General features: G+C 58.5%; 48 protein-coding genes (2 of these 48 cut by a window edge). 22 read left to right on the forward strand and 26 right to left on the reverse strand.

Going from position 1 to position 57,671, the window contains the following annotated elements; translation table 11 throughout:
* Positions 1-278, forward strand: partial view of a leucine-rich repeat domain-containing protein gene (locus tag M9Q49_RS19425; RefSeq protein WP_254510484.1) — the 3' portion only. It extends 562 nt beyond the left edge of the window; 278 of the gene's 840 nt are visible here — the last part of the coding sequence; its start codon lies off the left edge, out of view; its stop codon occupies positions 276-278.
* A 62-nt stretch (positions 279-340) separates the two neighbouring features.
* Here M9Q49_RS19425 and M9Q49_RS19430 read toward each other — a convergent pair whose 3' ends face one another.
* A complete protein-coding gene (locus tag M9Q49_RS19430) occupies positions 341-766 on the reverse strand; it encodes a GNAT family N-acetyltransferase (protein WP_254510485.1) in 426 nt (141 codons plus the stop codon).
* 142 nt (positions 767-908) lie between these two features.
* Between M9Q49_RS19430 and M9Q49_RS19435 the strand changes: the two genes are divergently transcribed.
* Both M9Q49_RS19435 and M9Q49_RS19440 read left to right on the forward strand, forming a co-directional pair.
* The gene (locus M9Q49_RS19435; RefSeq protein WP_254510486.1) at positions 909-1,253 is read left to right on the forward strand and encodes a Flp family type IVb pilin; all 345 of its coding nucleotides are present in this window, start codon (positions 909-911) and stop codon (positions 1,251-1,253) included.
* An 85-nt stretch (positions 1,254-1,338) separates the two neighbouring features.
* The gene (locus M9Q49_RS19440) at positions 1,339-1,890 is read left to right on the forward strand and encodes a hypothetical protein (RefSeq protein WP_254510487.1); all 552 of its coding nucleotides are present in this window, start codon (positions 1,339-1,341) and stop codon (positions 1,888-1,890) included.
* A 6-nt stretch (positions 1,891-1,896) separates the two neighbouring features.
* Here M9Q49_RS19440 and hemP read toward each other — a convergent pair whose 3' ends face one another.
* The 3 genes from hemP to M9Q49_RS19455 form a co-directional block, all read right to left on the reverse strand.
* Complete coding sequence (gene hemP, locus M9Q49_RS19445) at positions 1,897-2,112, reverse strand: hemin uptake protein HemP (RefSeq protein WP_254510488.1); 216 nt, start codon at positions 2,110-2,112, stop codon at positions 1,897-1,899.
* Positions 2,113-2,211: 99 nt separating this feature from the next.
* Entirely contained in the window at positions 2,212-3,540 is a 1,329-nt protein-coding gene (locus M9Q49_RS19450; protein ID WP_254510489.1) for an outer membrane protein assembly factor BamB family protein, read from the reverse strand.
* Positions 3,541-3,644: 104 nt separating this feature from the next.
* Positions 3,645-5,270 (reverse strand): DUF3386 family protein, encoded by a 1,626-nt coding sequence (locus M9Q49_RS19455; RefSeq protein ID WP_254510490.1) that lies wholly within the window; start codon positions 5,268-5,270, stop codon positions 3,645-3,647.
* A 90-nt stretch (positions 5,271-5,360) separates the two neighbouring features.
* Between M9Q49_RS19455 and M9Q49_RS19460 the strand changes: the two genes are divergently transcribed.
* Entirely contained in the window at positions 5,361-5,933 is a 573-nt protein-coding gene (locus tag M9Q49_RS19460; RefSeq protein ID WP_254510491.1) for a GNAT family N-acetyltransferase, read from the forward strand.
* Between the two features lie 9 nt (positions 5,934-5,942).
* Here the strand turns inward: M9Q49_RS19460 and M9Q49_RS19465 are convergent, their stop codons facing one another.
* The 3 genes from M9Q49_RS19465 to M9Q49_RS19475 all read right to left on the reverse strand — a co-directional run bounded on the left by M9Q49_RS19465 (position 5,943) and on the right by M9Q49_RS19475 (position 9,627).
* The gene (locus M9Q49_RS19465) at positions 5,943-6,344 is read right to left on the reverse strand and encodes a hypothetical protein (RefSeq protein WP_254510492.1); all 402 of its coding nucleotides are present in this window, start codon (positions 6,342-6,344) and stop codon (positions 5,943-5,945) included.
* 19 nt (positions 6,345-6,363) lie between these two features.
* Positions 6,364-7,386, reverse strand: coding sequence for a hypothetical protein (locus M9Q49_RS19470; protein WP_254510493.1), 1,023 nt, complete (start codon positions 7,384-7,386; stop codon positions 6,364-6,366).
* A 339-nt stretch (positions 7,387-7,725) separates the two neighbouring features.
* Complete coding sequence (locus M9Q49_RS19475) at positions 7,726-9,627, reverse strand: serine/threonine protein kinase (protein WP_254510494.1); 1,902 nt, start codon at positions 9,625-9,627, stop codon at positions 7,726-7,728.
* Between the two features lie 263 nt (positions 9,628-9,890).
* On the opposite strand from M9Q49_RS19475, the gene M9Q49_RS19480 reads away from it, so the two are divergent.
* Positions 9,891-10,388, forward strand: a complete 498-nt coding sequence (locus M9Q49_RS19480) for a UvrB/UvrC motif-containing protein (RefSeq protein WP_254510495.1) — start codon at positions 9,891-9,893, stop codon at positions 10,386-10,388.
* Positions 10,389-10,540: 152 nt separating this feature from the next.
* Positions 10,541-11,620, forward strand: coding sequence for a protein arginine kinase (locus tag M9Q49_RS19485; protein ID WP_254510496.1), 1,080 nt, complete (start codon positions 10,541-10,543; stop codon positions 11,618-11,620).
* On the opposite strand, the gene M9Q49_RS19490 is transcribed toward M9Q49_RS19485, so the two are convergent.
* Positions 11,617-13,167 (reverse strand): NfeD family protein, encoded by a 1,551-nt coding sequence (locus M9Q49_RS19490; RefSeq protein ID WP_254510497.1) that lies wholly within the window; start codon positions 13,165-13,167, stop codon positions 11,617-11,619. The genes M9Q49_RS19485 and M9Q49_RS19490 overlap by 4 nt on opposite strands.
* 250 nt (positions 13,168-13,417) lie before the next feature.
* Here M9Q49_RS19490 and M9Q49_RS19495 point away from each other — a divergent pair, with 250 nt between their 5' ends.
* On the forward strand, positions 13,418-14,269 hold the full coding sequence (locus M9Q49_RS19495; RefSeq protein WP_254510498.1) for a hypothetical protein: 852 nt from the start codon (positions 13,418-13,420) through the stop codon (positions 14,267-14,269).
* 137 nt (positions 14,270-14,406) lie between these two features.
* Here the strand turns inward: M9Q49_RS19495 and M9Q49_RS19500 are convergent, their stop codons facing one another.
* Complete coding sequence (locus M9Q49_RS19500; protein ID WP_254510499.1) at positions 14,407-14,955, reverse strand: hypothetical protein; 549 nt, start codon at positions 14,953-14,955, stop codon at positions 14,407-14,409.
* A 167-nt stretch (positions 14,956-15,122) separates the two neighbouring features.
* Here M9Q49_RS19500 and M9Q49_RS19505 point away from each other — a divergent pair, with 167 nt between their 5' ends.
* Genes M9Q49_RS19505 through M9Q49_RS19515 form a run of 3 tightly spaced genes read left to right on the forward strand, consistent with a single transcriptional unit; the run spans position 15,123 to position 18,011 of the window.
* The gene (locus M9Q49_RS19505; RefSeq protein WP_254510500.1) at positions 15,123-15,854 is read left to right on the forward strand and encodes a metallopeptidase; all 732 of its coding nucleotides are present in this window, start codon (positions 15,123-15,125) and stop codon (positions 15,852-15,854) included.
* A complete protein-coding gene (locus M9Q49_RS19510) occupies positions 15,851-16,864 on the forward strand; it encodes an extracellular solute-binding protein (protein WP_254510501.1) in 1,014 nt (337 codons plus the stop codon). Before M9Q49_RS19505 ends, M9Q49_RS19510 begins: the two co-directional genes overlap by 4 nt.
* Before the next feature lie 34 nt (positions 16,865-16,898).
* Entirely contained in the window at positions 16,899-18,011 is a 1,113-nt protein-coding gene (locus M9Q49_RS19515; protein ID WP_254510502.1) for a mechanosensitive ion channel family protein, read from the forward strand.
* Between the two features lie 81 nt (positions 18,012-18,092).
* On the opposite strand, the gene M9Q49_RS19520 is transcribed toward M9Q49_RS19515, so the two are convergent.
* Both M9Q49_RS19520 and M9Q49_RS19525 read right to left on the reverse strand, forming a co-directional pair.
* Complete coding sequence (locus M9Q49_RS19520; protein WP_254510503.1) at positions 18,093-18,413, reverse strand: type II toxin-antitoxin system RelE/ParE family toxin; 321 nt, start codon at positions 18,411-18,413, stop codon at positions 18,093-18,095.
* Positions 18,410-18,667, reverse strand: coding sequence for a hypothetical protein (locus tag M9Q49_RS19525; RefSeq protein WP_254510504.1), 258 nt, complete (start codon positions 18,665-18,667; stop codon positions 18,410-18,412). Before M9Q49_RS19525 ends, M9Q49_RS19520 begins: the two co-directional genes overlap by 4 nt.
* Before the next feature lie 240 nt (positions 18,668-18,907).
* On the opposite strand from M9Q49_RS19525, the gene M9Q49_RS19530 reads away from it, so the two are divergent.
* Positions 18,908-20,185 carry an aminotransferase class I/II-fold pyridoxal phosphate-dependent enzyme gene (locus M9Q49_RS19530; protein ID WP_254510505.1) on the forward strand — a complete coding sequence of 426 codons (1,278 nt, stop codon included), beginning with the start codon at positions 18,908-18,910 and terminating at the stop codon, positions 20,183-20,185.
* 634 nt (positions 20,186-20,819) lie between these two features.
* Positions 20,820-21,965, forward strand: a complete 1,146-nt coding sequence (carA, locus tag M9Q49_RS19535) for a glutamine-hydrolyzing carbamoyl-phosphate synthase small subunit (RefSeq protein ID WP_254510506.1) — start codon at positions 20,820-20,822, stop codon at positions 21,963-21,965.
* Between the two features lie 121 nt (positions 21,966-22,086).
* Here the strand turns inward: carA and M9Q49_RS19540 are convergent, their stop codons facing one another.
* From M9Q49_RS19540 to M9Q49_RS19550, 3 genes are all read right to left on the reverse strand, one after another.
* On the reverse strand, positions 22,087-26,841 hold the full coding sequence (locus M9Q49_RS19540) for a S8 family serine peptidase (protein ID WP_254510507.1): 4,755 nt from the start codon (positions 26,839-26,841) through the stop codon (positions 22,087-22,089).
* Positions 26,842-27,220: 379 nt separating this feature from the next.
* On the reverse strand, positions 27,221-28,375 hold the full coding sequence (locus M9Q49_RS19545; protein WP_254510508.1) for a Gfo/Idh/MocA family protein: 1,155 nt from the start codon (positions 28,373-28,375) through the stop codon (positions 27,221-27,223).
* Between the two features lie 58 nt (positions 28,376-28,433).
* On the reverse strand, positions 28,434-29,990 hold the full coding sequence (locus M9Q49_RS19550) for an AAA family ATPase (protein WP_254510509.1): 1,557 nt from the start codon (positions 29,988-29,990) through the stop codon (positions 28,434-28,436).
* Between the two features lie 231 nt (positions 29,991-30,221).
* Here M9Q49_RS19550 and M9Q49_RS19555 point away from each other — a divergent pair, with 231 nt between their 5' ends.
* The gene (locus tag M9Q49_RS19555; RefSeq protein ID WP_254510510.1) at positions 30,222-31,193 is read left to right on the forward strand and encodes an HDOD domain-containing protein; all 972 of its coding nucleotides are present in this window, start codon (positions 30,222-30,224) and stop codon (positions 31,191-31,193) included.
* A gap of 96 nt (positions 31,194-31,289) precedes the next feature.
* Positions 31,290-31,973: a transposase gene (locus tag M9Q49_RS19560; RefSeq protein WP_254510511.1), complete on the forward strand. Its 684-nt coding sequence runs from the start codon at positions 31,290-31,292 to the stop codon at positions 31,971-31,973.
* Positions 31,974-32,132: 159 nt separating this feature from the next.
* Here M9Q49_RS19560 and M9Q49_RS19565 read toward each other — a convergent pair whose 3' ends face one another.
* On the reverse strand, positions 32,133-33,545 hold the full coding sequence (locus tag M9Q49_RS19565) for a sulfatase family protein (protein ID WP_254510512.1): 1,413 nt from the start codon (positions 33,543-33,545) through the stop codon (positions 32,133-32,135).
* Between the two features lie 195 nt (positions 33,546-33,740).
* On the opposite strand from M9Q49_RS19565, the gene M9Q49_RS19570 reads away from it, so the two are divergent.
* Entirely contained in the window at positions 33,741-34,694 is a 954-nt protein-coding gene (locus M9Q49_RS19570; protein WP_254510513.1) for a 3'-5' exonuclease, read from the forward strand.
* A gap of 576 nt (positions 34,695-35,270) precedes the next feature.
* Here the strand turns inward: M9Q49_RS19570 and clpB are convergent.
* Entirely contained in the window at positions 35,271-37,922 is a 2,652-nt protein-coding gene (gene clpB / locus M9Q49_RS19575; protein WP_254510514.1) for an ATP-dependent chaperone ClpB, read from the reverse strand.
* 259 nt (positions 37,923-38,181) lie between these two features.
* On the opposite strand from clpB, the gene M9Q49_RS19580 reads away from it, so the two are divergent.
* Both M9Q49_RS19580 and glgP read left to right on the forward strand, forming a co-directional pair.
* Entirely contained in the window at positions 38,182-38,649 is a 468-nt protein-coding gene (locus M9Q49_RS19580; RefSeq protein WP_254510515.1) for an FxsA family protein, read from the forward strand.
* A gap of 313 nt (positions 38,650-38,962) precedes the next feature.
* A complete protein-coding gene (glgP, locus tag M9Q49_RS19585; RefSeq protein WP_254510516.1) occupies positions 38,963-41,158 on the forward strand; it encodes an alpha-glucan family phosphorylase in 2,196 nt (731 codons plus the stop codon).
* A gap of 73 nt (positions 41,159-41,231) precedes the next feature.
* Here glgP and M9Q49_RS19590 read toward each other — a convergent pair whose 3' ends face one another.
* The 5 genes from M9Q49_RS19590 to M9Q49_RS19610 all read right to left on the reverse strand — a co-directional run bounded on the left by M9Q49_RS19590 (position 41,232) and on the right by M9Q49_RS19610 (position 44,283).
* Positions 41,232-41,978: a BPL-N domain-containing protein gene (locus M9Q49_RS19590; RefSeq protein WP_254510517.1), complete on the reverse strand. Its 747-nt coding sequence runs from the start codon at positions 41,976-41,978 to the stop codon at positions 41,232-41,234.
* Between the two features lie 23 nt (positions 41,979-42,001).
* Positions 42,002-42,262: an ankyrin repeat domain-containing protein gene (locus M9Q49_RS19595; protein WP_254510518.1), complete on the reverse strand. Its 261-nt coding sequence runs from the start codon at positions 42,260-42,262 to the stop codon at positions 42,002-42,004.
* 141 nt (positions 42,263-42,403) lie between these two features.
* Complete coding sequence (locus tag M9Q49_RS19600; RefSeq protein ID WP_254510519.1) at positions 42,404-42,823, reverse strand: DUF2314 domain-containing protein; 420 nt, start codon at positions 42,821-42,823, stop codon at positions 42,404-42,406.
* A gap of 44 nt (positions 42,824-42,867) precedes the next feature.
* A complete protein-coding gene (locus M9Q49_RS19605) occupies positions 42,868-43,245 on the reverse strand; it encodes a hypothetical protein (protein ID WP_254510520.1) in 378 nt (125 codons plus the stop codon).
* 15 nt (positions 43,246-43,260) lie between these two features.
* The gene (locus M9Q49_RS19610; RefSeq protein ID WP_254510521.1) at positions 43,261-44,283 is read right to left on the reverse strand and encodes an SMP-30/gluconolactonase/LRE family protein; all 1,023 of its coding nucleotides are present in this window, start codon (positions 44,281-44,283) and stop codon (positions 43,261-43,263) included.
* Positions 44,284-44,447: 164 nt separating this feature from the next.
* Between M9Q49_RS19610 and M9Q49_RS19615 the strand changes: the two genes are divergently transcribed.
* The 5 genes from M9Q49_RS19615 to M9Q49_RS19635 all read left to right on the forward strand — a co-directional run bounded on the left by M9Q49_RS19615 (position 44,448) and on the right by M9Q49_RS19635 (position 50,152).
* Positions 44,448-44,849: a GntR family transcriptional regulator gene (locus M9Q49_RS19615; RefSeq protein WP_254510522.1), complete on the forward strand. Its 402-nt coding sequence runs from the start codon at positions 44,448-44,450 to the stop codon at positions 44,847-44,849.
* Positions 44,846-45,724 (forward strand): ABC transporter ATP-binding protein, encoded by an 879-nt coding sequence (locus tag M9Q49_RS19620; RefSeq protein WP_254510523.1) that lies wholly within the window; start codon positions 44,846-44,848, stop codon positions 45,722-45,724. The genes M9Q49_RS19615 and M9Q49_RS19620 overlap by 4 nt, the downstream gene beginning before the upstream one ends.
* A gap of 25 nt (positions 45,725-45,749) precedes the next feature.
* The gene (locus M9Q49_RS19625; protein WP_254510524.1) at positions 45,750-47,354 is read left to right on the forward strand and encodes a hypothetical protein; all 1,605 of its coding nucleotides are present in this window, start codon (positions 45,750-45,752) and stop codon (positions 47,352-47,354) included.
* A gap of 144 nt (positions 47,355-47,498) precedes the next feature.
* Positions 47,499-49,145: an outer membrane protein assembly factor BamB family protein gene (locus tag M9Q49_RS19630; protein ID WP_254510525.1), complete on the forward strand. Its 1,647-nt coding sequence runs from the start codon at positions 47,499-47,501 to the stop codon at positions 49,143-49,145.
* Positions 49,146-49,252: 107 nt separating this feature from the next.
* On the forward strand, positions 49,253-50,152 hold the full coding sequence (locus M9Q49_RS19635) for an SDR family NAD(P)-dependent oxidoreductase (protein ID WP_254510526.1): 900 nt from the start codon (positions 49,253-49,255) through the stop codon (positions 50,150-50,152).
* 2 nt (positions 50,153-50,154) lie between these two features.
* Here the strand turns inward: M9Q49_RS19635 and M9Q49_RS19640 are convergent, their stop codons facing one another.
* The 5 genes from M9Q49_RS19640 to M9Q49_RS19660 all read right to left on the reverse strand — a co-directional run.
* Entirely contained in the window at positions 50,155-50,904 is a 750-nt protein-coding gene (locus M9Q49_RS19640) for an SDR family NAD(P)-dependent oxidoreductase (protein ID WP_254510527.1), read from the reverse strand.
* A 39-nt stretch (positions 50,905-50,943) separates the two neighbouring features.
* Positions 50,944-51,597 (reverse strand): 3-keto-disaccharide hydrolase, encoded by a 654-nt coding sequence (locus tag M9Q49_RS19645; RefSeq protein ID WP_254510528.1) that lies wholly within the window; start codon positions 51,595-51,597, stop codon positions 50,944-50,946.
* A gap of 207 nt (positions 51,598-51,804) precedes the next feature.
* Positions 51,805-55,167, reverse strand: coding sequence for a tetratricopeptide repeat protein (locus M9Q49_RS19650; RefSeq protein WP_254510529.1), 3,363 nt, complete (start codon positions 55,165-55,167; stop codon positions 51,805-51,807).
* Between the two features lie 59 nt (positions 55,168-55,226).
* Positions 55,227-56,834: a prenyltransferase/squalene oxidase repeat-containing protein gene (locus M9Q49_RS19655; protein ID WP_254510530.1), complete on the reverse strand. Its 1,608-nt coding sequence runs from the start codon at positions 56,832-56,834 to the stop codon at positions 55,227-55,229.
* 85 nt (positions 56,835-56,919) lie between these two features.
* Positions 56,920-57,671, reverse strand: partial view of a hypothetical protein gene (locus tag M9Q49_RS19660; RefSeq protein ID WP_254510531.1) — the 3' portion only. It continues 586 nt past the right edge of the window; the window shows 752 of its 1,338 coding nt (coding positions 587-1,338); its start codon lies off the right edge, out of view; its stop codon occupies positions 56,920-56,922.

Genomic DNA, 57,671 nt, shown 5'->3' on the forward strand with positions numbered 1-57,671 from the left:
TGGAACGCCTTGATTTGCGGTACACCAGCATTACCGATCTGTCGCCGCTGGCCGGTTTGACCGAGCTCCGCTTCCTGTTTCTCAACTACAGCAAGGTGAGCGACCTCGCCGTGCTGGTCGAAATGGCCAAGAAGGACTTCGAAGGCCAAAAGCGGTTTGCGCCGTTCTGGAAGCTCTATCTGGGCGACACGCCGCTAAGCGAAGCGGCGAAAACGGCCCAGATGGCTGAACTGAAAAAGTACGGCGTGCGGGTGAATGTGGAATCGCTGAAGTGGTAACGCGCTTGTTCTGTTCCCTCGCCTCGGTACTTCGGGGAGAGGGTTAGGGTGAGGGGCCCGAATCAGCTAAGCCGCATCAGAAAATAGGCTCCATCCTCACTCGTTCCTTCGCTGGCGATCTGCCAGCCGTGGCGTTCGTAGAAGCCCAGCGCGCGGACGTTCTTTTCCATGCACTTGAGCGTGGCGGGGCGGCCGATTTCTTTCAGGCAGGCCGCGAGCAGTTGCTCGCCGATCCCCTGCTGCTGATGAGCCATATCTACGAACAGATTGTGGACGAAGTTTTCTGGCGGCCACCATGAGACAAAGCCCACGATCTTCTCGCCGAGCGTCGCGACGAGAATCGGTTCGTCCTGCGTAGCCGTGTCGAAGTCCGCAAGTTGGAGCGATTCGTGGTTCAGCCAAACGAACGCAGCGCGACGAGTCTCCAGAAACAGGCTGCGCAAAGTTGTCGCATCGTCGGGTTGGAATGGGCGAATGATGAGGGACATAAGGTTACGACAGAGTGTCGGGGAAGTCTTAAAAAGTTGCGGAATCTCGCTTCGCCCTGCTGCCGCCGTCCAGCCGCGTCACCCACAGATTGTACGCTCTGGAAACGGAACGCTCGCAACATCCCTTCAGGAGAACCAAAGAATGAATGTGTGGAATAGACGGCTGCGGAAACTGCGTCGCGGCGCAACGGCAGTGCAAGTGGCCGTGGTGATTGGCGCGGTGACGATTGCGGTGGCGCTCGGCGTGGCGCAGGTCGGCACGCAAAGCCAGACACAGTTGTCGCGCACGGCAACCGACGTGGGAAACCCCAACAGCCTGGTGGGCCGATTCGGTAATTCCAGCGGCAGCAGTTCGTCGGGCAGCTCGAGCTCTGATAGTTCCGGTTCAAGTTCCGGCAGCAGCAGCTCTGGTTCGACTGGTTCCGGTTCGACCACAACTGGCGGCTCGAGTGGATCGACTGGTTCCAGCGGCGCGCTCTGCCCCTAGTTTTCATAGACACGGAGATTTCTCCCGATTGGCGCCTGCCACGCCAATTCTGGAAGCGTGCTCAACTCAGCATGCACAATCCATCATGCACAACTCACGCAACACGGCCGCTTATGGCCTGGCAGCGATTAGTTTCTTTCTGTTGCACGGCGGTTACCAGCTGGTTCACGGCCGTTGGGAAAACCTCCTCTGGGCCTGTCATCTGGCCGATCTGATTGTCGGCGTGGGCCTGGTTCTAAGATCGCGCTCGATCGCGGCGATGGGCCTGGTGATGCTCGGCTTTGGTGTGCCGATGTGGCTCGTTTCGCTGGCCACCGGCGGCGACTTTTATCCGACATCGATCCTGACGCATTTGGGCGGCATGAGCGTCGGCATCGTAGGCCTGAAGCGTTTAGGCGGCCTGCGCGATGATTGGTGGCGAGCTTATCTGCTGGTGCTGACGCTGGTCGTCGTTTCGCACTTCTACACGACCGCGAGCTTGAATGTGAACATGGCGTTCAACACTTGGTCGTTTGCCCGGCCGTGGATAACCAGCTTGAGCTGGCACTTATTGAGTTTGCTGGCGGTGTGGGCCGCGGGCTTGTATGTCGCCGAGCAATGCCTGCGGCGAACGGTGCTCCGCAGCAGTTTGGCTTGAAACAGATTACTTATAGAGAATCAACTTGCCTTGCTTGGTGCAGCGCAGGCGATAGGTCTGGCCGCGATGAACGATCAGGGCTTCGGTATCACTGCCAAGCAGGTCATCCGACTTCCAAACTCGCTTTTGTTCATCAGCACTCAGCATCTCGCTGGTGACCGTGCCCGGCGCCGGCAGTTGCAGAGCGGTTTCGGGGGGGCCTGAATTCTTTTCGGTCGTCATGGCAGCCTCTCGCATAATGCGACGCAACGGACCGCTGCGTGGAAAGCTAGTGATGTGATTCATTCAAGTACCAGCGTTGAGGAGGAGTACGCGGGATGATTACTGCGACGTACGCAGGCAAAACAGTTTCTCGCCCGTGCGGATCAGCAAGCTGCCGTTGACGACGGCCACGCCGTATTGCGTCGCGCCGGCGAAGTTGGCCGCACCCGCTCGCTTTTCCGGAGTGTCTTCGTTGGCGCCTTTGGCCGGATCGGGTTTGACCGCGGCGGGATCCCACAACTGATTCTCGGCGAGGACTTCGAATTTCGCGCCGCTCCGAATCACCGTGGTGTGACCATCCTTGCCGAAGAAATAAACGCGATCGCCAAAGCCCACCGGCGTGGCCCAGCACGATTGCTTGATCCGCTGTGTATAGTTCGATTCGCCCGAAGCCGCGTCGAGGCAGTAAACCACGCCGCTGCGATTGACCCAATACGCCTGGCCGCCATACGCCATGGGCGAACCAAAGGTCGGCGAAGCTTGTTCGTTGCGCCACAGCACTTTGGGCTCCGGCTTGCCGCTGGCGATGTCGATCATCATGGCCAGGTTGCTCTTCTTGGCGAGATCGGCCCGTTCGGCTTCGCGACCAGCCGAAGCGCCGACGAGGAACGAACCGGCCGCGTTTTGAACGGGAGTCGACGATGTGTTGCCGCCAACTTCTTCATAAGTCCAGAGCTGCTTACCGGTCGCCGCGTCGTAGCCATCGACTGATCCCGACGAGCTGCAAACGACTTGCATCGATTCGCCCGCTTTCACAAGCGCCGGCGAACTCCAACTGGTTCGGCTGGTTCGGTCGGTCTTCCACTTGGTCTTGCCATCGGCGGTGTTCAGGGCGATCAAGTACGATGGGCCATCGTGTTCGATCAGCACGATCACAGCGTCGCCAAAGAGAACCGGCGAAGCCGACAAGCCGTGGTTTGTTTTGAACTTGCCAAACTCGGTCGAAAGCGACTTCCGCCAGAGTTCGGTCCCTTCCATTGAGATGGCGACCACATCGCCGCTCTCGAAGAATGCATAGACATTCTTGCCATCGGTCACCGGCGTGGGGGCCGCTCGGCTGACGTAGAGGCTGTTCTTCACCTTGTCCGACGATTCAAACGAATCCTTCCACAGCTGCTTGCCGTCGGCGAGGCTGAACGCGAGGACGTGGTTGGTGTCCTTCATGTCGCCTTCGACCGACGTGACGAACACGCGGTCGCCCCAGACGATGGGGCTCGATTGGCCGTGCCCCGGAATGGCAGCTTCCCAGGCGATGTTCTTCGTCGGCGACCACTCCAGCGGCAGAGAATTGGCTTCAACGGCCGAGGCTCCCTGGCCGAGAAACGCCGGCCAGGCGGGAGTCGCGTCGGCGGAGCACAAACTGAGCAAAACCAACCAGGCGGGAGACATCGTGATACTCGAAGCTGCGGGTGTGTACGAAAGCCGAACGCACGCCGGTGCGTGCGTTCGGCGGTTTGCGGCAGGCGGAGATCTGCCGCGGAGTTCCTGAGGAATTAGTTCTTTTCTGGACCACCGAAACGAATGGCTTCGGTTTCCGTAGTTTTGCCCGTGCGGCTGGTGCCGGCGACGACCAGGATCTGTTGATCGTCGCTGATCACCAGACGATGGAAGAACCGAGGATGCTTGAGAGTCGCGGCCTTCTCCCAGCTCTTGCCGTCGTTCGACAAGCGAAGGAGCGAGCCATCCTGAACGGTGCAATACAGGCCGTCGTTGCCGCCAAAGGCCGATGGGCCGAACGCCGCCATGCCGCTGCCGGGCAACTTCGGCCCTTCGCTCCACTTGTCCGACTTCGGATCGTAGATCGAAACGGCTTGGGTTACTTCGTTGTCGTTAGTCATGCCGCCGAGGACATAGAGCTTGCCCTGATAACCAGCCACGGCGAGAGCGCGGCGGAAGAACTCGGGCTTGGCGATTTCTTTCCAAGCGAGCTTTTCTTGCGACAGGTCGCAAACGAGCGCCGTGTTGTGCCAATCGCCATCACCTTCGCCGTTCAGTTCCCAACCGCCAACGACATACAAGTGATCGCCGACGATAGCCGCGTCATGGCTGGAACGACCGCGCGGCATCGGCGTGAGTTCGGTCCACTTGCCCGTGGCAGGGTCAAACCGGCTGAAGTCCTTGCTGGAATAGAGGAGCCACTTTTCGCCCTTGTCGTTGCGTGATTCCCAACCGCCGATGCGATAGACCTGGCCTTTATAACCAACCATTGCCAGGCCAGTCCGCTTCGGCCCCGTCGAGACTTCTTCCCAAGCTTCTGGCTTGGCGAGATTCAAACGCAGCAGCGCACCAGTTTGCTGATCGGCCGAGTAGTTGTGGGCCGAGCCCATGTGACCGCCGTAGACATACAGATTGCCACCGGCGATGGCGGCTCCGGCGCTCGTCACGCCGACCTTGATCGCCGGGAGTTCCTTGTGCGAAACCGCCGGCGAATCGGCTTTCAGCAACTGATGATTGGCAAAGCTGATTTCTTCGACCACGCGAGTTCCATCGTCCTTGTTAATCGCAGCGAGCACCCGCACCGGCAGATCGACGCCGTCGATTCGCTTCCAATCTTGCAGCACTTGGCGGGTGGAGACAATCTCACCGGCTTTGTTCCAAGTGGTAACGCTATAGCTCTTCGGCAGGTGCTTGCCTTCCGGCGTGCGAGCAACTTCGCCGACGCTGATGACCATGTGATTGTCGCCGTGAAAGCGATGCACTTCGGTGAGCACGTCCCCTTCCACACGCCACAGGCTCTTTTCGTTGGCGTCTTTCGACTTCATCAAGCGCCCCAGCGGATGGCTGGTGTCTTCGTCGGCATATTCGAGATTCGTGGCGCCTTGATCGTCGGCCAAGCGATGACCGATCAGCGAGTTGAGCGAGCGCTCGACCCATTCGAGACCTTTGGTATCACCCAGCTTGATCTCGAGCTTGCCGTCGGCGGAAACCTTCAATGTTCCGGCTGCAGCCTTACCAGCCGAGGCAACTTTCAATTCCGCAGTGAAGCCCGGAAACTTCTCCCACGTAGCTCGACCGTGGTGGGCTTTGTCCATCGCGCTTTGAGCTGACTCAACTGCGAACGCAGGATTCGCCACCGCGGCGCTCAAGCTCAGAAGTGCTAACATTCGCACAAACGACATTTGATAAACCCTTGCGTATCGCGTGCTCGGCTGCGATCCCTAATTGATAGTGAGTCTCAGTAGCGTCGGATCATAAGCGATTTGCACGATATGTCAAGCCACAGTCCGCCAAACATCTCCATCCGGCCCGTCATCGAAGCCGACCTGCCGACCCTCTATCGCATTCGCACCGATCCGCGCGTCAGTGTCTTTCAGTTTCGCTTACAAGCGAGTGATACGCTCGAGGAGATGAAATCGCGCATGCTGGAAACTCAGCCGAAGGGGGACTTCACGTATCGCTACACTTCGCTCGTTGCGAACGAGGAAGTCGTCGGCTACTCCACGCAGATGCTCTACCGCGGCAATGGCCAGCTACATTGCTACAGCGGCTGGAACGTCGACCCCGAACACTGGGGCCGAGGTTGTGCGCGCGAAGGTTTGCGGCAGGTGCTCGACGAACTATTTGACGTGCACAAGGTTCAGATCTTCATCGCCGACTGCTTCGCCGGAAATGCACGCTGCCTGCGTTTACTGCAGCGACTCGGTTTTCGTCGCGGCAGCATCCCTTGGCTCGAACGGCTGCAAACAGCCTGGAGCTTTCGCTGCGGCCATTGGATCATGCGCTGGTACATGACACCCGATGATTGGCAGCGAGAGCGAAACGTCAAGCAGCTGTTCGGCTAGCGCTGCGTTTTACCTGCGGGCATCCTTCGCGATGCTCCGCAGCGCGGCCTGTTCCAACTGCTGCTGCACTTCCGGCAGCGGATATTCCAGCAACGACAGCCCGTCGGGTTGCTGGCCGAGTTCGCACAGCCGCAGCCAACCGCGCGTGACAAGCTCTTCGCGGTCGCGGACAAATTTCGGATCGAGATGCCGCTTATCGAAGTCCCCTTCGACGCTGATCGGCGGGAAGGCTTCGTGCACGACGAACTGGGCGAGCACCGGCGTGCAGCGAATGTGCTTTTCCGGTGTCGTGTGCAGCGTTTCAGGATCGAGCTGGCCGATCACGTAGCGCAGATAGAGTTCGCTGTGCCAGATATCGCCGACGTCTTCGCCACACACTTCGCACAAATAGCCTTGCTCGCACCGCGCCATTTCATTTCTTCCTTGCAGACTAAGCGTGGGCCGCAGCGTGCTGGATTGCATGCCGCTTGCGCCATTGGGCGCTCATTCGTCCCGCGAAAAACGCGAGGCAGGCATAAACAGCCGCCAAAAAGATGCACCAGGGTTGGGCCTTGCCGGTGGCATATTGCTGATCGAGTTGCAACGTGGACACGAGCGATGTTTCGCCACTGGTCATGATGGTCAAGCCGAGCAGCGCTGCATAGATCGCGGCGAAGGCCAGCGACTGCAGCGTGACCATCCAGACACTGGCCCAATCGGGAACTTGCGCGAGGAGTACCACGGTGGCGAACTGCACCATCCCGAGCATCAAGAGCAAGAAGACCCAACTCGATACCGTGAAGGCGCCCGCGCTACGAAAATAATCGGAGAGCTCCCAAACCGCCGGCGCGATGCTGATGAACGTTGCCGCCAGCAGCGCCACCGCTAACGGCCAGACCATTGGTCGCTGTGACTTTTTCGGCCGTGCAGGCGTTGCCGAAGTCTTGATCGCCGGTTGAGGCTCGACCGTGCTTTTTACGGCAGGCAACGTCGCGGCCGGCGGCGTTGCAACCTGCGGCGCGATAGGCAATGGTTCTGGAACGGTCGGAGCAGCTACGATCGGCGGAGCAACCTCGAAGCGTGCCGTTGTTGGTCCGACCGGAACCGACGCCAAAATGGTCGCTGAGATCGGTGGCGCCTGCGGTTCGTCTTCGATTACAAACAGCGGCTTTGATTTCGGAGTTGGTGCAACGGCCTTCTCTGCTGAAATGAACTTCTTCGGCGGCACCTCAACGGTATCCGTTGTCGTCGGATCGTTCTTGCGAGGTGCGAGCGGCGCTGCCGAGACTACCACTGGTGAAGTGAACGTGATCTCAGGTGCCGGCGGCTCATTCACGATCGCGGTGATCGTTGGTACGAACGGATCGGCGAGTTGTTCTTCCGCGACTTTTTCGCCAGGCGGTTCCATCTTTGCCGATGTCTGTTCGGCTGCCAGCCCGGGCTTTTTGACGCGCGACTTCGGTGGCGGCATCATCCCCGCCACATCATGGCTGGATTTCGCTGCAACCGAGTGTCCTGCGACTCGCGCCGATTGCCGTCCCGCGGTTGCGTTCCCACTTTTCTGCGAAATCGTAGCGGCGCGTGGCTTGGGGAGTTCCTGAGGTGTTCCCGGAACTTGCACATCAATGCCACAATTCGGACAGCGCAGCACAGTCCCAGCACGATGGTCAGGGACCATCATCAAGTGACCAGCCGAACATTGTGCGCGCAGCGGCATGAACCCAAAAACTCCGAAGAAACTACCTCTACTTGAGTCTGGTTTGCCGTTGCCAGCAGGTCAAGGCAGGACGCACGCCACTTACTTCGTGCAGGGCTATTTTGGCGAGCGGGGCGCGAGCTCAGTGATCACGAAATCGCTGAACCACGCTTCGCCATCCTCGGCAACCAGGCGAAATTCGTGGCTGACCTGCGGCCGGTGCGAAAAATCAAAACCAACCGGATCGTTGTCGACAAACGCATACCAGCCCGAAGAGTGCCGTTCGATTCGCACCGCGTGTTTGTCGTAGCGAGTCTTCCGCAGCGGCACGACGCTCGACCGTGGCAACCAACCTTGCAGATCGCCACGCTTGTTTCCCACCTGTGAACCTTGGGGCGTGATCCGGAGCACGACGCGCCGATCATCGCCGGGCTCGTTGATTTTTTCGGGCACGTCAACATGCACTTCGAGCACTTTGGCGTCGTGCAATTCGACGAAGAGTTCCAGGCGGAAGTACTGCAAGTTGCCGTTGGCCGCGGTCGCCAGTTCGGGGAAACGGCGAATCAACACGCCGTCGCCTTCGAGTACATTCTCTTGATCGTCGTTCGTCGTCGATGCCCAGCGACTACCGGCCAGACGCTTCCAATCATTGAACGACGCACCTTGATAGGGCAGGCTGATGACATTTTCGCTGGGTACCAAATCCGGCGCGCCTGGGCCGTTCAAGCTCAAAAAGGCAACGGCGCCGAGGGCCAGGCAGACGAGAGCGATAGCGGCAGCTGCGAGAATGCGAGTACGTTGCGACTTCGGCGACTCGGTGGGCATCTCCACCGTTTCGCTATGCACTGCATCGCGCGGCGACGGACGCGTGACCGCTTGAGGATCTGCTGGCATGGCAACTGTCGGAGTCGGCACCGACAACTGCGTGCTCATCAACATCCGCCGCGAAGCGCTCAGTCCCTGCTGGCCGATCAGTTCATCGATTCGCTCGATCAGCAGTCCATAGTCCTGCGGCCGTTTGCCGGGCTCGTGGGCCATCAATTCATCAACGAGATCGGCCGAGGTGGGCGTGATATCGGGGCGAGTGGCCCGCAAGGATTCGGTTTTCCCTTGCAACTTCATCGCCATCAGTTTGGTGATGTCGAAGCCAGCCATCGGCGGCAGGCCGGAGAGCAAATGAAACGCAGTTGCGCCCAGCGAATAGATGTCGGTTCGATAATCGACCACATCGCCGTTTAGTTGCTCGGGTGACATGTAGTGCGGACTGCCGAGCGTGACGTTGGTCGACGTCAGCCGAGTTCTCTCATCCGACGCCGTCGTCAACCACGCCAAGCCAAAGTCGCCGAGCTTGGCGAGTGGCACGCCGGTCGGCAGCGGGTAACCGGCCGGTGGCCGAACCAGCAAGATATTCGCCGGCTTTACGTCGCGATGCACGACGTTGGTATGTTGCGCCGCGGCGAGCCCCGCCGCAGCCTGGCGAACGATTTGCCAGGCTGTGGTTTCATCAAACACCCCATGCCGGCGGATGTGATGATCGGCGTCGAGCCCTTCGACGAGTTCCATCACAAAGTACAGTCGGCCTTCATGCCGGCCGAAATCGTAGGCCGCGACGATATTCGGATGCTGAAGCTTGGCAACGACCTGCGCCTCGACCTCGAAGCGTTTGACCGCTACGTCGCCCGCCAACTGATGCAGCGGCACAAGCTTGATGGCGACATCGCGATCGAGGCTCAGTTGCTTGGCGCGGAATACCACGCCCATTCCTCCCTGGCCGATCATATTGGTGATCTCGTAGCCCGGGACAATTTCAAGCGGCCGGCAGAGCGTTTCGATAATGTCGATCTGCGTCGGCGTGACGAGGGCTTTTTGCAAGGCCAGCTGGATGGGCGGCACACCCTGCGAGCTTGATTGTTCGCGCAGTAAGGCGACCGTGGGAGCCGACAGAACGGCTAATTCCTCCGCAACCGTGAGAAACTCACGTCGCCGCAAATTCGCGCCACTGGGAGACACACCACTCATATTGCCAAATCAATGACCTTAGACAGGGAAGCCACAAACTTAGCACAGCAGAGCCCCAATATGTAGCGCCTGAGTTCTGGCAGCGAGCCGATACCTGGATCGACCGGCGAAAGCGGCAAACTGTCGCGCTCTGAATTGAACGTTGACGACCCGCCCTTGATCCTGTATTTCCCCCGCCTTGCACATCCCGCCTCCCCCGCTTCCCTCGGCGATTGGTAGAATACTTTGATTCCCATCCACCGCTTTCCACGACGGCGTCTCCCATGAAATGTCAACAGTGCGAAAAGCCGGCGACGTTTCACATCACGGAACTCACCGGCACCGAGCCGCATGAGCATCACCTGTGCGAAACGTGCGCGAAGCAATACCTCGTGCAAAACGATGCCGGTGCGCCGCCGCCACCCACGCTGGCGGCTGTGCTAGCGAAACAGCTGAAGATCGGTCAGGCCGCCGATGAACTCGCCAAGCTCGATCAGCGGGCTTGTCCGGTCTGTGGCATCACGTTTTTCGAGTTTCGCAATCAAGGCCGGCTCGGCTGTCCGCACGATTACGTCTTTTTCGAAAAAGAGCTTACTCCGCTGCTGCTGAATATCCACGGCGAAACGCGTCACAGCGGCAAACGCCCGGCTCACACCGCGCAGGGAACCGACTCGAAGACGGAACTCATCCGCCTGCGCCGCGAAATGAAGGAAGCAGTCGAAAAAGAGAATTATGAAGAGGCCGCCCGGTTGCGAAATCAAATTCGCGATTTGGAAAAATAGGCCCGTGTGATTGATGTGAGTATTCAGCTGGTTGCTGAGAGAGTGCTCAGTTTGTTTCTGCGAGCACGCAGTTAGTCTCGCTCCCCTGCCAATGATTTGCCTATAATGACAACACTTGTCCTATCTTTCCTTTCCATCCCGCGGGCGACCACGTGAAATTCAATGAATTCGCCGAGCGCTGCGGAGAATGGCTGCGTGGCTCTGGCCCGCAATCCGACATCGTCATCAGCAGCCGTATTCGTCTGGCTCGCAACCTGGCCGAGTTTCCGTTCATTCGCCGCTGCAATGACCAGGACCGCCAGGGGATCGAAAAGACCTTTCGCGATGCCATTCAAAGCGTCAACGATTGGAAGGAACTGATCAGCGTCGATGTCGCCGGCCTGCCGACCATCGATCGGCAGTTTCTCGTCGAGCGGCAACTCATCAGCCGTGAATTGGCCGATGCCAGTGGCGCGCGGTGCGTCTTCATCGACGCCAACGAGCAATTCAGCTTGATGATTAACGAAGAAGATCACCTCCGCATGCAAGTGATGCACAGCGGCTTTGATCTCGACTCGGCCTGGCAACAAGCCAGCCAAATGGACACCTGGCTCGATCAGCGGGTGAACTTCGCCTTTCACGAACGTCTCGGCTATCTCACGGCCTGCCCCACCAACGTCGGCACCGGCCTGCGCGTGAGCGTGATGCTCCATTTGCCGGCGCTCGTCATCACGCAGCAAATCGAAAAGGTCTTTCGCAGCCTGCAAAAGATGGGACTCGCCGTCCGCGGACTCTACGGCGAAGGCTCGCAGGCCATGGGCGATTTCTACCAGATCAGCAACCAAGTGACGCTGGGCAAGAGCGAAGAAGAACTGGTCAAGCAGGTCGGCGAAGTCATTCCCGTGATCATCGACTACGAACGCCAGGCCCGCTCATTCCTGGTCAAGGAAAGCCGCAAGGATCTGCACGACCGCGTCAGCCGGGCCTACGGAATCCTTTGCACGGCGCAGCAGATCAGCAGCGAAGAAACACTGCACTTGCTTAGCAGCGTGCGGATGGGCATCAATCTCGGCTTGATCCAAGATCTTGAGATTCCGACGATCAATAAGCTCTTCATTCACACGCAGCCAGCACATCTGCAAAAGCTGCGAGGCTTGGAACTGGAAACGCAGGACCGCAACGTCGAGCGGGCCCTGTATCTGCAATCGCACCTCCGCAAACGGACGGGCGATGACGCGGCGGAACACAACTAGTCCGCTTCTTCCACCACGATCCGCTGATAGCCGACCTCGACCACGCGGATCGACTTGCCCGTGGCAATCACATCGCCCGTCGATACGACATCGACGGGCTGACCATCGATAATGGCGCGGCCGCTGGGGCGGAGAATTGTTGTCGTTTTACCGAGCGCGCCGACGGGGATTTTCTTAATTGAAGGAATGCCGGTTTCCGCGGCCTCATCTTCGTCCGTCGTCGCCGACGGCAACGGCGCGAGAACGAGCTGACTGAGCAGCGGAATCTTGCCGATGTAACTCATCATCGCGTAAGCAATGCCCACAAAAACCAAACTCGATACGACCAGGGTGCCAACCGCGGCGCCGGTTGTTTGCATCTCTTGGGTCGTTTCGGGCAACACAAAATTCTGGCAGGCCAGAATCAGCGAGGTCGCGATCATCGCGAGGCCGGCGAAACCTGCCACGCCGAAGCCGGGAAGCACAAAAAGTTCGATGGCGAGAAAAATTGCACCGAGAACGAACAGCATCACTTCCAACCAGCCCGACGTGCCGCCCAGAAATCGGCTCCAGTAAAAGAGCGAAAAACAGGTCAGCCCGAGCAAGCCGCCAATGCACGTTCCCGGCGCGCTGCATTCATACAGAATGCCGACGAGACCGACGACAAACAGCAGCCCAGTGACCCACCACAGATTAAGCACGTAAACCGTCTTGTCGATATTGTTGACGCGATAGTTCAGCCAGCGGCCTTCAACCTCGTAGCGAGCTTTCAATTCTTCCAGGCTGGCGACATTCGCTTCGGCCAGACGCAACTCTAGCGCGCGAGCGCCGGTCACCGTCAAAAAGCTTCCCTTCTTCGATTCCAAAACCAACTCATGTTGCTGCCAGTCGACGGCATCGGCCTTCGCGGCAACTTCAGATTCGGACAGAAAGTCTTCCGCGTTGGTTCGTTGATTGACGTAGCGAAAAACCTCGACATTGAGATCGACCATCGACTCGGCGAGGGCCGGCGGCCGCTTGTGTTCGGCGGCCAGGGCCCGCATTTCCGTCACAACCGGGCTGCGGATTTTTTCCGGCGCGTGCTGAAAGAGAAAGTTCTCGTCTCGAAAGATCACACCGACGTCGCCGATGCGGGCCGACGGCCGCATGATGATTTCGTCGCAGCCGAGCGAGACCATCGCAGCGCCGCTGTAAGCTTCGCGAGGAATGAACGCCACGGTGTGAGCAGCCGACAAGTTGTTGAGCATGTCGGCGATCTGTTCACTCTCGTGCAGATTGCCGCCCGGGCTATCGATCTCGATCACGATCAAATCAGCGCCGGCCTTTTGCGCGGCAGTGATCTTCCGCTTCAGATACCCTTCGAGCCACGCCGTAATTGGTCCTTCGAATTGAATGACGGCGGCGTTTTCAAATTTCTTCGCAACTTTCTCGGCAACCGGCGGCGCTGCTTCCTTCTCAACCGGCTGCGCAGGCTCTTGCGCCAGCAGCCAAGCCGTGGAACATGCGAGCGCAGCGCACCACAGCAAGATCCGCGACGGGCGAGACAACCAAGATGAACGAGCGGCCATGAGCAGCGATTCGCAAATCAGAGGAAAAGGAGCAGACTCACTGATTCTACCGCAAACGGAGCAAATTGCGACGAATAACGGGAGCAGGCAGCCGCAACACAGCGTCGTAATACAGCGCACAGTTACCGCAGTCGGTACGGTTTTGCTGGCTGATAGCAATTGCCTGATCCGTAGCGTCGCCGCTTCCCGATATCGCTTGAGTCTTGGTCTGCAACGTAGCGGGATGCAACGTCGTGGTGGGAGCGGTGAGATGAATCGTTCGCTGGAAGCGCTAGCTATTTTTACGATCTGCCTGGGAGGAATCCTGGCCGTCGTGCGCTTTTCGGCTCAAGACCGCGGAGCACACCGCGTCGCCGAACGAACGCAATCGGCAGCCGAACCGGCCAAGAACAGCGGTTCGGCCGTCGAGCAGGTCGCGCCTGCGAAAACAGAAATGGCCGCAGCCGAAGTGACTTACTCCGATGGCTGTGGACTCGATCGGACTGAAGGGACCGTCTATTCGCCCTGCAGCCCGCTCCTCAGCCCGCGCGAAGTCGCGTTGCTGGCCATTCGCTCGGAACCGCTGCCGCTGTTGATCTTGCCAGATGTGGACGAAGCCGATTTGCAAACCGGCTACGACCCGGCCTACGACACAGCGATGGGTGACAACCCACTGGCCGATGAAGAACTTAGGCAAATCGCAGCCGAATATGCGGCCGCCGAGTTGGCCGCCGCGGCCGAAGCTGAGCTCGAAGGAGTCTTTTCGGAACTCCTCAAGCCATCGCCCGTCTGGTCGCTACTGAACCGCAGCGTGACCGGGACGAAATCGCAACTGATCGACGCCTCGGCCTGGCTGCAACGCAGCTATGTCGATCCGTTTTCGCGCGGCATCGCCAACCGCTGGTCGAGCTCCGAGCTACCGCAGTTGATGACTCATCCCCGCGCCAAAGCCGAGTCGCGCCGGCAGCTGATGAAACGGCAAAGCGTACAAAACTCTCAGCGTGTCGGTTGGGATGATTATCTCGACTTTGTCGATCGCCGGCTGGTGAAGAAACAAACCAGCTCAGAAGGCGAACCGCAACTCGCCCGCGAAAAACCGCGAAACGTGCTCTGGCCGCGGTAGTTCAATGCGGACTTATGCCAACGAAAATGCCCGCGACAACCAGAGGGGACCGGCGATCGCGGGCAAATTTGCTGCTGGGCTCCACTCTGATTCGCTGCTGAAAAAGATCAAGCGGATTTAATCTTTCGAAACTGGGCTCACTTTCGCCCAACCAAGTGCGGCACCATGTTGCGCACTTCGTTCAGCAGCGGTGTTGCCGCCGATTCGCGCGTTCCCCACATCTTCAGCTCGATCACACCGCCGGGCAGACCGATGACGAAGTTCCGCATTGCGATCGAATAGGATTCGGCGGCAGTCGGATCGTAACAACAAACGCAGTGGCCGACCTGATGCACGGGTACACCTCGCTGCTCGGCTTGATCAGCGACAAACTCAAGGGCCAGCAGCGGGTTCTCGTCGAAGCCGCCGTGTAGTTTGGCGGTCAGTTCGGGCTGCGGCTTGTCGGTTGCCGCTTGCAACGTGCCATCGGCGGCAAACCGGACAGTGAATTGCCGCGGCAGTGCGATCACAAACGGCGTGACGCCGAATTGATGCAGCAGCCAACCTTTTTGCAGCAATTCGACGGGCACTCCGTATTGCCGCTCGTAGTTGGCAAAGACCGGCTGAAACGGCATCTGGGTCTGCGGCGGCAGCGTGGCGAGATCAGGTTCCTCACCGAGGAAGATGGCTTTCAAGAGCTTGAACATGCAACTGATTCTGGCGTCGATCCTGCTCCACGCCAAGTACTTTTTCCCAAGAGCCGCGAATCAAACTCCCTTCGCGAATCCACATCGATTTCACTTACTGCGTGCGTGACTCCTTTCAGGCATAATAACGGCCGGTCATTCCAGAATTCCCCTGCGAGTTCCCCGCCATGAAACTCTCCTGCCTTACCGTTCTATCTCTACTGTTCACCACCCTCGTTTGGTCAGCGCACTGTGCTGCCGCCGAGAAGTTCGCGAAAACGCCCGCCGGTACGCATCGCATCGAACAGATCGAAGGCTGGACCGTTCACGTCGATGAAACGTTCGACAAGCAAGAGTACGCGGAATTGAAAGAAAACACACTGCGCGTCGTCGCCAATCAACTGTATGACATCAAGACCCGCGTGCAGCCCGAGCGAGTCAGCGATTTGCAGAAGATCGTGATTCGCCTCGACGTACACAACGAGAAACTGGTGCAGGCCCAGTACCATCCGTCGCTTGGCTGGCTGAAGGACAACGGTCATCCTGCCGAGTGCGAAAAAGTGGTGCACATTCCGCGGGCCAAATATTTCCTCGATCGGCGACATCAATCGCAGCAGCCGTTCGTGCTGCTACATGAGTTGGCTCACGCGTATCACGACCAGGTGTTGTCGTTCGAACATGCCGGGATCAAGGAAGCCTATGAACGTGTGAAGAAGGCCGGTCTGTATGATAAGGCGTTGCTCGTTACCGGCCGGGAGGTGAAGCATTATGCGTTGACCAACCACAAGGAGTTCTTCGCCGAGATGACGGAGTGCTACCTTGGGACGAACGATTTCTTTCCGTTCGTCAGCGGCGAATTGAAGAAGCACGATGAAGAGACCTTCCGCTTGCTGGAAGGCATTTGGGGTAAGTTGCCATGAAATGGTGGAGTGGTTTGGCAATCGCTGCGCTCTGCTGCAGCCTATGTGGCTGCGGCAAACAGCCCGAAGTCGTCGTCTATGCCGCGCTCGATCGAGAGTTTTCCGAGCCGGTGCTGAACGAATTTACGCAGCTGACGAAAATCAAAACGCTCGGCAAATACGATCTCGAAAGCACAAAATCCGTTGGCTTGACGCAAGCGATCATCAGCGAAGCCGATCGACCGCGGTGCGATGTCTTTTGGAACAACGAGATTCTCAACACGCTGCGGCTGGCAGAGCGCGGGCTGCTCGATGCTTATCATTCGCCGCCGGAAGAGCACTATCCGGAACTGTTTCGCAGCCAAGATGGAGCCTGGCACGGCTTTGCCGCACGGGCTCGCATCTTGATTGTGAACAAGCATTTGGTCGATGAAGTCGATATGCCGAAGTCGATTCGCGATCTGGCCAATCCGAAATATCAAAAACGGACTGCCCTCGCCAAGCCCCTCTTCGGCACCACGGCGACTCACGCGGCGTGCTTGTTCACGGTGTGGGGCGATGAGGAAGCGAAATCGTTCTTTATGTCGCTGCGAAAAAACGAAGTGCAAGTCCTCGGCGGCAACAAGCAGGTCGCAGAATCGGTCGCAGCTGGCAAATATGCCTTCGGCTTGACCGATACCGACGATGCGATCATCGAAATCGAAAAAGGAAGCCCGGTTGTGATCGTCTATCCCGATCGCGGCGATGGCGAACTCGGCACGCTGTTTATTCCGAACACGCTGGCGATTATCAAGGGTTGCCCGCATCCCCAGGAAGCGCGGCGACTTGTCGACTATCTTCTCTCGGCTGGGGTGGAAGAAACGCTGGCCAAGGGACCGAGCGCACAGATTCCTCTCAGCAAGCTGGTTACGACCAGGCCCCGCGTCGAAACGCCGCAAACGGTGAAAGCGATGGCCGTCGATTTTGCTGCCGCGGCCAAGCGCTGGGATGCCGCGGCCAAGTTCATTCAAGAACAGTTTTTAGCCCCGTAATTTCAGAGTCGAGTGGGTAACTAGAAAGTTTGCAGTGCCAATCAATTGGGAAAAGCTTCGCGCCGATTTGGAACTCCCCTTCTACGGCAACACACTTCGCCAGTGGGCCATCGCGATCGGCACTGCTCTCGCAGTGTTCATTATCGCGAAGCTCGTGCAAGCCGTGCTCGTTTCACGGTTGCGCAAGCTGAATGAAAAACTGCCGAGCGACGCCGGCGCCTCGTTCGTCGAAGGGCTGGCCAGCGTTCGGCTGTGGCTGCTATTGATCGTAGCCGTCTTTATCGCTTCGCTCGCGCTTGCCTTGCCGCCGAAGACGACCGCAATTTTGAACACCGTCGCAGCCGTCGCGGTGCTGCTGCAAGCCGCTCTGACTGGCAACGCGATCATCTCGTTGCTGGTGAAGGGCTACTCGCTGAAGAATCTGGCGACCGACGCGGCGAGCGTGACCACCGTCACGACCGTGGGCTTTCTGGGTCGGCTCGCGCTGTGGACCATCATCGCGCTTCTCGTGCTGCAAAACCTGGGCGTTGATGTCAGCGCGCTCGTCACCGGCCTCGGCATCGGCGGCATCGCGGTCGCGCTGGCCGCGCAAAACGTGCTCGGCGATCTGTTTGCGTCCCTCTCGATCATGCTCGACAAGCCGTTCGTCCTCGGCGACTTCATTATCGTCGGCGACCAAATGGGGACCGTCGAAAAGATCGGCATCAAGACGACGCATCTCCGCAGCCTGTCGGGCGAGCAGCTGATCATCTCGAATGCCGACCTGCTGAAGAGCCGCATTCGGAATTGCAAACGGATGCAAGAACGGCGAATCGTTTTCACCATCGGCGTGTCGTATCAAACGCCCGGCGACAAACTGGCTAGTGTCTCCAAGTTGCTCCGCGAAGCAGTCGAGACGCAAAGCAACATCCGCTTCGACCGCGCTCACTTCAAAGGCTTCGCGGCCTCATCGCTGGAGTTCGAAGCGGTCTATTTCGTCCTCACGCCCGACTACAACCTCTACATGGACATTCAGCAGGCGATCAACCTTTGGCTGTTCGAAAAGTTCGGCGAAGCAGGAATCAAGTTTGCGTCGCCGCAACCGACGACGGTCAATATTCAAGCGACGGATCTGACGGCGAAGGGGGAGGAGAAGGCTGGGAGCTAGGAAGAGGTGCGGGAGAATGGGAGGCGAGGTGCGAAGGAATACGGAGGACGGAATGTCGGGCGGCCAACGCCCAAGCGGCAATTAGATATCAGAAGAGTCGAGTGGACGCTCTGAAGGAGTTCGAACTCGCAGAATCTGAACTTCCATTCCATCGACTAGATAGATCAAGCGATAGCGACGACCTCGACGAGTGCGAAAGAGCAACTGGCGGACGGGCCGCTGCAATACCGATGCTTCCGGTGCTAGTGCATGGCGTTCCGGCTCTTGAGTTAAGACATCCAATGCTGCTTCATAGGATTCAATCCAATGGATGACACCAGCTTTCGAGCGTTCTTCGAGCCAATCGATGATTTGTTCTACGTCAGCATGCGCTGCCGCCAGAACAGCGATCGTATATTTCATGTACGCGGTGTCCGGGCACGATCTCGCAGTCTTTGTACCGACTCCGCTGCAGAGATTCCTCGCTCGCCTGCGTCCAACTGATCCAACGCCACCTGGATTGCCCTCACATTTTCGGCGAATTCGCCATCGGAGGGATGATCATCGCGCCATTGATCAAGCGCGTCTTCAGGAGATAGATGGCCTTCGCCAGCTTGCAATTTGGCTTGAATAAACAGGGCGAACTGCTGTAGCTCACTCGCAGATATCGTCGACATGCAGCTATCCTTGTTCGGGTGATGACGTTTTTATCATAACCCACCCGAACGCCCAGGCAACGGACAGCCGGGCGAACCTTTTTGCCTCGTTTGCCTCCTCAAATTACCATGCAATTGACCCGTTTTGGCAAACTGTAACGATTCCACCGGTCCGACCTGCCCGTATCGCGAAATTCACCCGATGATTATTCTGAAGGGTGCCTCTCCGCATTTTTGAGCATGAAGATTGAGATCGATCGTATGTCTAGCAACCCGAGTCCGCCGTTCAAGATTCAACTCGCCGATCGCCTGGTCAAGCTGCCGCCCTATGTGCTGGCACGCGTGAACGCGCTTCGCGACGCCAAGCGGCAAGCCGGGCAAGATGTCATCGACTTGGGGATGGGCAATCCGAGCGAGCCACCGCAGGATGTCGTCATCGACAAGTTGAATGAAGCGGCCCGCGATCCGAACAACCATGGCTATAGCAAAGCCACGGGCATCTTGAATTTAAAGCGCGAGGTTGCGGCTAAATATCAGCGGAAGTTCGGAGTTCGACTCGATCCGCACAACGAAGTGGTCGTCACCATCGGCTCGAAGGAAGGCTTCAGCCACATGTTGCTGGCCACCGTTGGCCCTGGCGACAATGTAATCATTCCCGCGCCGTTTTTTCCCGCTCACAAATATGCCGTGGCCATGGCTGGCGCTAGCGTGATTGCGCTGGAAGTAGGCAATCACGAACGGTTTTTGTCGGATATCGCCTTCACGTGTGAGCATCTGTCGCCACCACCGAAGTTGGTGGTGTTCAACTATCCGCACAATCCGTCGAGCGTGACCGTTGAGCCAGAGTTTTGGGTGGAAGTGGTGAAGCTGGCGAAGAAATACGGCTTCATGGTGATCAGCGACTTTGCCTACGCCGACGTGGCCTTTGATGGGTATCAACCGCCGAGCTTTCTGGCCGCTCCGGGCGCGAAGGAAGTGGGCGTTGAGTTCACGACGATGAGCAAAGGCTACAACATGGCCGGTTGGCGCGTCGGCTTTTGCTGCGGCAATCCGGAGATGGTGAAGGCGCTCGGCGTGATCAAGGGCTATTACGATTACGGCCTGTTTCAAGCGATTCAGATCGCTGCCATCGTCGCCCTGCGGCACACCGATGCTGCCGTGGAAGCTCAATCGCGCATCTACCAGGCCCGCCGCGATTTGCTGCTCGATGGTCTACGCAAGCAAGGCTGGCAAGTGCCAACGCCGAAGGCTGGCATGTTTGTGTGGGGCAAATATCCTGAGCCCTGGGCCAGCCAGATGAACTCGGTCGACTTTGCGATGTACATGCTCGAGAACGCCAACGTGGCCCTCAGTCCCGGCACCGGTTTCGGCTCGGCTGGCGAAGGTTATTGCCGGATGGCGCTCGTGGAAAACGAGAACCGGCTGAAGCAGGCCCTGCGACAGATGGGGCGTTGCTTAGAGCGCGATTCGAAGCCGCATCAAGCGACCGAACCAGCCAGCAATGGGGCTGAGAAGAGTGTCGTTAGCGCAACGGGCTAAGAAGCCGGATCGCCTTCAGCGCGACCTACATCGATAGCGGATATGCTTTTCCGCTATCGACAAGCGACATCGATGCCACCCGAATTAGTGGCAATAAAGTGCAATATTTGGGATGCTGCATTGCAGGAATTTCTTGCCTCTAAGTCTTTCTTAGCAACGACTTGCGACAGAAATGACTTTTTGCATCACCTGTTATAATCTCGGGGTACGAAAGCGGGGGGGGCGGATGCTTCATTTCCGCGTTTCCCGCTCGCACGCTGCGGTCTATCTAATGCAGCTATTCGCTAAACGAGTCGGCTGAATCCGCCTCGTGGCCTCTGCGACTTGCGGCAAGTCCAGACGGATGATAGCAGCGGTCTCCTACCCGAACCGCCACTCTGCCGGTAGAATTCTCGCGTTTGGATTTTTCCGATCCAATGAAGATGTGGGCGCATAAAAAATGGAAGGGCTTCTGATCGCCGCATCAGAAACCCTTCCGGGACGGCTGTTCGGAAAATGCTTGCGCACTGACCGAAGACCCACAGCCATTGAATCGGTATCGGGCCAATCCTTAACAAGACTTTAAGCTGCCCGCCGCGAGCGGGACATTCGGACGATTTCCAACTCCCCATTCACAGCAAAGGTTCCCATCCGCATGTCGCAACCGGCAAAGCTTGCCCTGGAAGATGGAACGGTTTTCACCGGCACGGCCTTCGGCGCCATTGGCGAGATCGATGGCGAGGTCTGTTTCAACACATCGATGACCGGCTATCAAGAGATCCTCACCGATCCCAGCTACCGCGGTCAGATCGTGACCATGACGTACACCGAGATCGGCAACTACGGCGTGTGTGCTGATGATCACGAGAGCCAGAAGCCGCACTTGGCCGGTTTCATCGTGAAGGAATTTACCGAGAAACCGAGCAATTTCCGTTCGCAGGAATCGCTCGACGCTTATCTGAAGCGTCACAACATCGTGGGCCTCGCTGGCATCGATACGCGGGCGCTGGTGCGGCGGCTGCGCATTCGCGGCGCGCTGAAGGGCGTGATCAGCAGCGTCGATCTGAACGACGAAAGCTTGATTGCCAAAGCCAAGTCGAGCCCCGGGCTCGTCGGCCGCGATCTGGTGCGTGAAGTGTTGCCCGAGCAACCGCGCAGCTGGAATGAAAAACTGAGCGAATGGGCCAAGCTGCCGATCGAGCCGAACCCGGCGTTTGACGATCAGCGGTTTCACGTCGTGGCGCTCGACTACGGCATGAAGTGGAACATCGCCCGCCACCTGACCGACGAAGGTTGCCGCGTGACAATTCTGCCAGGCACCTCGACGGCTGCCGACGTGCTGGCACTCAATCCCGACGGCGTGTTCCTGTCGAACGGCCCCGGCGATCCAGAACCGCTGCATTACGCCCAGGAATGCATCCGCGGAGTGCTGGGCAAGGCCCCGGTCTTTGGCATCTGCCTTGGCCATCAGCTGCTGGGGCTCGCTTGCGGGGCCAAAACATTCAAGCTGAAGTTCGGCCACCGCGGCGCCAATCAGCCGGTGCAGAACCTGGATACCGAGAAGATCGAAATCACGTCGCAGAACCACGGCTTTGCCGTGGAAGAAGACTCGCTGCCAACGTGCCTCGAAATCACGCACCGCAACCTGAACGACAACACCGTCGCCGGTCTGCGACACAAAGAAGTTGCCGCCTTCAGCGTGCAATATCACCCCGAGTCTTCGGCAGGACCGCACGACAGCCGGTATCTGTTCCGCCAATTCCGCGAGCAGATGGCCGCAGCCAAAGGCCTGACAGTTTAGTGGTTCGAAAACTCCCTCACCTTGGTACGCCGAGGCGAGGCATTCTCGGCAAACAAAAAAAGCGACCGCCAAACTTAAGGTCTGGCGGTCGCTTATTTTTTTCAAGCGATCTCAATCACGCTTACTTGTTCCGCAAACCGAACCGCTTCCGCGATGACGGTGTGCTGGTGAAGAAATCGGCCCATTCCGACGGCGTGGTTGCGGCTGCATTGCTCGTGCTGCTGCTGTTGTTGTTCGCCATCAAGTGATCGACAGCACTCAAGTACTGCTGCTGGCTATTGTCACCGGTCGAGCTACTAGCCGACGAGCTGTTGCTGCTCGTGGCCAGAGGCGACACAACCACGGTCGGCACACTGGCTGCGACTGGCGCTGCGGCATCACTGCCGGTCGAGCTTCCTTCCGCAGTGTATTCACCGGCCGAGGCTGCCGGAGCGACAGACGCACTGGTATCTTCGCCAGCGTGCAAGGACGCGAAGCTTGCGCTGTTCAACCAATTTATGATCGGGATCGCATCGAAGGCCGAAACATTACCGTCGCCGTTGACATCGATATAGTATTCAGGCAACTCGCTGGCCGCTGCCAGTCGGTGCGATTGCAAGCTGCGAGTGCCATACGTATTCAACTCGTTGATGACGGTGATTGCGTCAAAGGCAGTGATCAGCGAATCACCGTTCACATCGAGTGCGTTACGCAAGTTGACGAACTCTGGCGCACCTGGATCCAAGATCGTGATGGTCGGCAGCGGCACCAGGAAGACCTGGGAATCTTGCAACGCTACAGGATTTGGGTCGCCTACGGTTGGCGGCGCCAGCACGACTTGCGAACGTTCGCTGGCATCTTCGGCCGGATCGGCGACAAAGCGGAAAGTGCCAGCCGCAGTAGCGTTGAAGCCAATACGCACCACATGCTTCACACCAATTCCGACCGGGCCGCCTGTAGCGCGATTGTCGCGAGCCGAACCGAGCTCGTTAATCACACCTTCCGGCGAATTCACAATGCCGTTGTTATCGAGGTTGTAAACCGGGTCGCCAGGATTGAGGGCCCGGAAATCGATGTAGGGCGTGATCGTGCCGTTGTTATCAAAGTCCGCATTGGCGACTGCGGCGAAATCCTTGTCGTACAGCAGGTCGAGGAAGACGGCTTCCACGCCGCGGACAGCATCGGTGCCACCCGGCCGCAGGTCTTCGCTCATCACGTCGACGAAGAACAGTTCGTTCTTATCGATATGGAAGCCCGGATCAACTCCCTGCACGAATCCACGAGCATCGACAACTCGCAACGAAATCGCGGCGAGATACTGAGCATCGGGGGCTGCTGCAGGTGGTGACGGATTGTTCGTCACTTGGATCGTGACGGTGGCGGAGGCATCGAGCGTGCTCGGATCCGCATCGGTCGCCACATAGGTAAATTGCACGGTGCCGACAAATCCCGTTGGCGGCGTATACACCAGCAGATTGGGGTTCACGGTGTCGCGCGTCACGGTACCAGTGGGCAGCAAATCCGCGGGGTCTTTTTTCGGCTGCGTAAAGCTGCCGACGCTGATGGGCGACGACGGCGTGAAGACGTCGTTTTCGAGCACATCCATCGTGATCGAGACGGGCTGCGGCGAGGGGTTCGAGACCACATTGCCGACCATGGTGAAGGTATTGTCGACCGGCCGCGGATCCTTGGCGGTCACCAGCACCTGCACGGTGGTGGGGCTCGAAAGCTTGCTGGGATCAGCCAGCGGATCGAGCGGATCGTAGGTCGTCGGATCGTACACCTGATAGGTGAAGGTGTAGACGCCTGTGAACGGGTTCGTGCCGCCGCGCGGAGTGAACAGCAGCACATCGCGAGTGCCCGAGGTATCGAGCGTGAGCAAGTTGCCGTCGATGTTGGCCGGGAAGCTGCCGGGCAGAATCTTGAGTTGCAGCGAGATCGGGAGCGGATCGTTGCGGAGCACATCGAGCGGATTGTTCGCCGTTTCCTGCTTGATCAGCGGATCGTTCGTATACAGCGGGTCGTTCGGCGGCGGGAAGAGCTGCTCGGGGAAGCGATCGGGACGCGCAATCGGAGCATCCGAGAAGACCGGCAGCTGATAATCTTCGACCTCGCCATCCTGTGCTGGTCCATTGGGTCCCAGGTTGCGGTCGTGCGAGTAACGCATGCGGAGATACGTTACGCCCGGTGCCGCATTGGCTGGAATCTCGAACTGCACCGTGTTCAAGCCGTTCGAGGCGAGATAGTTCTTGACGATCTGATCGGTGGCCTGATTGAAGTTGCCATCGCCGTCGAAGTCGATCCAGGCTTGCAGATAGCCAGAGGTCGTGTTGCTGTTGGTGACGGTGAAGGTCAGAAAGCCACTCTGACCTTGAACCAGTTGAACCGATACCAGGCCATCTTCGTCGTTGGGCCCACCCGTGGGATCGTTGTCGTCGCCGGTGGCTGCAACCGAGGGGATGCCGTTGGCTTCAAAATCCTGCTTCGTGCCCAGCATGAAACCGGGCAGAATGCCGTGCGACGGACCACCCTTGGCAATGGTCGTACTGAAGGCATTGGGAATGCCCGGCAACGATTCCGGCAAGTCGCCATAGTCGCGGGCTGCTCGGTTGCCGAAGACGATTGGTGGATTGGTGGTCGTGCCGCTCACGACCGTCACATCGATGTACGGATCGGCAAAACCTGCGGCATTGGTTGTCGCGGGGACTGTGGGAATAAAACCGCCGCCGAGAACCTCGCGCACCGGATAAGTGCCGGGCTGAACGTTCGGAATGGTGAAGTTGCCGTTGATATCGGTATAGGCGCCAGGCTCACCAACGTTGATGCGGCCGTTGTTGTTCACGTCGACATAGAACAAGACGCCCTGCATGCCCGGCTCACCAGGATCACGCACGCCGTCGCCATCGAGGTCGAGGAACTTGGTTCCCTTAATCGTGCCCGGCGTCATGCGATCGCCGAAATTGACATTGGCGAAGTCCTGGCCCCGCGTGGCAACCGTGATGACGAACGCGCCGCCATTGCTCGTGGTAACCGGAGTGGTTTGCGTGAAAGGTGTTTGCACGACCTGCCGCACGCGATACGTACCTGTGTTGACCCAGGCATCGAAGGCATAAGTTCCCGTCTCGGGACCCGTGCCGGTCGTGTTCGTCACCGTCACGCCGCTCGGCTCGCCGACGTCGAACACGCTGTTATTGTTCACATCCAGATAAACAGTCCAGCCACCAAGGCCACCTTCGCCAATCCCTTGCCGTTTATCGTTGTTGGCATCCTGAAAGACCGTACCGCTGATGGTGGTCTTGGGAATCGAATTCAATGCAGTGAACGCATTCAAGCGGCCATCGGCCACATTGAGATTGTTCATGTACGGAATCTTATCCGCGGTATTGATGATGAGATTTTTGACTTCCACGGCAGTCAAATAGGGCGCTAGCGAGCGAATGAGCGCTGCGGTACCCGCGACCAGCGGCGTGGCAAAAGAAGTACCGGTGCCGATCGCAATGTTCGTAATCTGCCCTGGCCCCACGATCTGGCGAAAGCCAGTGAGCATGACGTCGATGCCCGGTGCGGCAATATCGACCTGCGTTGCGCCATAGCCAAATTCCGGCAACCCGCCCGGAATCATCGCGGGACCCGGAACTTGCATTTCGTCATAGGCATTCGAAGCCGTGACCGTGATCAGTTGATCGACGTTATAGCCGGTTGGCGAGTCGAACGTCGTATCGTGATTGAACCCTTGGTTGGCTACGGCGCCCGCAACCAGCACGTCCTTGGCTCCGAGTTTCTTCAGCGCGTCGAATTCCGAAAAGCTGAAGTTCGGCCCACCAAAGCTCATGTTCGCCGAGACAATGTTGACGCCAAACGTCCCCTTCATCTTGGTGACGTAATTCAGGCCTCCAATAATGCCGCCGGTCGTGATCGCGCCAGTGTCGTCTTCGATCTTGACGAACATCAGCTTCGAATTCCAGCTAATGCCGGTCATGCCGACGTTGTCATTACCAGGCGCCGCGGCGACCGAAGCCACGTTCATCCCGTGCTCGGTCTGGTTATCGTCTTGCGGATCGCCATCGTGCATCGCGGCATCGTAGCCGTTGAAGTCGTCGATCACGCCGTTGCCATCGTCATCCTTGCCGTTTTGAATTTCGCGCGGATTGACCCAGTAGTTGGCCTGCATGTCCGACTCGAACTTGTTGTAGCCCGAGTCAAGAATCGCGATCACCGTATTAGGGCTGCCCGTCGTCAGATCCCAGGCTTCCGGCGCATCGATATCGGCGTCGGCCAGACCGGCATAAAAGTTCGGAATTGGCGCAGTGCCGTCGGGAATCATCTGTCCCGTGTTGTTCAAATTCCACTGCAGCGGATAGCGCGTATCGTTGGGAGTGCGGCGAGTTTCACGCGTGAAGTTCGGCTCGGCGTACAGCGTGTTGCTGAGCGTCAAGAAATGCCGGCTCGTGTCGAGCACTTCTTGCCGAGTGGAATCCGTTGGCAAGTTCACCCAAGCACTGTGCAGATCTTCATCCCACTCAATAAGCGACGAGCCTGGCGCTTCGTTGGCCAGTGTCGCTTCTGCCTCGGGTTGAGTCACCCATTCTTGAAAGCGAACGAGGAAACTATCTGTCACAAAGCTGGCGGTATCCCAAGCCACCACCCGCGGATCCGAAGCGACGACTTTCGTGCCGTCGTAGTTGTCCAAAGCCTGCTCGAAGAACGTTCCACCACCAGTGTTGCCACCGGGATCTTTGGGTGGAAACGGGTCAAATGGGTCGACGGTGGTGCCGGTCAGCGTGGTCATCACCTGTCGCGCTTCCAGTTGCTCCAAAAAGAAGCGACGGAAGTCTTTGCGAGAGTTGGCGTTGCGCCGCGATTGCCGATTTTTCTTCGATTGCGCCAAAAAGCTCACGACAGTGACCCTTGGGGTGAGGTCCGGACAGCACAGAACTGCTTTGCCGAAAAGTCCAGGAAGTTCCTAGGTACGAAGCCCAGTTTAATTACGGGATTCTGGCGTTGCCACTATTCGACGAAACTTTAGCAACGTCGTGGCAATTACTAGGCGCGGGCTCAGACCATCCGGACGGAAAAATCCATACCCCCGCACGACCTTGACGCTTCCGACGAAAGAAAAGTTCCGCAACAGGCCCAGCCACTGCCAGTTGCACTGCGTAGTCTCAACAACTCGCCCGGTCATGGCAAGTAAGAAAATCGCCAAAGTAATGGAGGGCGGCGGTCGCCATCGCGCTTCGCGTCGTGCGCCAATCCAGCCCCCGCCTTCCAGGGGAACGCTAAGGCCCGATCCGGCATTCGATCCGCCGACCTTCTCGGCTCGCCTGATAGATCGTATCGATCAGCTGCAGCGTGTTTTGCATCGATTCGCCGGTGCTGCGACAGCGCTGGCCGGGGTTCTGCATACAGGCCAACCAATCGCGCACGAGTGCGAGTCCTTTCTTGCCGCCATAGCCCGGAGTTTCGTCCACCGGCAGCGCGAAGGTTTCCTCCATCGCATGCCATTGCGGCATGGGGCCGTGAATCTCGAGCAAGCCGCCGGTTCCCTGGCGAGTTGGATCCCATTGCAGCCATCGTTCGCTACCACGGATCGTCAGACGGTTCTCGCTGGTCCAGCGCGGGAACCAGTAACCGCCTGTGAAGGTCGCCAGGCCACCTTCCAGATCGAGAATTGCCACGCCGCCGTCATCGACGGCAATCTCGTGCGCGCCAAACTGCCCGGTGCGCGCGGTCACGCCGACAACGGCCTGGCCAGTCAAATAAAACAGCAGATCAAGTTGATGGCAGGCCAGCCAACTGAAAAAGCCACCGCCGCTGAACTCGGGATCGAACAAATAATGCCCCGCGCCGCGACGAGCGATATCGCTGGTGACGAAGGTCATCTCGATGCTAATCAGCTTGCCGAAGCGGCCATCGCGAATCATCGCCGCGATTCGCTCGGAGCCTTCGTCGTACCGCCACATATAACCCGTTTGAAACGCGACCTGCGGTTGCTCCCGCAACGCATCAACAACTCCCTGCACCTGGGCCGCCGAACTGCCGACCGGCTTTTCGGCCAGCACATGCTTCCCCGCGCGGATCAGTTTGGCCATCACTTCCGGACCATCGCGATTGGGTAAGCAGACCACGGCAGCGTCGAACTCATTCCAACGCAGCAAATCCTCGACGCAACCAAACCGCGGCAAATGAGCGAAACGCTCCTCAAGACTCGCCGTGCCATTCCCGAACGCCGGCACCAACGCCACGATCGGCGCTTCATCGGCAACATTTTGCAAAAGCTGCCGCCAATGCGCGCCGTGCGGATGATCGACACCAAGAAAGGCGAGACGCGGCATGATGATGCCCGAAGCAAGAGTGAGCGATGCAAAGCCAAAGCGAATTGTAATCGCCCCGCCGTAGGACGAACCATTGGTTCGTCTAGAACTGCGAGTCACTCTTCCTTCGCCGAACAAGTTCATTGAGACGGACCAATGGTCCGTCCTACTGCGCGCACTACATCACCGCAAAATAGTTCTCGACTGCCAGGTCGAGAAACTCCGGGCTCAACTCCGGCTGTTGCTTGAGATAGGCACAGAAGTTTTTCACTTGCAGCAGCAAGTCGCGCGGTTGGCACGCGCGGAATGGGCGGTTGACCGACTTGTAATGCTTGTTGATCAGATAGTCGATCGGCCCCGTGCTATAGGTGAAGCCCAGCTTCGGGCACATCATTTCGAAGAGCTTGCGGAATTCGTCTTCGCTCGGATTGAGTACTTCAATCTTGTACGGAATACGTCGGAGGAACGCTTCGTCGACAAGCTGCTTCGGTTCGAGATTCGTCGAGAACACGATCAACTGATCAAACGGCACCTGAATCTTCTTGCCGTTCGGCAGGTTCAAATAGTCGTAGCGTTTTTCCAGCGGCACGATCCAGCGATTGAGCAGCTGATCGGTGCTCATCTTTTGCCGGCCGAAGTCGTCGATCACCAGCGTGCCGCAGTTGCTCTTGAGTTGCAGCGGAGCTTCGCTGATGCCAGTCGAGCGATTAAGCGTGACTTCGAGACTGTCCATCGTCAATTCGCCACCGACGACGATCGTCGGTCGACGAATGCGAACCCAACGGCGATCGAGGCGCGATTGATCGAGCAGCCCCGTATTCTGCGGCAGCGGACATTCTTCGTGATTGACCGGATCAAAGAGGCGGATGATTTCGCCGTCGACGCCGATTGCGCGAGGAATCCAAATGTATTGCCCGAAGGCCCGCGTCACGCGCTCGGCGATCGTCGTTTTGCCGTTACCTGCCGAGCCGTAGAGGAACAAGCCGCGGCCGCTGTTGATGGCCGGGCCGAGGCGGCGGAGCATGTTCTGATTGACGAGGATATCGCCGAATGCGCGGCTGAGATCTTCCTGCGACGGATGTTGCTTGGTGAGCGATTGGGCCGTGATGCCGAGGATGTAATCCATCAGCGAAACTGGCGCCGAACCGAAGTACGTGCAGTGCTCCATATATCGGCGAGAGCGTTCGCGGCCGAGATCGGTCAGCTGATAAACGTAGTCGTTCATCGGCGCCGAACTGCGATAAATCAGCAGCTGATCCTGCTTCAACTGGCGCAGCAGCGAATCGACCAGCACAAACGGCATGCGCACTTGATCGGCCATTTCGCGGCCGGTGAGATCGCCGCGGGCCAGCAAGAACTTGAGCAACAGCGCTTCGACTTCGCTGTCGGTGAGGCCCGCATCGCGTACGGTCGGCGGTTCGATCGGCAAGAACTCGTCCGTCATCGCCGGATCGGCTTCGGCAACGGCAACAGCACCGGCCACGGTTGTATTCGTTTGTTCCGGCGTCGCCGGTTTCGGCGCAGCCGTGGGGCTAGCCGTCTTACGTGGATCGGCAGGCGCAGTGAGCGAATTGATCCGCTGCAGCAGTTGCTGGAGCTTGGCGTCTTTCTCTGGCGACTTCGCCTCGACCGGTTCGTGCGTCGGCGCTTTTGCCGCCAGCGCAGTCCAAGTGTCGGTGCCGCCGGCTTTTTTGCCCAGCAGTGCCATCAAACTATTGTCGGTCGATTTGGTCATGCCACACGCCTCTCTGGCCCAAACCTAGGTCGCTGGTGCGGGTGGGTCAAATCGACCGGCGGCGACAGGCTGTCGCGGCGACTTAGCAATTTGTCATCTGCCGTTAGACCGTCGCTGCCGCAAAAGTTCCGCTCGTGACGATTGTGCCAGCCGAGATAACGATTCTTGGACAAGTGACGTCATCTACTCCCTTCGCTGCCGCTCCAAGCTCGCCCATGAACTAGATTTTTGATGAAGTTCTGTAGCCTGCCGCAGCGGAACCATACGCGGCGGGCCGTGGGACTTTCGGGCGAGGCAGTAGTGACACAGACAACCCAGCCAAAAGCAGCGACCATCGACGCCATCGAGCCCGCGCGGCGCGATTCGCTCGAGCGTTTGTTCGTTCGCATGGAACAAGTCGCTACGCTGCCGGTGATCGCGCAAAAAGTGCTGCAGATCACCGATTCAGAAAATGCCCAGCCCGACGAACTGCGCGAAGCGATCCAAACCGATCCCATTCTCGTCGCGCGAATCCTCCGCCGGCTCAACTCGTCTTATTACGCGCTCTCGACCAAGATCACCGACCTGCGAACCGCGATCAGCCTGCTCGGCTATCGTGAAATCCGCAATCTGGCCATGACGGTCTGCATGTCGCGGTTGTACGAAACGCCCGGCCATCACGGCACATATCGGCGCGAAGCGCTGTGGGAACACTGCGTCGCGGTCGGTGCTGCCGCGCGACTCGTAGCCCGCGTTTGCGGCCGCGGCGTGCCCGAAGAAGCGTATATCGCCGGGCTGCTGCACGACCTGGGCATCATCCTCATCGATCAATCGCTACGCCGGCACTTCTGCCAGGTCGTCTCGATGATCTCGCCGACCGTTTCGACCTGCGAAGCCGAGAATCAGGTTCTCTCCTTCGATCACGCGTTGCTCGGCGGCTTCGTCGCGGCCAAGTGGTGCTTGCCAGAACCCGTCGTCGACGCCATCGCCTATCACCATTCGCCCGGCGAATACCGCGGCCCGCATCGCGACCTCGTTCACGTCGTCGCCATCGCCAACTACCTGTGCAGCCGCGCCGGCTGGACGTCGCTGGGAATCCACAACGTCCCCGCCCCGCCCGACCAGGTCTACGCCGGCCTCGGTCTTGATCAGATCTCGCTCGCCATCATCTGGGATGAGCTAGAACCAACGCTGGGCCGCGCTGGATCTTTGGCTACTGGTTAGGATCGCGTAGTTCGAAGCCACGCTTCGAACGAGCGAGCCTGCTACGATGGTGGCCGTTCGCTTCCCCCGCTGCGCAACCTTCTTGCGAGCTACGCGATGTGGAACCTGCCCGCTCCACCTGGCTTTCTCGGCCTCGATGAACATCGTCCCTTGCGAGTCTACTATCGCGCACTGCCACATTGGCGACAGGAAGGCGCGACGTACTTCACAACCTTCCGCTTAGGCGACTCAATCCCCGATGGCAGATTGCGAGAACTGACGGCTCTGCGAGCGCAATGGGAGCGTCTGAATCCACCGCCCCGTTCTGAGAGTCAATGGCAACAAATTTCGCATACGACGATGGTACACATCGAACGTTGGCTCGATGAGGGTAGTGGCTCGTGCATTTTGCAAGACCTTGCTAGTTCAAGCGTCGTCGAGCAAAAACTCAAGCATTTCGACGGCGTGCAGTATGAACTTGGCGCTTACGTGATCATGCCCAATCACGTACATGTGCTGGTGCGGCCATATTCCGACGAACACAATCCGCTCGAATCAATCGTGCAGGCTTGGAAGGCAAACGCCGCGCGCGAAATCAACCTGGCACTCGGCCAATCGGGCCAACTCTGGCAACACGAATCGTTTGATCGGATTGTCCGCGACGAAGAGCACCTCTGGCGCTGCCTACAATACATCGGCGACAACGCTCGCCGCGCTAATCTTGCCATTGACCGCATCCCTCGTTGGATCAACCCCAAGTGGACCGCCGCGGGTTGGCTCTTCGAAAACCTGGGAACATAGTCGGGATCGCGTAGTTCGAAGCCATGCTTCGAACTAGCGTGAAAAGGTCGCGGCAAAATTAGCGGCGAAGAAATTGCACAGTCTGCCTCAAATCGAATGTCCGCTCGTTCGAAGCATGGCTTCGAACTACGCGACCTTGCTAACTGCCTACTCCTCGAGCTACTCCTTCAACTTATCCTCCGCACGTCGATTCTTCCCTTCGCGTTTCGTGAGCGAATCGCCCAAATCCTCGCGAGCGACTTCCGCCAACTTTTGCAATCGCGCGACGACTTCGGGATTCGCCGCAGCCACGTCGATCTTTTCCGCCGGATCAGTTTTCAGGTTGTATAACTCCAGGCCGGTTTTAGCCTGACCATAACCGTTCGGTAGGCCGTCTTTGCCCGCAGGTCCTTTGAACCAGCGATATGCATGCGGGAAGTGAAGCTTCCATTCACCGCTGCGAATCGCATCAAGGCCGTTGTCCCAGTAGTAATAGAAAACTTCATGCGGCGACTTCGCGCTGGCATCGGTCAGCAACGGCCAAATGTCCTTGCCGTCGATGATCCGATCGTCGGGAACTTTGCCACCGGCAAGCTTCACGCACGTCGGCAGAATATCGATCGTCGAACAAAGTTCGTTGCATTCACGACCAGCCGGAATCTTGCCGGGCCAGCGAGCAATGAACGGCACGCGATGCCCTCCTTCCCAGGTCGTTCCTTTCCCCTCGCGGAAAACGCCCGCCGAGCCCGCGTGATTACCGTACGACAGCCAAGGGCCGTTATCCGACGCAAACATCACCAGCGTGTTGTCATCGAGGTTCAGTCGCTTTAGCGTGCCGAGAATCTGGCCGACGCTCCAATCGATCTCGGTAATGACATCGCCGAAGAGACCGTTCTCCGTTTTCCCGCGATGCTTGTCGGAGACAAACAACGGCACGTGCGGCATGCTATGCGGAACGTAGAGAAAGAACGGCTTGTCTTTGCTCTCTTCGATAAACTTCACCGCCCGCTCGGTGTACCACGTGGTGAGTTGCGTTTGATCGGGATTGGTCTCAATTGTCTTTTCGCCATCGATGAGCGGCAGCGGCGGAAAGGTCTTCGTCGTCGGATGATTCGGCCACATGTCGTTGGAGTATGGCAAGCCGAAGTAACGATCAAAGCCGTTCCGCTGCGGCAGAAACTGCGGATGATGGCCCAAGTGCCACTTGCCGAAAATGGCCGTCGCGTAGCCTTGTTCCTTCAACAATTCCGGCAATAACTTTTCATCGGCAGCAATACCATGCTTCGCATTCGGGCCGAGCGCACCGAGAATGCCGACGCGCTGCGGATAACAGCCCGTCATCAACGCGGCACGCGAGGCGCTGCAAACGGCAGCGGCGACTTCAAAGTCGGTAGCACGGACTCCCTCTTTCGCCATCTGATCGAGATGCGGAGTGGTGTAACCCTTCGCGCCGTAGCAACCGATGTCCGCATAGCCGAGGTCGTCGCAGAAAATGAGGACGATGTTGGGAGCGGCGTATGCGGGGATTGCCAGGGTTACGAGAAATACACCACAGAGACACAGAGTGCGCAGAGCAGAGGGGGAGTGAGGCATTCGTTGTTCTTCTTAAATTTCTCGCCGCAATGCAAAGTCCATTGGCTGCCATCGTATCGCTGCGAGCGAACGATTCGCAAGGCAACGCTCGCTAAGCCCCGGCGAGAGCAATCGCATTGAACGAGCATGATTTCGTTGCAATTGGGTGGCCAATGAGTATTCTTAGCCGATCCTAACTCTTCCAAGGAACCTGCCATGAATTCCGGGATTGCAACACGGCGTATTACTGAAATGCCAGTAGCCGTCATCGACTTCGAAACCACAGGCCTGACTCCAGGATTTGACCGAGTCGTAGAAGTGGCCGTCGTGCGAATTGATCCAGGCAAATCGCCGCGATTAGTGTTCGATACTCTTATCAATCCTTGTCGCCCAATGGCTGCGACAGAAGTTCATGGGATTAGCGATGCCGATGTCGCATCGGCTCCCAAGTTCAAAGACATTGCCGGAGAACTGCTGACCGCCACGCAAGGCTGCATCCTTGCTGCCTATAACGTTTATTTCGATATCAGGTTTCTCAACTATGAGTTAGCCAATGCGGGGGTGATGCACCAGCCGCCCCATTTTTGCTTGATGTACCTGCGGACGATGCTTGGCTTGGGAACACGCTGCAAACTCGAAGACGCCTGCCGGTTCCATTCTGTCGAATTTGCTTCGAGCCACTTTGCCTCGCAAGACGCACTGGCCGCGAGTCAGTTGTATGCCTGCTATTTGTCCGAGATTCAGCGTCAAGGCGTGGCCACCTTTGCCGACCTCGCAAATCTAAGGACTTACAAATTCAACAGCAGCTTTGGTTGCAGCCCGTTCCCAGATCCGACCACTTTCGGATTGCGTCGATTCGACAAATTAGTGTCGCGCGCGGGCGTCGCTGCTCCTGTCGATCCCACCCGCCAGGCGATTGCTGCTTACTGGGATGCCCTGAAGACCGTGCTCGCCGATTTGGAAATCACGGAGGAAGAACTTGAGTATGTCGCTGCAGAGCGCGCTCGTGGCGGACTACAGGAAGAACAAATTCGCGTGATTCATGCACGGGCCTTTGTCAGTGTCCTCTCGCAATTTGCCGCCGACCGGTGGATCGACGATCGCGAGTCACGCAAGCTCAAGAGACTGAATGCGTGCCTCGCAAAACTGGGTTGGGCACCGGGTATGTAATCCACAAAAGCAGTTCGGCTGCTTCGAAGGCTCTCACTCTGTTTCTGATATGGATCGGAAGAGCAGTCAGTCTCAATCAACGGCAAGGAAACCAAAGTGTTGCCAAGATTTTGACAACAACGACGAGTACACGATACGATTAGTAAATCATCATCGATGCGATGGTGGAGTTCAGTGGCCGTACAGGAGAGACGGATGAAGCGAAAGTGCGGAGATTTATTTGCAACTGGAATAGGGTGCATTGCGTTGATCTTCTCTGGCTGCGATTCCGGTGACCCGAATTTTGACAAGAGGGTCGGTCAAGCAGAGGTTATCGGCGGAAGATCTGCTCAAACAGCCGGTGGAGGTTTGATGTCTGCACCAGAACCGCGGGTAAAGATTCTGGGGGGTGGTCTTGTCACAGGAGGAGTGGTCCTGGAAGAGGACGGCAAGGCAAGAATTGAACGGGCAGAGGCTCGACTCTCAGAAAACGCTAAATCTGCCGACTAAATGTTGATCGCAAAGATATTTCGCAACAATAAATGTGCACTCCGAACGTTCCGTTCGGAGTGTTTTTTGAAAAAATGAACTCACCAGTTACTTAATTCCCTCAAACACAAACTCATCACCGCTGTAGTCGATCTTCACACCTGTCTTCGGCGAGACCGATCCACGGAGGATTTCGCTGGCGAGCGGATTTTGGATCCGCTGTTGGATCACGCGCTTCAGGGGGCGCGCTCCGTAGAGCGGGTCGTAACCTTCGTCGGCAAGTTCCAGTTTCGCAGCCGGAGTGATTTCCAGATCGATCTCTTGCGCGGCGAGTTGCTTGCGCAGCCGGCCGAGTTGGATTTCGACGATCTTGCCGAGGTCTTCGCGCTGGAGCGGATGGAAGACGATCGTCTCGTCGATCCGGTTGAGAAACTCCGGCGCAAACTTGGCTTGCAGGGCCTCTTTCACGCCTTCCTTCATCTCTTCCAAGCTGCCGTTTTCGCGGGCGATTTCTTGGATCAGTTGGCTGCCGATGTTGCTGGTCATCACGATGATCGTGTTCGTGAAGTCCACGACATTTCCTTGACCGTCGGTCAGACGGCCGTCGTCGAGAACCTGCAGTAGCACGTTGAACACATCGCGATGCGCTTTCTCGATTTCGTCGAGCAGCACGACCGAGTACGGACGGCGGCGGACCATTTCGGTGAGCTTGCCACCTTCTTCGTAACCGACGTAGCCGGGTGGAGCGCCGATGAGGCGGCTCACGTTGTGTTTCTCGGTGAATTCGCTCATGTCGATACGGACCATCGCGTGTTCATCGTCGAACATCACTTCGGCGAGGGCTTTGCAGAGTTCCGTTTTGCCGACGCCAGTCGGGCCGAGGAAAATGAAGGAGCCGATGGGGCGGTTCGGATCCTGCAGACCGCTGCGGCTGCGGCGAACAGCATTCGACACGGCGACAACGGCTTCGTCCTGGCCGATGACGCGCTGATGGAGACGCTCTTCCATGACGAGGAGTTTTGCCCGCTCGGTTTCGAGCATGCGAGTCACGGGAATGCCGGTCCAGGCGCTCACGACCTCGGCGATTTCGTCTTCGGTCACTTCGCGACGGAGCAGGCGACGCTCGGATTTTTTTGCAGCTTGCTTGTCGCCGGCGGCGTCTTCTTTCTCATCCGACGCTTCAACTTGCTTGCGCAGCGTATCGCGCTGCTTGTGCAATTGCATCAGTTTTTGGAAATCGCTTTCGCTCGGGACAACGCCCGCCGATTGCTTTTGATTGATGGCCGATTCGAGTTGCGAGTACTCCAGCTGAGCCTTCTCAAGATCCTTGCGCACGCTCTGCACGTCGCTGACACTGAGCTTCTCGGCTTCCCACTGTTCGCGCAAGCTGGCGAGTTTCCGTTTGACTTCGGTCAGTTCGGCTTCTACTTCGGCTTTTTGCTCGAGGGCCGATTCTTCGCTCTCTTCGGCGAGTTGGCGCAGGGCGAGTTCCAGCTGCCGTTGGCGGCGCTGCACTTCGTCGATTTCGCTCGGCACGCTGTCGAGTTCGATGGCCAGCTTGCTGGCGGCTTCGTCGACCAGGTCGATGGCTTTGTCGGGCAGGAAACGCTCGGTGATGTAGCGACCCGAGAGCTTCGCCGCGGCGACAAGCGCGCTGTCTTTTATCTTCACGCCGTGATGCGCTTCGTAGCGCGGTTTCAGGCCGCGCAAGATACCGATCGTGTCTTCGACGGACGGTTCGCCGATGTAAACCGGCTGAAAACGTCGTTCGAGGGCCGCGTCTTTTTCGACGTGCTTGCGATATTCATCAAGTGTCGTCGCACCGATGCAGCGGAGTTCGCCGCGGGCCAGCGCGGGCTTCAAGAGATTGGCAGCGTCGGCGGCCCCTTCGGCAGCACCAGCGCCGATGACGGTGTGGAGTTCATCGATGAACAGAATCACTTGGCCGTTGCTCTCCTGCACTTCGCGGAGGACGGCTTTCAGGCGATCTTCGAATTCGCCGCGATACTTCGCGCCAGCGATGAGTTGGCCTAGATCGAGCGCGATGACACGACGATTCTTCAAGCTCTGCGGCACGTCGCCTTGCACGATCCGCTGCGCGAGACCTTCGGCGATGGCGGTTTTGCCGACGCCGGGCTCGCCGATGAGGACGGGATTGTTCTTACTGCGGCGCGAGAGGACCTGCACCACGCGGCGGATCTCGTTGTCGCGGCCGATGACGGGATCGAGCTTGCCACCACGGGCCTTTTCGACGAGGTCGATGCCGTACTTTTTGAGAGCTTGAAATTTGTCTTCCGGATTTTGATCGACGACGCGCGAGCTGCCACGAACGCTCTTCAGCGCGTTCAGAATATCGTCGTCGCGCACGCCGTTCACTTGCAGCAGATTCTTCGCAGTACCGCCGTGCTTCGTCAGCGAGAGGAGCAGATGCTCGGTCGAGACGAACTCATCCTTCAGCTGTTCCGCTTCCTTGGCCGAGCCTTCGAGCACTTGTGAGAGCGCGCGATTAGGATTCGGCTGCGAACCGCCGCTCGACTTCGGCAGTCGGTTCAGTTCGCCGGCTACTTGTTGCGAAAGCTGCGGCAAGCGAACGCCGATTTTTTCGAGCACGGGCGCAACGAGCCCCTCTTTCTCGTCCAGCAACGTGCTGAGCAAGTGGAGCGGGTCGATTTCGGGATTGCCGCGCTCACCGGCCAGATTCTGGGCGGCGGAAACGGCTTCTTGAGCTTTGATCGTAAGTTTGTCGAAACGGAAAGGCATAGAAGAGAGGTTGAAGAGAGAAAGAGTTGAAGGGCTGCAGCGAACAGAATGACAGATTCCGTGCGCCGAGGTCTAGATAAGCAAACACCGTTCCAATTGGTGGGAGCGCCGCCAAACACACACGATCGATTCGCCAGGGATTCAAAATGGGGCTCGAATCACGAACGCCACCCAAATGAGCTAGTCTCCGACTTGCGTCGCATCTGCCGATCCACGCTACAATGCCAGCAGCCTCGCACCTCACACCAGAGGACATTCCTTGCTCGCCCGCCTGTTCCTTTTCTGCGTGATTTTTCCCCTGGTCGAGCTGACGCTTCTCCTGCTGCTCGGGAAGTACACGAGCGTCACTACCGTAGTGTTATTTGTTGTGATCACGGGTTTGCTCGGCACGGTCATGCTTCGGTGGCAAGGATTGGCGGCCTTGCGCAAGATTCAAGATGACCTGCGTAATCGCCGCATGCCGACCGATTCGCTCATGGATGGTGCGCTGGTTGTGTTGGCGTCGGTACTACTAATCTTGCCCGGGGTGCTAACCGATGTGGTGGGCATCACGTTGTTGATCCCGCCGTTGCGGCCTCGGTATCGGCGATTTGTCGTTTGGTATTTTCAAGCCCGCGTGGTCAGCAAATTCACGCAGCAAGGCGCACCACCCAACAGCGGCCGAACGGAAGTCATCGATTCGTACATCGTCGATAACATTCCTGGCAAAAGCGATTCGGCCGATTGATCCGCTGCGGCAAGCTATGCGACTGGCGATTTTTTGAATGAGCTCAAAAAATAATCCAATCCTGCGTTTGCCGTAAAATCAGCCTTACCGGCAGATCGTCCGCCGTAAGGCCCCTGTTCGCGGTGGCTAAAGGTGACAATTAATGCCGGACTCTTGACAAGGGGGCCATTGCGCCGATAAGACCCACCTATATGCGCGGCCGCTGCCACTGGCCCGCCTGCATTGAATGCCGCGGTCCTCTCCTGTGATCCGCGGGCAGTCGGAAGCTGGATTTCGGTAGCTGTATTCCGTGACGGTGGAGAAGGAACCCTCAATGTCAACGATCGAGTCGGCGGCTCTCTCGGAATCTACACAAATGGCCGGCGAATTATCGGCTGCAGCAATTTATGACAAGTGCTGGGCCCTCGCCAAAAACTTGTGGTGGACCTGGCACCCCGAAGTCATCAGCATCTTTCGCGATCTCGATCCCATCCGCTGGCGGCAGCTCGATCACAACCCGATCGCGCTGCTCCGCGAATTCAACGCCGAACGCCTCGCCAGTCGTGCGGCCGAAATGGTTCTCTACAGCCGAATCAATTACGCGCATCGCCGGCTGAAGGAATACATGGCCAATACCAAGACCTGGGCGGCCACGCACGCTGGCGTGCTGGGCGGCAACCCGGTTGCGTATTTCTCGGCAGAGTTCGGTCTGCACGAATCGATTCCGATTTACTCGGGCGGCCTCGGGGTGCTCTCGGGCGATCACGTCAAAAGCGCGAGCGGCCTCGGTGTGAACCTGGTGGCCATCGGCTTGTTCTACGATCAGGGTTACTTCAAGCAACAGCTCGACGACACCGGTTTCCAGCGCGAAGAATATCTCGACACTAAGGTCGAGAACATGCCGATCGAACCGGCCCTCTCGCCCGAAGGCAAGCCGATCACTGTTCGGGTCGATACCCGCGGCGGCGCACTGTTTGCCAAGGTGTGGATGATGCAAGTCGGCCGCGTGCGGTTGTACTTGCTCGATTGCGACGTCGATGGCAACAGCCCTGAAGATCGCGAGCTAACCAGCCGTTTGTACGGCGGTGACGAACGAACCCGCATTCGCCAGGAACTCGTGCTGGGCGTTGGCGGCGTGAAGGCGCTGCGAGCCCTTGGTATTCATCCGGGTGTTTATCACTTGAACGAAGGTCACAGCGGCTTCGGCCCGCTCGAAGTCATTCGGGAACGGATGCATGACGACGGCTTGCCGTTTGACGAAGCGCTCCGCGAAGTCGCTCGCCAGACCTGTTTCACCACGCACACGCCGGTTCCGGCCGGTCACGATCGCTTCCCTGGTGAACTCGTCGAAGAGCACTTGGGACCGCTGCGTGACTCGCTGGGCATCAGCTATGACCAATTCATGGGGCTCGGCCGCGTCGAACCGCAGAACACGCAAGAACCGTTCTGCATGACGGTCATCGGCTTGAAGCTCTCGCGCAAAGCCAACGCGGTGAGCCAATTGCACGGCCACATCAGCCGCCGCATGTGGGCGCAGCTCTGGCCATGGCGCGTCGAGGAAGAAATTCCGATCGGCCACATCACCAACGGCGTGCATATTCCCACGTGGCTCGCATCGCAGATGATGCAGCTGTACGACCGGCACTTCGTCGCCCAATGGATTTACCGGATGGGTGAGCCCGAAGTGTGGCAAGCGATTCACAACGTCGATCCAGGCGAACTGTGGGAAACGCACAACGCGCTGAAGAATCTCCTCCTCGCGTTCGTTCGCCGTCGCGTCAGCCGGCAATGCCGTCGCCGCGGCGAGAGCGACGAGACGATTGAAAATGCTCGCAATGTCCTCGACCCGAATGTCCTCACCATTGGCTTCGGTCGCCGCTTTGCCACTTACAAGCGGGCCACGTTGCTGCTGAGCGATCCTGATCGTTTGGCCGCGCTGGTGAACGACAAGGAACGGCCCGTTCAATTCGTCTATGCCGGCAAGGCACACCCGAAAGATGAACCTGGCAAGGGCTTCATCAAGACGATTGCCAATCTGCGCCACGATCCGCGGTTCGCGGGCAAAATTGTCTACGTCGAAGACTACGACATGAACGTCTGCCGTCACATGATTCAGGGGGTCGACGTGTGGTTGAACAACCCGCGCCGGCCTCTCGAAGCGTCGGGCACGTCTGGTCAGAAGACCGTGCTCAACGGCGGTTTGAACCTGTCGATTCTCGACGGTTGGTGGGCCGAAGCTTACGACGGTGCGAACGGCTTTGCGATCGGCCATGGCAAGAGCCATCACGATGACAAGTCTACTGATCGCCGCGACGCCGATTTCCTCTTCCAAGCCATCGAAGATGAAGTGGTGCCGATGTATTACGACCGCGACGTCGACGGTCTACCGCGGCAATGGATCAAGCGAATGATGAACAGCATCAGCACGCTGGCCTGGCGGTTCTCGGCTCACCGTATGGTGATGGACTACGCGAAGTACTGCTACGTGCCCTCGGCAGGTGGCTTGAGCTGCGATATGACGTCGAAGTAGTTCGACCGCAGCGAATGAGACATTCAGAAGCCGTAGCGTCTACCGATGCTACGGCTTTTTTCTTTCTTGACGGCTATTTCTTCGCAGCCCACTCCACGCTGCGGTGAACCATCGCTTCTTGATCCTTGGTCAGTTCCGGATGAGGGCTGAAGCAGAGGACGCGCCCCATGCCGAAGTCAGCGGCAGCGATCGCGGTGGTGCCCACCATCACACCCGTCGGAGCGCCATTCTTGGCGACCTCCGTTTCGAATTTCGCCAACTCGCGATACTCCGGCAAGCCATCCTTGCCCGCTTGCGCGAGCAGAGGCCCCTGGTGGTAATGGAGGATCAAGCGGTCGGTGGGAACACCGAGCAGGTACTTGCTCCCTTCATCAAACGAAAGCTCCAGGTCGGCCACGCCGCGGGCCCAGTGCCGACGATCGATCACCTTGGCATTCAGAATGTGCAGCGACCAGTCGTAATCGTTCGTAGCCAGATAAGCCCCGGCACAAATGCCGATGTAGCCGCCGCCGCCGCGAACGAACTTCCGAATCTCCTCACGGCCCTCCTCGCCCAGCGTCGCGCCTTGCGTATTGCTGCTGCCGCCGGGAAGCATCACGACAAGATGATCGGCGAGCTTTCCAGCACGAATGTCTTCGGCTTTCAAGCGAGTCACCTCAAAGCGATCGCTCTTGCCGAGCGCGGTGATCAACTTTTCCTTGCTCGACGTCGCGCCGAGGTCGTCGTAAACGGCGACTGCAATCTTCGGCTCTTCGGCCCGCACCAGCGAACCAGTGAGCACCAAGCCAATAACCAGCCAATTCCAAATCGAACGCAACATACTCTGTCTCTCAGCTTTCGAATTTAACCGCGCGCCCCGCGTGCCATCAGCTGCGCGACGACTTTTTCCCATCCCAATACATGGGCCAATTGTAGCGGAGTTGCCCCGTGTTTGGTTTTCAAGTTGGGATCGACTCCGGCGTCGAGCAAAACTTGCACGATATCCGCATTTCCGGCCAGAGCGTGGATGTGCAAGAGGCCCCAACCCCGATCGTCGCGCCAATGCAGCATATCCGGCTTGCTCGCCAGCTCTTTTCTTAGCCCCGGCGCCATGTTCACGCTCATCGGATGCTCGTCGCCAGTGCTTGACGGCTGACTCTTGCTGCCGAACAAACTTCGAAAGAAGCCGCCCGACTTCTTATCCGTCGGCACGATCCGCACGTTCAGTGGGTCGCCGAACTCCAGGCCCCAAGCCGCGTCGTGCTGCTAGCGCTCGGCATGCCCCATCCGCGCTCGCAGCACCTGCACCGTGAATGCGCCAAAAACCTCGTTGTTGATCACGTACATCCAGTCGCTCAGGTTCTTGCCGAGGATGCTCACTTGATCGCCGGCTTGCACCGACTTCAGCCAACTAGGTTCGTTCAGCAAGACGCCGGTGATCGTGCGACCGTCGAATGTTACTTCGTCGATCCACATGTGCTCGACGTCATCGCTGGCCGTCGTCGCCGCTGGGTTGCCATCGGCGAATGGCGCTTTCACCGCAGTCAAGCCGAGCCCCGGCACAATGCGCTGCCGTTCCCAGGTCAACTCGCGCCAGAAGTATTTGAAAGTAGCGAGCGCCTGCTGGTGCGCCTTGGCCATCTCGGGATCATCGCCACGGTGATAGAAAATCGGTGACTCAGCCATCGATGCACCTGATCAGATTTCTGAATATTAGGAGTATCGTAGCACTACGAATCCACGTTTTTCGCGGTCAACCAAAACGAGATGATAAAAAGGCATCCCAAAATAAAATCCATGCTCCCCGCCAAGAGCATCTGCAAATGAATTCGCCCTTGCGCGAACAAGATGAACGCTGCGATGCTGAACGCCGCCTTTTCTAGAACGGCCACAGGCATGAGCGGTCGGTAGCGCTGCGGATCGCTGCCGATGAGCCAGAATATGAATTGCCAAGCGAGCGCCACGCCGACGAACCCGTAAAAGAATTCGGGATGCGTGATCGGCGGCGGCTGATCGCGACCGATTTGCAGCTCGAGAAAATACATCGGCAACAGCACGAGCACGCCATATACGGCGGCAGAGCGGAAAACCCAACGGGCGAATGTCATGGCGGGACTCGTTGTTTATTTCGCGGGCCGATAGCTGGCTTTGCCGGCGATTTTTGTTGGCACGCTCAGCAATAGCGTACCGCAAGTGATATACAGCGTTTTCAAACTAGCGCCGCCGAAACGGCAGTTCGTAATCGTATCTTCCGGCGTTGGTAGGAACGCAACCAACTTACCCGCTGGCGAAATGACGTGAATGCCCGGCCGCGTGTCGAGTGTTTCCGATGTCTTCCGCGTTTTGTGCAGGCCAGCCGCGACATACAAGTTACCTTGCTCGTCGATGGCCATCCCATCGCCACTGCGGCCGGGGTAAAAATCGATGAGCTTGCGTTGCTTGCTGAGATTGCCGTCGGCATCGAGATCGAACGCCAGGATGCAGCGGTTCTGCTCCGCGCTCGGCGCCGATTCGATCAAGTACAGCGTCTTGTCATCGGGCGAAGTCACGATGCCATTCGGCATATGAATCTCGGGCCAATGCACGACGCGGTGCAACTTGCCGTCGAGATCGATGCGATAGACGGCGTTCACGTTGCCGGCGACTGGATCGGTGTTGGGCAACCGCGAGGTGAAATAAATCCGCCCCGCGCCATCAAAGCACAAATCATTCGGCGCACCGAGCGGATGGCCGTTGAATGAATCGGCGAGAACCTCCAACTTACCGGTGGATATATCCATTCGCGTCACTCGGCCACTGCCACCTTCGCAGGCGACGAGCCTCCCCTGCTGATCGAACAGCAGGCCATTCGCCTGTCCGGAGTTTTCGCGAAAGACCGTCAGCTCTTGGCCATCCCACTTCAGGATCTTGGCCACTTCGGTATTCGTGAAATAGACATTCCCCGCGCGATCGCAACAGGGACCTTCGGTGAAGACCTTGCGATCCTCGACCTTGGCGAGCGTCTTCAGTTCGCCGAAATACTCCGACGAATCAAGCCCTTCGTACTGCTGTGAGATTTCCGCGGCATGAGCTTCTCGCGCGGAAATCGCAAGTCCGAAGCCGATCGTGGCAGCGCTGGCAGTCAGGCAGAATTCGCGACGTTGCATTGATTTGTTCCCGCTCAATGTTTACTCGGCACAGCAAGAGAGTAGTGCGTAGAAAGTCGAAAGTGGAGAGGTGAAGAAAAAAGTTCGCTCCAGCGCTTGACACGACCGCGGCAACTGTACTACTGTGTTAATACAGCAATAACTACTGCTGAAGCGAGGTGAGCATGCAATTGAAAGTCTCTGCGAACGACGGCGTGCCGATCTATTTGCAGATCGTCAACCAGGTGAAATATCAGGTGGCCGCCCAGCGGCTGATGCCTGGTGAAGCCCTTCCCTCGGTCCGCAAGCTGGCCGAGCAGTTGGTGGTGAATCCCAACACCGTGGCCCGCGCTTATCGCGAATTGGAATCGGCGGGCGTGCTGACGACGCGTCGCGGCGCGGGTGTGTATGTCGCCGATGGTGGTTCGCCGCTGGCCCGCGGCGAACAAACCCGCATTCTGACCGAACGGATCGACGTGCTGCTGGCTGAAGCCCGGCAGATGAACGTCGATCTCGAAACGCTTCTCGAACTAATCCAAAAGCGCAGTCGCCGCTTGCCCAACTCTTCGAACGGAGAATCGACATGAGCGAACCTGTGATCGACATCCGCGGCTTGACCCGCCAATTCGGCAACAAAGCAGCGCTGCACGACGTGAGCCTGACCGTGCCGCGTGGCTGCGTCTTCGGCCTGGTCGGCGAAAACGGCGCTGGCAAAACAACGCTCATCAAACACGTGCTCGGTCTGCTGCGCGCGCAGGTCGGCAGCGTGCAGGTCTTCGGCCGCAATCCAGTCGAAGATCCGGTCGGCGTGCTCGGCCGCATCGGCTGTTTGTCGGAAGATCGCGATCTACCCGACTGGATGCGCATCGCCGAAATGCTTCGCTACATGCAAGCCTTTTATCCGACCTGGGATGAGCAATTTGCCGAGGAACTGTGCAAACGTTTCGAAATACAGCCGCGGCAGAAAGTAGCCACGTTGTCGCGCGGCCAAAGAGCGCGAGCAGGCCTTGTAACAGCGCTGGCGCATCGGCCCGAGTTACTCGTGCTCGACGAGCCGTCGTCGGGGCTCGATCCGGTCGTTCGGCAAGATATTCTCGGCGCCATTGTGAGGACTGTTGCCGATGAAGGACGCACCGTGCTCTTCTCGTCGCATCTGCTCGATGAAGTGGAACGGGTCTCCGATCATGTGGCGTTTGTTCACGGCGGTCGCATCGTGGTCAGCGACACGCTCGACCAGATCAAGACTTCTCATCGCCGCATGACGGTGCGGTTCCCCCAGCCGCAATACACTCCGCCGCAGTTGCCCGGCGCGCTGCAGTGCGTGGGCGAGGGCTTGGAATGGACCTTCCTCGCCAACGGTGGCAGCGAGGAGCTGAAACGGGCCGTTGCGGAGCAAGGTGGCACCGTCATCGAAGAGACGGTGCCGTCGCTGGAAGAAATTTTTGTGTCGCGAGTGAAGTAGTCTATTTTCTGCGGGAACCCCAGCCATGCGTTCGGTCGAACTAGCTCTGGCCGCGGATTATGCGCGCCGCGGACTGTGGATCATTCCGGTTGTGTTGCTCACCATCACTGCGTTGCCCATGTGGTTGTTTGCAGCGATGCGAAACGACGGCGCGTTGCAGCCAGGCATGCGTGAAGCCGTCGTGATGCACGTCACGCTGACGCTGGTGATGGGCTTCGGCTGCGCGATTGCGGTGTATCAATCGCATGGCAAGTTGGCGCGGCATTTCATTCGGCCTGTTTCTTCAGCACGGCTCGTAGCGTGTCAAATGACATTGGGAATGCTGACGATGGCGGCGATGTACGCGATTGCGGCGGGAATTATCAATATCGGCGGCGCGGGCTGGCCGGTGCTCGGGCCAGCGATGTTTCTGGCGGCTGCGCTCGCTTGTTCGTTGGCGGCGATCTGGTCGCTGGAGGGATCTACGTTTGCGCAGTTGCTTGGTTGCATCGCCACAACCGCACCGTTGGTGATTTGGTTCAATCGCTGCTACGGCGCGCAGATCATCGGCGACTGGCAGCGCATGTGGCGACAACCGACGGCCGTTGACGCTCTCGCACTCGGCGGCATGTCGCTCGTTGCGTTTGGCGTGGCAACTCTAGGTGTCGCGCGAGCGCGGCGTGGCGATGTCGTTGATCTGTCTGCCGTGTGGCGTTGGATCGACCGACAATTTGGCGACGTGATGCCGATGGGTAAGTTCGCGAGTCCTCACGGCGCTCAAGCTTGGTTTGAATGGCGGCAGAAAATGGCAGCCCTGCCAGCGCTGATGCTGGGCGGGTTCTTTGTGTTTGCGTGCAGCGTGTGGGCTGCGGGCTACATGCCGTCGGACGAGTTGCTCGTCATTTCAGGAACCATGCCGCTGATCGTGCTGATTTTTGTCATGCCGCTGATCGCGGGTTTGGTCGCGGGCAATTGCAGTCAGGACAGTGGCAAACCAGCGATGCGGTTTACGCTCGCCACGCGCCCCGTTACTGATACGTTCATCGCCAACGGCATTTTGCTGAATTGCTTGCGGAGCCTGGCGATGACTTGGGCGGTGTGGTTATGCGGTTGGCTGCTGATCGCAGCGCTGTTGTATTGGGCGGGCGAGCACGTGATCGTACGGCAAGCGGTTTTGCCGGAGTCGATGAGCATGCGGCACGTGGCGACCATCGCCGCGCTCTCGCTAACCATTTCATGGACGCTCACTTCGTTGATGGCTTCGCTGGTCGCGGCGGGCCGAGCCTGGCTGATTGTCGCACTGCTTAGCTTGGTGTTTGCCGTGCTGCTCGGCCTGTCGCTGCTGAATCAATTCATGCCGCAGCGGGAGTTCGACTCGGTTCTGTCTGCCGTGTATGTCATGGGCGGAACGCTGTTTCTCGGGTTCACGTGCACGGTCTTCGTCCTGGCCAGCCGACTGCGGTTGATCACCGCCTGGGTGTGGGCGCCGTGTGTTGTCCTCTTTTTGATGGCGGCAACATTCCTCGTCACCAACGGCGTGGTGCGTGCCGAGGATGGGCCGTTCGTCTGGCAAGGCGTGGGCTGCTTGTCGCTCACGTTCGCCCCTTTGGCGGCCATGCCGATGGCGGTGCATTACAATCGTCATCGCTAGGCCGCGGTTTGGTGGTATTTTCGCTGAAATTGGATTCTACCGGCGACTACTGGATGCTCTCGGTGTGGCAGCCGATGATGATTGACAGTTCGGCCCTGTCTTTTTCGTTTCACTGCGCACGCGCAGCAATCGCACTGTCTCGCCATGTCCACGCCAGTAACTGCCTCAACCGATGCAGTGACAGCCCGCAGCTCGGGTTGGTTCGCGCTGGTCATGCTGGTTGTATCGCTGAACGTCGCTGCAGTCGTCGCGTTCATCGGCCGCCTCGATGATCCGCCGCGCCCCTTCAACGATCCCGCCGTTTGCAATCTGACGGTTTTCTTCTCTTGCTGCGGCGCTGCGTTTTCGGCCTGGTTCTGGTTTTGTTTTCGCAGCCGATTTTCGCGTCGGTTGCGACTCGGCGTGGCGGGAGTCACCTCGCTCATCGTGGTTGCCGCGGTTAGCACGACGGTGGCGATGTTCGCGCAAGGCGCGCTGGTGTTCTCCGGAAGTTTGGTTCCGCGCCTGGCCGCTCGCGAGCACGAAGCGGCCTTGGTGGTCACCACGCCGCCGATGGAGCAGAACAAACTGGGAATCACGACTGCCGAAGACTTTCCGCAGTTTCTGGGCCCGGACCGCAATGCCTGGATCCGCGGACCGAAGCTCGCGCGCGACTGGGACGCCAATCCGCCGCGACTTCTGTGGAAGCAACCAATCGGCGCCGGTTGGTCGGCATTTTCTGCAGTGAATGGTTTTGCCGTGACGCTCGAGCAGCGCGGCAGCGAAGAGTGGATCGCCTGCTACGAAGTCGAAACTGGCAAGCCCGTATGGGGGCAGTCGATTCCATCGCGGCACGAGACGGCCCTCGGCGGGATCGGACCGCGGAGCACGCCGACGATTGCCGACGGACATGTCTATTCGCTCGGCGCTAACGGCGTGCTGCAATGTCTAAGCGGCGACGGCCAACTGTTGTGGAGCGACGATTTGCGAAAACGCTACAGCATTTCGGCGAGCGAAGATGAGCAGAATGTGATGTTCGGCCGACCTGCTTCGCCGCTGATTGTCGATTCGCTCGTCGTCGTTCCCGGCGGTGGGCATCCAGGCAAAGGCAAGAACCTGATTGCTTTTGATCGCGCGACCGGACTGCTCGTGTGGGAGTGCGAAAATACACTACCCAGCGGCGAAGCCGATCAGATCGCTTATGCCTCGCCCTCGCTGGCAACGCTAGCCGGCCGGCGACAGATTCTGATTGTCAACGAAACCACTTGCACTGCGCATGATCCGGCGACCGGAGAGCGGCTGTGGTCGCATCCCTGGCCCGGCAAGAGCAACGGTAGCGCGAGCGCCTCGCAAGCGGTTGCGATTGGCGACAAGCAAGTGCTGCTGACGAAAGGCTACGGCGGCGGCGCGGAACTGCTGGAGCTAAGCAGCGGCAATGGAAGCGAACTGACCGTTACCTCGGTTTGGAAAAATCCGCGCGTGCTGCAAACCAAGTTCAGCAACGTGGTGGTTCACGACGGCCATGCCTTTGGTTTGTCCGAAGGCATTCTGGAATGCGTCGATCTTGAGGACGGCAGCCGCCGCTGGAAGAAGGGCCGTTTTGGTCATGGCCAGATTTTGGGGGTCGGCGATCTGCTGCTGGTGCTATCAGAAGATGGCGACCTGCATTTAGTCGCGCTCAATCATGACAAATTCGTCGAATTGGGCAAGGCCGGCGCACTGAGCGGCAAGACATGGAATAATCTCTGCTTGTACGGCCACAAGCTGCTGGTTCGGAATGCCGCCGAAGCCGCTTGTTTTGAGCTGCCGTAGCCACACCTCGCGCGTATTTGCGGTTCGCCGCACGCGAAGTATAGTAGAGCAGGATTCTTTTGTAGATTGCCACGGCAGGCAATTTCGAGCCCCTCGGAGTTCGATCCATGACAGTTACATCGCCAGGTTTAGCCGTCGTCACCGGTGCAGCCGGTGGACTGGGCGCTGCCTTCGCCCGGCAACTCGCCGAACGCGGATATCAGCTCTTCCTGATTGACCGGCGACAGGCCGAGCTCGAAAAGGTTTGCGTCGCGCTTGCCACGCAATTCGGCACCCAAGCCGAAGCCTGCGCGGTCGATCTGTGCAATCGCAGCGAAGTCGAACATCTGGCCGAGCGGCTCGCAAAACTTGATGTCGCGCTGCTCGTCAACAATGCCGGCTATGGCACGGTCGATTACTTCGTCGACACCGATCCGAAATACCTCGTCGGCCAGGCCGATCTGCATGTTGTCACGCCGACGGTGCTCTGCCGCGCGGTGCTCCCCGGCATGCACGAACGTAAGAGTGGTCACATCATCAACGTGTCTTCGCTCGGCGGTTGGTTCAACGCAGCCGGCAATGTGCAGTACGGCGCGACCAAAAATTTTCTCGCCACGTTCTCCCTCTCGCTCGACCAAGAGTTGCGCGGCACGAACGTGCGTGTGCAAGCGCTTTGCCCCGGATTCGTGAAGACGGAATTTCATGCTGCCGAATGCATGGAAGCCTATCGCCAGCGAAAAAAATCACCGGCCGCTCACTTGTGGATGACTGCCGATGAAGTGGTGACCTACGCGCTCAACAAGCTGCGCAGCAAACAAGTGCTGGTCATTCCCGGCATCGGCTATCGCATCGTGGGCCGCTTTGCTCAGATGCCGTTTTTGCGGTCGTTTTTTCAGTGGGTCACGAACTCGCCGCGCTGCGCGGTGAAGAGCGTGCCGGCGGTTGCTCCGATTGCCCCCGCGATCGATTCGCCCGTGGTGGAATTCGCCCGAATTCCAACCCGGCAACCTTCAGACGTAACGGTCTGAGGTCAGGCGATCCGGCTCGTCAGTCCGCCATCGATGACAACGGTCTCGCCCGTGATGTAATCGTTGGTGATCAGAAACAGCGCGACATCGGCCACCTGCTCCGCCGTTCCTTCGCGGTGCAGCGGAATGCGATGCTTGAGATTGTGCTCCTTCCGCTCGGCCGGCATGTCCTTGTGAAAACGCGTGCGGATCACGCCAGGCGCGACCACATTCACACGGATGTTGTCATCGGCCAGGTCGCGGGCATAACACCGGGCCATCTGCGGCAAGGCGCCTTTCGCGGTGGCATAGGCGATGGCGCCCGGCACGCCACGGACGCCTGCCGACGAAGAGATCATCAGGATCGCCCCTTCGCTCTGCTTGCGCAGGTGAGGCAGCGCTGCCTTGATGAGATAGAAATTCGCGCTCACGTGCAAAGCCATGGTGTGTTCCCACAACTCAGGCGTGACGTCTTCGGTTTTGCCGAACGCCGGCCCACCCGCGTTATGCACCAACACATCAAGCCGGCCGAAATGGTTCGCTGTTTCTTCGACCACTCGCGCGCACTCGGTCGCGATGGCCATGTCGCCCTGAATCAGCAGGCATTTCCGGCCCGCTTGTTCGACGACTTGCTTCACCTCGTTCGCTTCGGCTCCGAGGTTCCGCGCAACGATCGCCAGGTCAGCGCCACGTCGGGCAAGTTCCGTGGCGATCGCGCCGCCAATGCCCATCGTGCCGCCGGTGACGAGAGCCGTTTTGCCAGTAAGGTCCATGCTTAGTTGCTTTCTCTGTGTTGGAGTTCCGCCTCCAACTTACTTGAGTTCCTTGATTCGCAGATTCCGAAACTCTGCGTCGGTCCCGTGATTCTGCAGCCCGATGATGCCGCGACGAGGCCGGTCTTTCAAGACGTCGAGCTGCGACATATCACCCTTGGCCACTTCCTTGCCGTTGAGCACGATGCTGATCACATCGCCGCGGCAGGTGATCTCGTAGGCGTTCCATTTGCCCGCGCCGGCGAATGCACTTTGATCGGCCGCCACCGCGCCATACAGCGATCCGCTGTACTGCCAGGGCTTGAGTTTGCCAGCGTAGGTCGGGCCGCGATCGTCGAGAATCTGAATCTCAATCCCCTTCACCCACGGCTGCTCGCCGGCCTTCAGCTCCGGAACGCGAATGAACACGCCGCTGTTGCCGTTCTCCGGCAGCCGCCATTCGAGCTGCAGCACGTAATCGCCAAATTCTTTTTCGCTGGCCAGCCAGCTATTGCCTGCCTTCGCCTTGAGCACGCCATCGACCACGGTCCATTCGTCAGCCTTAGGTTCCTTCTCGGCTCGCACTTTCCAACCGGCCAGCGTCTTGCCATCAAGCAACGGGGTGAAGCCATCCTCAGCGGTTGCGCTGGCGACGATTCCAGCGCACAGCAACAGGCAACAAAAGGCGATGAAGCACAGAATGCGGGTCGACATGAATCACCCCGGAAGAAAGGAACGGAAGCTCAGCTGGTGAATGTATCGCACCGAGCAGGAGCTTGCGCGCCGACTCTCCCAAAGGCGTATTCTGAATTAGCATACGCGGACTTACCGCATGACGCAAAACGAGCCGAGCAATGCCTCGCGCTCGCAAGAGAACGTAGTCCGCAGCCATGCTGCGGACTCATCATGAACTGCCACCGACTACTTCGGCTTGGCCTTTTCCGGCGTTTTGCTCTTATCTGGAGTCTTTGCTGGATCGGTCTTGGCAGGCGTCTTGCCCTTTTCCGGAGTCGTGCCGGTCTTCGGAGCCGCAGGCTTGGCTGGAGTTGCCGGAGGGGTTGTGGGCTTTGCCGGTGTGGCTGGTGTCGTTCCAGTCTTTGGCGGAGTCGCGGGAGTTGTGCCTGTTTTCGGCGGCGTGGCCGGAGTCGTCCCGGTTTTTGGTGGTGTGGTAGCCGGAGTTGTCCCTGTCTTGGGCGGTGTCGTTGTCACCGGGGTGGTGCCGGTCTTTTCTGGAGTCTTCGCGGGAGTTGTACCCGTTTTCGGCGGCGTGGTTTCGGGCGCGGTCGTTCCCGTCTTGGTATTGGTGGTCACGGCCGGCTTCGGACCGGGCGCTTGCTTGGCAGCCGTGGCCAACTGCACCATGAGAGCTTTGTAATTGGCAACCGTATCGGGGCCGTTCAGATTGGGAGTCAACACGAGGGTCGACTTGAGAATCTTTTCCCCTTCGAGCGCCTTGGTCGGATCCTTTTGCGCGAGCGACTGCTTGAGGAGGCAGTCGGCGCAGTTGTAGAGAACTTCGTAGTATTCGGCCGGCCGTTGCTTCAGACGACCGAGCAGCACGCGGAGGGTGGCCCAGTGCGTGACGCATTCGTCAAAACGCGAGGGATCTGACTCGGCCCAGCTCTGCAGAATTCGCCCCTTTTCCATCTTGGGTTCGAGCGAATTCGGATGAGCTGCAACCAGAGCGTCGACCTGCTTGTTAGCTTCGGCAAACTTGCCTTCGCTGCGGAGAATGCTGATGAGCTGAGCGCGAATACGAGTGCTGGCTTTGGCGCCACTGGCTACATCGTCGCCGGGTTCGGGCTTGTCGATTCGCGCCAGTGCTCGTTGATAGTTGGTATTGGCCAGTTTGCTCTGCTTCAGATTGACCGCGGTGTCGCCCAGATAAACGAGCGAGGGGATCGAGAGTTCTTTGCGATCCGAGAGCTTGGTGAGCATTTCGCCCAGCACTTTTTGCGTCGAAGCGAGCGTCGTTTCGGCTGGCTTGCGAGCGTCGAGATCACGGGGCTTTTCGGACTTCAACCGAGTAACTTCGGCGTCGGCTTTTTTCACTTCCGCGGCAACAAGGCGGCTGAAGTCGATGAGCACTGCATTCAAAGCGGCGTTATCGGTGCTGAGATTGATCAGCGAGAGGGCGGTTGCTCCACCCACTTCCACTTGGCCGCTCAAAATCTGCGAGCGGACCGCGCCGATGAAGGTGCGTTGAATTTCCTTGTCGATTTCGGTCGGCTTTTTGGCTTCGATCTGCTTAACCAACTCAGCGAACAGCGGAGCCGCTTCGCCGGGCAGCTTTTCTTCGAGCGACGATTCGGCCAACAACAGCTGCACGTCGGCAATGGTGCCAGCGTCGGCACGCTCGGGATCGGTCTTGGCCACTTGCTTGAGTTGCAGCAGCGATTCCTTGAAGCTCTTACGAGCTCTGGGCAGCAGTTCGGCCAACTTCTTTTGAGCGTCCTCGTACTTCTTTTTCTGCTCCTCCATTTCTGGAGTGACCTTGGCATCGGGATCGTCAGAGACAACCGGCGCAGGCATGCCGGAGAGCTGCTTTTTGAGAGTCAGATACCGCTTCCACGTGATCTGCCCCACCACCTGCTGAGCCATGCCGTAGCGCGGCGAGCGGGCGTTGACCAGTTCAAGCTGCGTGATCGCGCCGTCTTCTTCGTTGCGAATGAGACTGGCCCGCGCGAGCGACATACGGGCATCGTCGGCTTCGGCACGGTCAGGCCATTTGTCGATGGTGTACTTGGCGATCCGCTCAAGTCGCTCGAGCACCTTGGGCTTCGTGTCGGCGGGGGCGGCGGCATACAATTCCAACGCGGAAGCAATCGCCAGGCCCGAAGCCGTGATCGCAACCGGGTCGTCACCCGCAGTGGCGACGATCGCGCCAGCGGCCTTGAGGGCTTCTTCGTATTCCTTCTTGCCGAAGCTCTGCACGGCCAGCTGATAACGGATTTGGGTCAGCTTTTGCTTGGCGGTCGCGATGGCTTTGTCATTTTTGGCCGTTTCGGCGAGCTTGAGCGCTCGCTCGTAGCAGGACTGCGCTTCGGCCCACTCTTTTTCGGCGACAGCAGCATCGCCCAGGGCGATTTCTTCATCGGGCGTCGACGCCCCCGCTTGAGCGCCGAGCTTTTCCTGGCATTCACGGCGGAGCAGCAACGCTTCGTGCTTGTATTCGCTATCGACCTTGGTGATGGGCAACAGAATCGCCGCCGCGGCCTGATAACGTTTGCGGGGCTCGACAGCGCCAGCCTTGCCAGCCGCTTCGATGTGCGACTTGGCAAGGGCGACTGCGATGCCCGAGTAGGGGGCGGTTTTTTCCCAAGAGCGATTGAGCTTCAACCATTCGGCAGCTTCGTTCTGCATCTCCACTAATTCGTTTTTGCGAATCATGAGTTGGAAGCGGAACAAAGCGGCTTGGCCGAACAAACGGGCATCGTCTTCCGAAGCTCTTTTGCCGTCAGCTGGAGAATTGACGAGGACTTCGTCATAGACCTCCATCGCATTCTCTTCGTCGCCCAGTTCTTCCAGCACCTTGCCGTTCCACATGTGGGCGAGAATACCGGCGCGCGTGCCACGGTGGAGTTGGAACACGGCGTCGAACGATTTAGTAGCCTTCTGTAGGATCTTCTTGCGCTCGGGATCTTTCTCGTTGAGATATGTCAACGAGGTGGAGTATTCGATGAGGGCCAGCTTGAAGCGAGTTTCGAGCAGCGCGTACTCCCAATCCAAACGCTGGGCCGTCGGCTTGCCGTTGGGGGGAACCGGCGGTAGACCGTCGATCCGCGTTTTCAGCTTCTTTTCGATTTGCGTGAGCTGCCCGGCCGCTTCGGTGAATTGCTCGCGGGCCTTTTTGCAGAGCTCTGCCTTCTCGGCATCGACGCGCGTGGCCCGGCTTAGCCCGAGGCTCATCTGCGCTTGTTCGAGCAGGGTATCGGCTTGGCCCAGCAAAGCCGGCGCGGCGGCGGGATGATCGGGAAACTCCTTGAGGAACTTTTCGAGGAGCTTTTCCGATTCTGCGATCCGCTGGTTCTTTTGCTCGAGGTTGTACGCTTCGTTGGCGGCAACCTTGAGGCTCTTGCTCCGTTCCAGGTCGAAGACCTGCCGAACGGCGACCGGGGTGTCTTTGCGAGCTGCGAGAACGTCGATGTAATCGAGTGCCGCTTCGCCGTAGCCGCGCTGTTGCAAACCCGAGAGAAACTCCAGGACCGGTTCCGCTCCCTGGACCAACCCCGGGGCCGCTGCCAAGGCAACGGCCAACATGGCGCACGACAGACGAAACTTCATGATCAAAAATCCTTCGGACTCGCAAGCCGCCAATCTCGGAGTGCTGCCACTAGCGGCGGCTACTTCAGATCTTTTTCAGCGTCTTTCTTGTTGAGCTTGTACAAGGGGAGATAGCGATAATAGACCTCGAGCGTCAGGCACGACAGGCTCGTGACCATCAAGCGGCCACCTTGCCGGCCCCACGCATCGGGCGAGGGCTGCAGCGGGTCCCAGCTGCCAGCCGCGCAACCTTGCTTGTCCTGAGTGTTGATCAGGATCTTACGCATCGCGCGGTTCCAGGTATCCCACTCCGGACCAGGCACATTGTGCATCACCTGCGTGGCGTAATACCAGTAGTAAACATTGCGGCGGGTCTCGCTGGGCAGATTTTTGCCCAGATATTCGACGCCGCCCGTAATGACTGGATCGTCGCGTTGAGCACCCAGGTACTGCGTGCAGAGCAGACCCACGGCCGTCATCGACAGGGTCGGACCACCTTCGGGCGTGTAGGCAAACAGTTCCTTATAGCGGCCACCCTTGCCGACCAGCTTCATGTAGTTCTTCGAGCCGGCGACCGCGTTGTCGCTGACCTGCAAACCGGCCATTTGACCGCTCTTCAGAGCCATCACTTGCCAGCCGTGCACCGACGTATCGGAGTCATCCGAGCCGTGCGAGTACCGCCACGAGCCTTCTTTGTTTTGTCCGGTCTGAATGAAATTGATGGCGGCTTGAGCTGCCAGGCCGATGCGTGAATCCTGCGACATGCCGTAGGCTTCGCAGAGGGCGATCGTGCACAGACCGTGCGTATACATCTGCGACGAGCTACCCGCCGAGAGATCGCCGTTGGGCTTTTGATTGTTGATGAGCCACATCAGCCCACCCGTGATGTGCCGCTGATACGGACCACGCGATTCGTGCGTTTGACCAGCCGCGAAGAACGGCAACAAAGCCATCGCCGTGGCAGCTGCGTTGGAGTTCACTTCGCCCGAACCCGAGCAAGCACCGTTCTTGCAACCGGGACGGTGATCGAGGCTCCAGCTGCCGTTTTGATTTTGATGACGCGAGATCCAGTTGAGAGCTGCAGCCACGGCCCGTTCCGAAGCCTTAGTACCGCCGTTGCCGACCATCGCTTCACGCATACCGCTACCGCGGCTGCCGAAGCCGCTGCCGGCGCCACCCTTACCAGGGTTTTTGCCGAGACCCACACCACCGTCGATGCCGCCACCACCCCGAACCATCGGGCCGAGGCCGCTGGCCTTCACGTCGAAGCCCACACCAGCGCCCAGGGCGTTGGGATTGGCCGTGGCCGAACCGCCGCCGGCTTCTTCAAACATGGCGCTGTTGTCGTTGAACTGAGCTTCCACCGGGGGAGCTTCGGTCAGTTCGAGCGTCTCGGTAGTGAGTTCGGTCGGATCGAGCGGAGTTTCGCCCACTTCGAAAGCGGTGATTTCCGGCTCGGGAACAGCTTCGGTCTGGGCCGTTTCGAAGCTGGGGGCATTCACCACCGTCTTCACGACTTGGATGGTGCCAAGAACGAGGGCCATGACCAGCAAGATGATGAGGTGAATCATCATGCTCGCCGCCCAGGCCTGGGTGGCAGTGCCGGTGAGCCACTCCATCATCGGACTGGAAGATTCCTCGGCGACTTCTTCTTCGGGAACTTCCGGTTTGGCTTCTGCAGTAGACATCGTTCGTTCTCTCTGGCGGAGGATCGCGACGGTGAGCCGCGTAACGTGCTATGTGGATTCGTTGGACGGTTAAGTTTTTATTGCGTTAATTTGGATTGAACGAGCGTTTGTTCGGGTCCTGGCCATCTTCGAAGGTCGGCTTGGCGGCCCATTCGTTCAAATCCGTGGGCATTAGGGGCGATTTTTCACGTTCCGTTTTTTCCCGAACCGGCTTGCGACGCAAAAAAGGATAAGCAATTCCGATGACAAACAGCAAACCCGCGGCCCCCAACGAACCCCAGATCAGGTACGGCTCCGTCGCCGGCTGGGGTGGCGGCGGGGCGGCTTTGTGCCAGACCACCCGTCCAATCAACAGCGGCGACGAGAGGGGCTTCTCATTAGGACGAGAATTGGCCGCCAGGTAACCCTGCACCTTGAAAAAGTAACCGATGAAGGTCACGTTTTCGTGCAGATCGGAACCCAAGGGCATGTTATCCGGCAGATCGGCAGTGACACCACAATATAACCAGGCTTTTGTCTCGTCGGACCAGCCCCACAGCTCGTAAACCTTCTTCACGTCGCCGAGGTTTTTGTCAGCAACACTGTACGACAAAATTCGCGTGACGTGCAGGTTCAGCTTGACCAATTTTCCGCGGGTCTTGGCTGGCCGCCGCAACATGTCATCCAAGCGAATCGACTTGTCCGCCCGCTTGAGAAGTTGCTCCACCGTTTGATTCTTAGACCACATGAACATCCGCCAGTAGGCGGGCATTTCCTCTTTTCGCAAATCGAGGCCGCCGTCGCTGAGGGCCTGCCCCTCCTCGTTCATCGCATCCTGTTCCTCGCGGTCCAGGTCAG

The sequence above is a fragment of the Anatilimnocola floriformis genome, assembly GCF_024256385.1.
In the GTDB taxonomy this organism is placed as follows: domain Bacteria; phylum Planctomycetota; class Planctomycetia; order Pirellulales; family Pirellulaceae; genus Anatilimnocola; species Anatilimnocola floriformis.

What these genes read in the sequence shown, in the direction of transcription:
- M9Q49_RS19560 (WP_254510511.1), top strand. Translation starts at nt 31,290, where the DNA reads ATGTGGAACCTGCCCGCTCCACCTGGCTTTCTCGGCCTCGATGAACAT.
- M9Q49_RS19510 (WP_254510501.1), top strand. Translation starts at nt 15,851, where the DNA reads ATGAAATGGTGGAGTGGTTTGGCAATCGCTGCGCTCTGCTGCAGCCTA.
- M9Q49_RS19460 (WP_254510491.1), top strand. Translation starts at nt 5,361, where the DNA reads ATGTCAAGCCACAGTCCGCCAAACATCTCCATCCGGCCCGTCATCGAA.
- M9Q49_RS19570 (WP_254510513.1), top strand. Translation starts at nt 33,741, where the DNA reads ATGAATTCCGGGATTGCAACACGGCGTATTACTGAAATGCCAGTAGCC.
- M9Q49_RS19470 (WP_254510493.1), bottom strand. Translation starts at nt 7,386, where the DNA reads ATGATGCCGCCACCGAAGTCGCGCGTCAAAAAGCCCGGGCTGGCAGCC.
- M9Q49_RS19500 (WP_254510499.1), bottom strand. Translation starts at nt 14,955, where the DNA reads ATGTTCAAGCTCTTGAAAGCCATCTTCCTCGGTGAGGAACCTGATCTC.
- M9Q49_RS19450 (WP_254510489.1), bottom strand. Translation starts at nt 3,540, where the DNA reads ATGTCTCCCGCCTGGTTGGTTTTGCTCAGTTTGTGCTCCGCCGACGCG.
- M9Q49_RS19465 (WP_254510492.1), bottom strand. Translation starts at nt 6,344, where the DNA reads ATGGCGCGGTGCGAGCAAGGCTATTTGTGCGAAGTGTGTGGCGAAGAC.
- M9Q49_RS19505 (WP_254510500.1), top strand. Translation starts at nt 15,123, where the DNA reads ATGAAACTCTCCTGCCTTACCGTTCTATCTCTACTGTTCACCACCCTC.
- M9Q49_RS19610 (WP_254510521.1), bottom strand. Translation starts at nt 44,283, where the DNA reads ATGCAACGTCGCGAATTCTGCCTGACTGCCAGCGCTGCCACGATCGGC.
- M9Q49_RS19555 (WP_254510510.1), top strand. Translation starts at nt 30,222, where the DNA reads ATGAAGTTCTGTAGCCTGCCGCAGCGGAACCATACGCGGCGGGCCGTG.
- M9Q49_RS19655 (WP_254510530.1), bottom strand. Translation starts at nt 56,834, where the DNA reads ATGTCTACTGCAGAAGCCAAACCGGAAGTTCCCGAAGAAGAAGTCGCC.
- M9Q49_RS19455 (WP_254510490.1), bottom strand. Translation starts at nt 5,270, where the DNA reads ATGTCGTTTGTGCGAATGTTAGCACTTCTGAGCTTGAGCGCCGCGGTG.
- M9Q49_RS19525 (WP_254510504.1), bottom strand. Translation starts at nt 18,667, where the DNA reads ATGTCGACGATATCTGCGAGTGAGCTACAGCAGTTCGCCCTGTTTATT.
- M9Q49_RS19650 (WP_254510529.1), bottom strand. Translation starts at nt 55,167, where the DNA reads ATGAAGTTTCGTCTGTCGTGCGCCATGTTGGCCGTTGCCTTGGCAGCG.
- M9Q49_RS19625 (WP_254510524.1), top strand. Translation starts at nt 45,750, where the DNA reads ATGCGTTCGGTCGAACTAGCTCTGGCCGCGGATTATGCGCGCCGCGGA.
- M9Q49_RS19645 (WP_254510528.1), bottom strand. Translation starts at nt 51,597, where the DNA reads ATGTCGACCCGCATTCTGTGCTTCATCGCCTTTTGTTGCCTGTTGCTG.
- M9Q49_RS19565 (WP_254510512.1), bottom strand. Translation starts at nt 33,545, where the DNA reads ATGCCTCACTCCCCCTCTGCTCTGCGCACTCTGTGTCTCTGTGGTGTA.
- M9Q49_RS19430 (WP_254510485.1), bottom strand. Translation starts at nt 766, where the DNA reads ATGTCCCTCATCATTCGCCCATTCCAACCCGACGATGCGACAACTTTG.
- M9Q49_RS19630 (WP_254510525.1), top strand. Translation starts at nt 47,499, where the DNA reads ATGTCCACGCCAGTAACTGCCTCAACCGATGCAGTGACAGCCCGCAGC.
- M9Q49_RS19490 (WP_254510497.1), bottom strand. Translation starts at nt 13,167, where the DNA reads ATGGCCGCTCGTTCATCTTGGTTGTCTCGCCCGTCGCGGATCTTGCTG.
- M9Q49_RS19615 (WP_254510522.1), top strand. Translation starts at nt 44,448, where the DNA reads ATGCAATTGAAAGTCTCTGCGAACGACGGCGTGCCGATCTATTTGCAG.
- M9Q49_RS19530 (WP_254510505.1), top strand. Translation starts at nt 18,908, where the DNA reads ATGTCTAGCAACCCGAGTCCGCCGTTCAAGATTCAACTCGCCGATCGC.
- M9Q49_RS19595 (WP_254510518.1), bottom strand. Translation starts at nt 42,262, where the DNA reads ATGAGCGTGAACATGGCGCCGGGGCTAAGAAAAGAGCTGGCGAGCAAG.
- glgP (WP_254510516.1), top strand. Translation starts at nt 38,963, where the DNA reads ATGTCAACGATCGAGTCGGCGGCTCTCTCGGAATCTACACAAATGGCC.
- M9Q49_RS19520 (WP_254510503.1), bottom strand. Translation starts at nt 18,413, where the DNA reads ATGAAATATACGATCGCTGTTCTGGCGGCAGCGCATGCTGACGTAGAA.
- M9Q49_RS19475 (WP_254510494.1), bottom strand. Translation starts at nt 9,627, where the DNA reads ATGAGTGGTGTGTCTCCCAGTGGCGCGAATTTGCGGCGACGTGAGTTT.
- M9Q49_RS19620 (WP_254510523.1), top strand. Translation starts at nt 44,846, where the DNA reads ATGAGCGAACCTGTGATCGACATCCGCGGCTTGACCCGCCAATTCGGC.
- M9Q49_RS19600 (WP_254510519.1), bottom strand. Translation starts at nt 42,823, where the DNA reads ATGGCTGAGTCACCGATTTTCTATCACCGTGGCGATGATCCCGAGATG.
- M9Q49_RS19550 (WP_254510509.1), bottom strand. Translation starts at nt 29,990, where the DNA reads ATGACCAAATCGACCGACAATAGTTTGATGGCACTGCTGGGCAAAAAA.
- M9Q49_RS19635 (WP_254510526.1), top strand. Translation starts at nt 49,253, where the DNA reads ATGACAGTTACATCGCCAGGTTTAGCCGTCGTCACCGGTGCAGCCGGT.
- hemP (WP_254510488.1), bottom strand. Translation starts at nt 2,112, where the DNA reads ATGACGACCGAAAAGAATTCAGGCCCCCCCGAAACCGCTCTGCAACTG.
- carA (WP_254510506.1), top strand. Translation starts at nt 20,820, where the DNA reads ATGTCGCAACCGGCAAAGCTTGCCCTGGAAGATGGAACGGTTTTCACC.
- M9Q49_RS19605 (WP_254510520.1), bottom strand. Translation starts at nt 43,245, where the DNA reads ATGACATTCGCCCGTTGGGTTTTCCGCTCTGCCGCCGTATATGGCGTG.
- M9Q49_RS19480 (WP_254510495.1), top strand. Translation starts at nt 9,891, where the DNA reads ATGAAATGTCAACAGTGCGAAAAGCCGGCGACGTTTCACATCACGGAA.
- M9Q49_RS19590 (WP_254510517.1), bottom strand. Translation starts at nt 41,978, where the DNA reads ATGTTGCGTTCGATTTGGAATTGGCTGGTTATTGGCTTGGTGCTCACT.
- clpB (WP_254510514.1), bottom strand. Translation starts at nt 37,922, where the DNA reads ATGCCTTTCCGTTTCGACAAACTTACGATCAAAGCTCAAGAAGCCGTT.
- M9Q49_RS19495 (WP_254510498.1), top strand. Translation starts at nt 13,418, where the DNA reads ATGAATCGTTCGCTGGAAGCGCTAGCTATTTTTACGATCTGCCTGGGA.
- M9Q49_RS19440 (WP_254510487.1), top strand. Translation starts at nt 1,339, where the DNA reads ATGCACAACTCACGCAACACGGCCGCTTATGGCCTGGCAGCGATTAGT.
- M9Q49_RS19640 (WP_254510527.1), bottom strand. Translation starts at nt 50,904, where the DNA reads ATGGACCTTACTGGCAAAACGGCTCTCGTCACCGGCGGCACGATGGGC.
- M9Q49_RS19435 (WP_254510486.1), top strand. Translation starts at nt 909, where the DNA reads ATGAATGTGTGGAATAGACGGCTGCGGAAACTGCGTCGCGGCGCAACG.